The sequence below is a fragment of the Candidatus Fusobacterium pullicola genome (genome assembly GCA_018883725.1).
Classification (GTDB): Bacteria; Fusobacteriota; Fusobacteriia; order Fusobacteriales; family Fusobacteriaceae; genus Fusobacterium_A; species Fusobacterium_A pullicola.
Genome location: JAHLFN010000064.1, coordinates 1 through 42,642, shown reverse-complemented (window position 1 = coordinate 42,642; position 42,642 = coordinate 1). Strand labels below are relative to the sequence as shown.

Genomic DNA, 42,642 nt, shown 5'->3' with positions numbered 1-42,642 from the left:
TGAGGTGAAAATTATATGTTGGATAAGATAGTTATTAAAGGGGCTCGAGAGCACAATTTGAAAAATATAGATATTGAAATTCCAAAAAATAAGTTTGTAGTCATCACTGGTGTAAGTGGAAGTGGAAAATCCTCTCTAGCCTTTGACACCATATATTCTGAGGGGCAAAGAAGATATGTAGAGAGTTTATCAGCCTATGCAAGACAGTTCATAGGACAGATGACTAAGCCAGATGTAGATAGCATAGAGGGACTTGCCCCTGCTATCTCTATTGAGCAAAAAACAACTAACAGAAACCCTCGTTCTACAGTGGGAACTATCACTGAAGTATATGACTATATGAGACTTTTATTTGCTCATATTGGTACTGCTCACTGCCCAGTTTGTAATAGACCTGTGGAGAAACAGAGTATTGAGGAGATAGTTGAAGGAGCCCTAGACAGATTTCAGGAAGGGAACAAAATGATAGTTCTTGCTCCAGTAATTAAGGATAAAAAGGGAACTCATAAAAATCTTTTTCTAAACCTCTTAAAGAAAGGATTTGTGAGGGCTAGAGTAAACGGGGAGATTCTTTATTTAGAAGATGAGATAACACTAGATAAGAATAAAAAGCATAACATTGAGGTTGTAATTGATAGACTTGTGTTAAAAAAAGAGGATAAAGAGTTTCAAAGTAGGCTTACACAGGGAGTAGAGAGTGCTTCTGAACTTTCTAATGGAAAAATCATACTAAATGTAAACGGAGAGGATTTTAGTTACAGTGAAAACTATGCCTGTCCAGAGCATGAAGAGGTGAGTATTCCAGATTTAACTCCTCGTCTATTTTCTTTCAATGCTCCATTCGGTGCTTGTCCAGAGTGCAAGGGTATAGGAAAAAAACTTGAAGTAGATGAGAATAAACTGATAGAGGATGAGGAACTATCTATATTAGATGGTGGAATGTATATCCCCGGAGCATCTAGTAGAAAAGGTTATAGTTGGGAGATTTTTAAAGCTATGGCTAAAGCCTTCAACATTGATATATCTAAGCCTATAAAAGAGATGAGTAAAAGAGATTTAGATATAGTTTTTCATGGGGCTAACGAGAAATTTAGATTCGACTATGAGGGAGATGACTTCCAATTCCACGGATACAAGGAGTATGAGGGAGCAGTAAAAAATCTAGAGAGAAGATACTATGAAACTTTCTCTGATGCTATGAAGGAAGAGATTGAGAATAAGTATATGATTGAGAGAGTTTGTAAGGTATGTAATGGTAAGAGATTAAAACCTGAAGTACTGGCTGTAACTGTTGGAGACAAAAATATTATGGAGCTATGTGACATGAGTATAAAGGACGCCTTAAGTTTTTTCAATCAGATAACTCTCACACCTAAACAGGAAAAAATTGCCAAAGAGATACTTAAGGAGATAAGAGAGAGATTATCCTTTATGATAAATGTAGGTCTTGATTATCTAAGTCTTGGTAGAGAAACTAAGACTCTTTCTGGTGGAGAGTCACAAAGGATAAGACTTGCTACTCAGATTGGTTCAGGGTTAACTGGAGTACTCTATGTACTAGATGAACCAAGTATAGGGTTACATCAAAAGGATAATGATAAGTTATTAGCTACCCTTGGAAGACTAAAGGACTTAGGAAATACTCTTATAGTTGTAGAACATGACGAGGATACTATGCTACAAGCTGATGAGATAATCGATATTGGACCTAGAGCTGGAGCTTATGGTGGAGAGATAGTGGCTCATGGAACACCAAAAGAGGTAATGGAAAATTCTCAATCACTGACTGGAAAATATTTGAAAGGGGAGTTAAAGATAGAGGTACCTAGTTCTAGACGTAGTTGGGATAAATCTTTAAAAATCATTGGAGCAAAGGGAAATAACTTAAAAAATATAGATGTTGAGATTCCTTTAGGTGTGATGACAGTTGTCACTGGAGTGAGTGGAAGTGGAAAGTCTACTCTTATCAACCATACACTTTTCCCAGTACTATTTAATAAATTGAACAAGGGAAAACTTTATCCATTGGAGTACAAAGCACTTGAGGGGACTGAGTATCTAGAGAAGGTTATCAATATTGACCAAAGCCCTATCGGTAGAACACCTCGTTCTAATCCAGCTACATATACAAAGATATTTGATGATATCAGAACTCTTTTTGCTGAAACTAAAGACGCTAAGGCTCATGGATTTACAAAGGGAAGATTCTCATTCAATGTAAAGGGTGGAAGATGTGAAGCTTGTCAAGGAGCTGGAATTATCAAAATAGAGATGAATTTCCTTCCAGATGTATATGTTGAGTGTGAGGTGTGTAAGGGTAAAAGATACAATAAGGAAACATTAGATGTTTTCTATAAGGGAAAAAACATATCTGAGGTCTTAAATATGAGTGTGGCTGAAGCTTATGAGTTCTTCCAAAATATTCCTTCCCTTGAGAGAAAATTAAAAGTATTGATAGATGTAGGACTTGACTACATAAAGCTTGGACAACCTGCCACTACACTGTCTGGAGGAGAGGCTCAAAGGATAAAATTAGCTACTGAATTATCTAAAATGACTAAGGGAAAAACTATCTATATACTTGATGAGCCAACTACTGGACTACACTTTGAGGATATTAGAAAACTATTGGAAGTTCTCAATAGACTTGTAGAGAAGGGAAATAGTGTTGTAATTATTGAGCATAATCTAGATGTTATTAAAACAGCTGACTATATAATAGATATTGGACCTGATGGTGGAGATAGAGGGGGAACTGTTGTTGCCTGTGGAACTCCAGAGGATATTACCAAGGTAGAGGAAAGCTACACAGGAAAATATATCAAAAGAATGTTAGAGAGTGCTAATGTTGAGAGTAAAATTATACCTGTACCTAAAAAAAGAGGTAGAAAGAAGAAAGAGCTTTTAGAGGTAGCTGAAGAGGAAGTTAACCTAAAAAAATAATTTTCTAAAATAATGAGGAGAGTAACTGATGTTTGAATATTTAAGAGGTTGTGTTGAGTACAAAAAACCAGATTACCTAGCCCTAGATGTAAATGGGGTAGGGTACAAGGTAAATATATCATTAAGAGTTTATGATAGGATAAAGACTGGTGAAAATATTAGATTATATATATTTAACTACATAAAGGAAGACGCTTTTAAGCTGATTGGATTTTTAGAGGAAAGAGAGAGAAACCTATTTGAGATGCTTTTAGGTGTGAAGGGAGTAGGAGTCTCTCTTGCCCTTTCTATAATGTCTACCTTTGATGTGGAGCAACTTAGAAAGATTGTAGCTGAAAATGATTATGCCACTCTAAAGAGAGTTCCTAAGCTTGGAGAGAAAAAAGCTCAACAGGTAATATTGGATTTAAAAGGAAAATTAAAAGCCATAGGAAATCTATTTACTCAAGAGGAAAATCTATTTGAAAGTTTCACTATTGAAGATGAGTTATATGAGGCTCTTGAAGCTCTGGGATATAGTCAAAAGGAGATAAACTCTTTAGTATCAAAAGAGGAGATAAGAGGATTTAAATCTATAGAGGAAGCTATTAAGTGTGTACTAAAAAAAGTTAAATATTAAAATGGAGGAATTGAGATGGATTACAAAGAGTTGTTTGAATCAGGAATGAGCTATGAAACTTTTATGAGTATTGCTACTGCTAGAGAGGTAGAAAAGATGGAGAATATCAGTAAAAATGTATCTATATGTGAGAAGTATATTGAAAAAATCAAAAACTTTGATAAGGGATACAAATTCCTTCTTAGTGCTGAATCTTGGTGCCCATATGTGAGAGCCACTCTACCTGTCCTTATGAAAATGATAGAGATTAATCCTAATATAGAGATTAAGATTATTACTGAAGGAAGAGGATTTAAATATCTTAGAGAGAAATTGGATATCTCTGAGGACCTATATGTTGTCCCTACACTTGCTATATTGGATGAAAATTTTGAATTTGTAACTAGATATGTTGGAAGACCCTCTAAATATAGAAATATAGGCTTTGATAATGTAAAAGAGGAGTACTTTGCTGGATATCGTTCTGATGATATTGTAGAAGAAATTCTCAAAAGAATGGGTAAACTTTAAAATTTAATAGAATAATAAAAACTTAGAAATAAAAATCTAATAAATAAATTACATATAAAGGAGAAAAAATGAAAAAATTTTTAATTGGAGCTTTACTAGCTCTTGGAACAGTCACTGCTTACGGAGAAACTGTAGCTGTAATAGGTGCTATGGACAAGGAGATTAATCTTTTAAAATCTCAAATGAAAAACATTAAGGAGAAAAAAATAGGTAGAATCACTTATTACAAGGGTAAACTTGAAAATAAGGATATTGTTCTATTAAAGACAGGAGTAGGAAAGGTTAATGCAGCTGTAGGGGCTGATACTGTAATAAGAGAGTTTGGAGCTGACAAGATAATATTTACTGGAGTAGCTGGAGCTATCAATAGAAACCTTAATATTGCTGATGTTGTTATCTCTAAGGATTTAGTTCAACATGATGTGGATCTTACTGCCTTTGGTGCTCCTATGGGACAACTTTCTGGAGAGAGTAAGATTGAGTTTTCTGCTGACCCTCAACTTATCAAATTAGCTGAAAAGTCTGCTATTAAAGTTCTTGGAAAAGATAAGGTTACAATAGGTAGAATAGCTACAGGAGACCAATTTATTGCCAATAAAGAAAAGGTACAATTTTTAGGTAAAGAATTTAACGCTGATGCCGTTGAGATGGAAGGTGGAGCTGTAGCTCAAGTTGCTGAAATTTATGGAGTTCCATTTGTAGTTTTAAGAGCTCTATCAGATAAAGCTGATGGTAGTGCTGAAATGGTATACAGTGAGTTTGTGGAGGTTGCTGCTGATAATTCTGCTGAAATAGTTAAAGAGATGTTAAAAAGTATGTAACTTTTCTACTTAAAACAATTATATAAGTTAATAAAGTTGGAATTCTCCATTTAAAAATTAAAATAAAATTTTCATTTATACTGTCAATTAAAAAAAACTATACATTATGCCAAATTTATGATATTATATAGACATATTTTAAAACAATTGATTATGTAGGGGGAATTCCATTGAAAATAAGAAGAAAAATATTATTATCTTTTATGATGTTAGGACTACTTACAGCTTGTGGTGGAAATAACGACAGTAAATCAAAAGGACCAAAGGATACTCTTGTATTTTCTCAAATATCTGAAGGTAAAACATTAGATCCACAAGATACTACAGAACAATACTCTCAAAGGGTTATTACTGTAATATATGATAGATTAGTTGAAATTGATGAAATGACTGGTAAAATTGTTCCTGGTCTTGCAAAAAGTTGGGAGCAATTAGATGATAAAACTATATTATTCCATCTTAATGAGGGAGTAACATTCCATAATGGAGAGAAATTTACAGCTGAAGATGTTAAATTCACTTTAGAAAGAGCTAAAAAATTGCCTAAGGTAGCTCACCTTTATTCTTTAATAGATAAAATTGATGTAATTGATGATAATACTGTAAAAATTCATACTAGTGAGCCTTTCGCTCCACTACTTGCTCATCTTAGCCATAAAACTGCTTCTATTATAAGTAAAAAATACTTTGAAGAGAAGGGAATAGCTGGATTCCAAAATCCTGTTGGAACAGGACCTTACAAATATAAGGATTGGAAAGTTGGAGATAGAATAACTCTAGAAGCTAATGACAACTACTTCGGATTAAAACCAAGTATAAAATATGTTGTAATTAGAGCTGTTCCTGAAGAGAATAGTAGTGTTATTGGACTAGAAACTGGTGAGATAGATATGACAGCAGATTTAAATGCTGAATCTAGAAGACTAGTAATGAATAACCCTGAATTAGTATATATGGAGCAAAGTGGAATCAATGTAAACTATGTTGGATTAAATACCGCTAAGGGAATTTTAAAGGATAGAGATGTTAGAAGAGCTATAGCTATGGGAATAGATAGAGATTCTATAATCGATAGTATTCTTTTAGGATCAGTTGACAAAGCAAATAACTTTGTAGCTCCAGGAGTATTTGGATACAGTGTAGATTCTAAAACTCTTGAATACAATCCAGAAGCAGCTAAAAAGATTATAGAGCAAAAAGGACTTAAAGGTACTAAACTTACTATAGGTGTAAGTAACAGCCCTGTTAGAATGCAAATGTCTGAAATAATACAAGCTCAATTAAAAGAGATAGGACTTGATGTTACAGTTGAATCTCTAGAATGGGGAGCTTTCTTAACAGCTACTGGAAGAGGAGACCTTGATATGTTCAGTATGGGATGGGGACCATCTACTTATGATGCAGATTATGGATATTATCCTAACTTCCACAGCTCTCAATTAGGATCAGCTGGAAACCGTTCTCAATATGTAAATCCTAAAATGGATAAACTTTTAGATGATGCTAAGAAAGAGATAAATACTGAAAAGAGAAAAGAATTATATAAAGAAGTAGCAGATATAATCTATACTGATGTGCCTGTTATCCCTATGTACTATACAAATAACACTGTTGCTTCTACTAAAAATATAGAAGGAATGAAACCTACATCATATATTCGTTTCAACGAATTAAAATTTAAGGTATCTGATAAGTAGTAACGGAGGAAAAAAATGAAAGAAAGACTTATAAAATTATCTGAAGAGTTAACTAATACATTTGGTGCACCAGGATATGAAGATGAAGTTATAGAGAAGATAAAATCTCATTTAGGGTTTTTAAGCTTAGAAAGAGACTCTATAAACAATCTATATGCTGGGCTTGCTGAAAGAGATAGTAAAAAACCTACTGTAGCTCTAGATTGTCATACAGATGAGGTTGGATTTATAGTAGAAAATATAAATAAAAATGGTTCTATTAGCTTCCTACCACTAGGAGGATGGTATGTTGGAAATGTACCAGCTAGTAGTGTTGTAATTAAAAATGAAAAGGGAGAAAAGTACATTGGAACTGTAACTTCTAAACCACCTCACTTTATGAGTGATGAGGAGAAAAGTAGACTTCCTAAAATGTCAGATTTAACTATTGATTTAGGAACTAGTAGCTTTGAAGAAACAACTGAACTTTATGGAATAGAAGTTGGAAATCCTATCGTTCCAGATGTAAAGTTTAGCTATGATGAAAAACTTGGAATTATGAGAGCTAAAGCTTTTGATAATAGACTTGGATGTGCAGCATCTATAGAAGTACTTTCATCTCTAAAAGGTAAAGAGTGTAATGTAAATGTGGTTGGAGCTTTTGCTTCACAAGAGGAAGTTGGATTAAGAGGGGCTCAAGTTGCTGCTTACAGAGTAAAACCTGATTTTGCTATAGTATTTGAAGGTTCACCTGCTGATGATAGTTTCAAAGATGGAGCATCTGCTCATGGAGCTCTTAGAAAAGGAGTACAACTTAGAGTGGTAGATGGAGCTATGATATCAAATCCAAGAGTTCTTAGATTTGCTAAAGAGGTTGCTAAGAAAAGAGGAATAAAATATCAAGTAATAGCTAGAGAAAAAGGGTCTACTAATGGTGGAAAATACCATATATCAGAGACTGGAATACCTGTACTAGTACTAGGTATCCCAACTAGATATATTCACACTCACTACTCTTATGCTTCAATAGATGATTTAATATCTGCTATTGAACTTGCAAAGGCTGTTATAGAAGAGTTAAATGAAGATATTATAAAGAATTTCTAATACTCTCAAAATATAATTACAATATATAGTGTCAAAAAAGGCATCAAGATTAAAAGTAGATAATCAATTTTATCTACTTTTAATTTTATATATTGACTTCTACTACTTCCTACTTGAAATCCCTTTGACTCCATAGCCATAGCTATATTTTCAGAAGCTCTTATAGCTGTAACAAGCATAGGAAGCATAAATATATTTCTCTTTACTCCTCTAGCTCTGTAGGCATAGGTTATATTTTTATACTCACTTCTCACAATGGGAATAAAATTATAAGCTGCCATTATCCCATAAGCAAACTTATCTGATAACTTAAACTGTTGCATAAGACTCAATATAAAATGTCTTGGATTAGTCGTATAAACAAATAAAAATCCCAAACCAGCATAGGCTAGAATTCTAGCTGCTAGCTGTAAACCACTCTCTCTATTCTCAATAGTTACTACTATCTTTGATATATCATTAACACTATTTCCTATTTCTCCATTTCCATAAAAATATCCAGTAAAAAATACTCCCAAAGCCATAATCACAACTGATAAAAAGGAGATTAAAATCTTTTTTAACTTCACTTTTGATAGTAACATCAATATAATAGCTAATATAAAAATTGTGAAATTAATATAATAGTTATATTCAAAAGATAGAATAAGAGATATTAAAAATATAGTCAAAGCTTTATAACCTGGATTTAATCTACACATACTCAACTTTTCTCAACTCCCTATCTTTAAATTCGTAGATATAATCAGAATACTCTACTACTAAATTAATATCATGAGATACCAATACTATACTCAAGCCCTCTGAAGCTTTTTTTACTAAAAATTCCATAATCTCTCTACTTGTCTTATTATCCTGTCCATAGGTTGGCTCATCACAAAGTAAGATTTTCTGTGTTCCACACAGCATAGAGAGAACAGCTAATTTTCTCTGTTGTCCCTGACTTAATGAGTAAGGTGAATAATTTTTATACTCATAAAGATTGAACTCCTTAAGTAAGTGCTCTGCTTTTTGAATATTACTTTCCTCTTTATTTTTATTCACTCTATTTAAAGTAAAAACTATCTCATCAATAACCTTATAAGTTATAAATTGATTTTGAGGATTTTGAAATACTATTCCTATATTTTCTAATAATTCTCGTTCTCTTATTTTTTTTAACTCTTTTCCATCTAATAAAATGCTTCCATTTCTATATTTTACAAATCCAGCTATTATATTCAAAAGTGAGCTCTTACCACTTCCACTTTTTCCTATAATTGAGGTTATCTTTCCTCTTGGAATTTGAAAAGATAAATTACTAGCCAATATATTATTATCATACCTTAATTCTAATTTTTTAACCTCAATTATGCTATTTGAAATATTTTCTCCCTCTATATATACTTTTTTCTTTAGTGGTTTACTATCTTCTAACTCTCGATTTATATTTTTATTTAAAACTTTATTTCCATTATCTAAAGTAATTAGATTATAATTTATATTTTTCCAAAGTGATAGTCTATGATCTATTATTATAAGTGTCGTTTTTCTTTTACTATTTAATTCTAAAAGAGTATCTATTATCTCATGAGATGAATCAATATCTACATTAGCAAAGGGTTCATCTAAAATAATAACTTCTGGTTCTAATGCTAATATAGATGCAAGTGCAACCTTTTGTTTCTCTCCTCCTGAAAGTGTAGAAAGTTCTCTATCCCTTAGCTCTAATATTTCCACTTTTTTTAATATCTCATCTACCTTTTTATCCATTTTTTCCACTGGTAACTTTATATTTTCTAATGTAAATATGATCTCTTCTTTTACACTCTCCATACAAAACTGCGTATCTGTATTCTGAAACATCATACCTATTTTCTTAGCTCTCTCTTGTATAGAATACTCTCCTATATCTTTATTATCTAAAAAAACTCTTCCCTCTGTAAGCACTCCCTTATGTTCTGGATAGAGTCCTGCTAATATATATGCAAGAGTTGACTTTCCACATCCTGAAAAGCCTGTAACTAAATATATATCTCCCCTATGAAAAGAAAGAGAGAGATTTTTTATTATCTCTCTTTTTGATTTTTCAGAATATTTAAAAGTTATATTTTCACATCTCAATATCTCTATCTTACTCATCTATCTCTTCCTGTCCAAGTTTATATCCACTTAAAGCTCCTGTTTTTGCTAATTTTTCAGCTAATAGTTTTGATATAACCCCTGCAAATAATATTGAACTTATAACTCTCACAATAAACATTCCTAATATATACATTGGGGTAAATTTTGTATATCCACCTCTTACAAATCCCCATATAAAACTAAAAATACAAGCAAAAATAGCTGCTGTACACATACTTCTCATCGAGAAATCTTTATACTTTCCCCTAGCAAATACAAGTTCTGGTCCCAATCCCTGAATTATTCCTGATAAAATAACTATTGGTCCAAACATATTCCCCATTATCACTTCAATTACTGCTGATAAAACCTCAGAAATAGTAGCCACTCCAGCTCTTTGAATTATATATGGTACAAATGTAGAAGCCATAAACCATACTCCAAAAACTACCTCATAAGCATATGGGGCAAGTCCAAAGGGAGCTAATAATGTAGCCATAAAATTAGCTAAATATACAGCCCATAAATATATAAATGAAAAAACCACAGAAAAAATACAAACCATTATAACATCTTTTAATTTCCAATTAAACATACTCTTACTCCTTTGTTGGACTATTTACTGAAATAGTTACTTGTAAAATATAGTGTGATAAATTTTCCTCGCCATATTGAAAAATCTCTTCCAATGTATCAAATACTTTATGAACATCTCCCTCTAATATGGAAACATAGTGAGAACTTCTAGCAAAGATACCTCTCTCTTTAGCAATCATTACTACCTTAGCTATATGCTCCATATAATCCTCTTCTCCCATTGGATAAAAAGATATTTTACTTACTACATTAAAATTTTTATCCTTTATATTTTTCTCATTTAACTTTTTATCATCTACTTCCATAAATGAGTCAGCATCTGTATCCCCTGGACATCCTTTGGAAAAAGTAGCTTCTAAAGCCATGTGTACATCATCTCTATAAGCATTTACAAAAATACCTTTTACCACATCGAAGATATGTACCCTCTTACCTCTTACACAGGTACTCAGCTTATCAGTTTGTTTCCAAACTTTACTTGTATCTGTCTTTTCAAGTCCTCCTAGTATAATCTCAACAAAGTTATCACTCATTGGGTAGAGTGAGAATCTAGCTCCTGCTACTCCCTTACTTGCTCCCCCAATACACCATAAGCAATCTTTTAATCCCATAAAAAAATCCTCCTTTTAATAACAAAAGGAGGAAATATAAACAGATATATAATATATAAAGTTATAATTACTCCTTTCGTTGGTACTAACCAAATCAAGTTCAATGGGTTTAGAGTTTTCACTCAATCTCAGCCAAAAGGCACCCCAGTAATCTTATTCAATTAAATATAATATATCACTTAACTAGATTTTTGTCTATTATTTTTTTATCTATTTTTACAATACTCATAAAGTCCTTTTACGTGTACTCCAGAAGCACCTTTTTTATACCACTTAGTAGAGTTGTTATAAGCTGTTCCAGCTATATCCATATGTGTCCATGGTGTCCCTTCAGCAAATATTTCTAGAAACTTAGCTGCTGATATAGCTCCACCCCATCTATTACCCATATGTTTCAAATCTGCTACTTCAGATTTTAATTCCTCAGCAAACTCTTCATTTAACGGCATTCTCCAAACTCTTTCTCCATATTTATTACAAGATTTTTCTAAAAGAGAGTAAACCTCATCTCTATTAGAGAATACTCCTGTTATAAATGTTCCTAAAGCTACCATCATAGCTCCTGTAAGTGTAGCCACATCTATTATTTCAGATACCTTTTCATCTCTAACTATGTATGTGATAGCATCTGCCAGAGCAAGTCTTCCCTCAGCATCAGTATTTATTATCTCCACATATTTTCCATTCATAGATTGAATAATATCTCCAGGTCTATATGAGTTTCCATTGATAGCATTTTCACAAGCTGGAACAACAGCTACAACATTCTTTTTAAGAGTGTTTTTAGCAATAGCACACATAGTTCCTATTACAGTAGCCCCACCTGTCATATCATCTTTCATATTCATCATAGAATCTGCTGGTTTTATACAAAGTCCACCTGTGTCATAAGTTAACCCTTTTCCTACTAATCCCATTATATCTTCAGATTCTCTATCACCAAAATATCTCATTACAATAAGTCTTGGTTTAGTAGCTGAAGCCTTTCCCACACTGTATAAAAGATTCATACCTAATTTTTGAATTTTTTCATCATCAAAAATCTCCACTTCAAATCCAAACTCTTTTCCTAACTCTATAACCCTCTCTGATAAAGTTATTGGATTGATAATATTAGCTGGTAAATCCACTAAATTTCTTGTTATATCAGTAGCCTCATTTAAAATTAGACTCTCTGTGATATCTATAGCCTCACTAGAGAAGAACTCTACATCTACCTTATTTGATTTTTTCTCTTTAAACTCATCAAATGAGTAATTTATATTTCCAACTATCTCACAAATTAAGTCTGCTCTATTTAACTCCTCTCTATTGCTTGAAATCAGTATAGCTCCACTCTTTCCAGAAAGATATTTAAATAGTACCTCTCTAAAAATATTTTCACTACACTCTTCTTTTTTTCCAAATCCTAATATATCCATAGATATTAATTTACCATTTTGTAAAAAGTTTACAGATAGAGTCTCTCCCTTTTTCCCAGTAAACTCCTCTTTCTCTATCATAGTAGCTATTAATTTTTTCCCATCTTCTGATATATATTCACAGAACTCCTTATCTCCTTCAAATATTAAGATAAGATTTCTATCATAAGCTTTTTCTATTTTATTTATTACTCTCATATTCTACTCCTTTTACTATCTTTTTTCCTATTATACCAAAAAGGCTACCGAATTGGTAGCCTTTTATTTAAATTATTTTGTGACTATTTTTTTGCTGGTGCTATATGTCCATAGTCTCCATCTTTTCTCTTATAAACTACGTTCATTTCTCCAGTTTCTGCATTTGTGAATGGGAAGAAAGTTTTATTTAAAATTTCTAATTGAAGTATTGCTTCCTCTACATCCATTGGTTTTGGTGGTAAATATACCTTTACCACATTTACAGCAGCTTCTTTTTCTACTGTATTTGTTTCTGGATTATATTTTACCTTTCTAATCATTGGTTCTCTTGATTGAACCGCTGTTCTTATTTTATCTTTGTGTTTTTTTAGTTGTCCTTCTAGTATATCTGCAACTCCATCGATAGCTGCATATAGATCTGCATCAGTACAAGAAGCTTTAACTGTGCTTCCTCCTAAGTAAGCTAACACTTCTGCTGTATGACAATTACCAGTTTTTAATTTTAATGCTGATAAATTAATAGCTAGCTCTATTATACCGTCGTGATACTTTTCAACCTTTCCTAATTTAGTTTCCGCGTAATTTTTTATTGCCTCTGTAATAACTAATTGTTTACCATGGATAGTCATTTTCATAATACCACTTCCTTGCTGTATCTTTTGTTTTGTTACTTTATTATACTCCACAAATTGCAAATTTCCTTTTTTTATTTTAAAAATTTTTTTATTTTTTTATTCCTCAACCAAGATACCCTTCTTTAAATATAGTTGTTTATCTGAAATCTCAGCTAAATCCTTAGAGTGAGTTACAACAATTATAGTCTGTTTCTCATTTTTATTGATATCCTTCAAAATTTTAAATATCATCTCACTTGTTTCCTCATCAAGATTTCCAGTTGGCTCATCTGCTAATAAAATTTTTGGAGAATTAATTAGAGCCCTAGCTATCGCGACCCTTTGCTTCTCTCCACCTGAAAGTTGTGATGGCTTATGATTCTCTCTTGCTGATAATCCAACTTTATCAAGTAACTCCTTAGCTCTCTTTTCTACCTCTGCCCTCTTAGAAAAATTATTTAAAAGAGCTGGTAACATAACATTTTCTAAAGCCGTAAATTCAGGGAGTAGATAGTGAAATTGGAAAACAAAACCTATCATCTGATTTTTTAGCCTATCTCTCTCCTCTTCACTCAATCTATCAACCTCTTGACCATCAATAGATATCTTTCCTCCATCAACCTTATCAAGTAGTCCCATAATATTCAAAAGAGTAGATTTACCAGAACCAGAACGTCCAAGTATTGATATAAACTCTTCCTCTTCTACTGAAAATGTCAAATCATTTATTATGTGTAGCTCCTCTACTCCACCACTATATTTTTTCTCCACATTTTCTAATTTTAAAATCTCTTTACTCATGTCTTAGAGCCTCCACAGTTTCCATTTTTGCTCCCCTATATGCTGGGAATACACTAGATAGGAATATTATTCCAAAGTTCGCTCCTATTATTATAAATATCTCCTTCGTAGATATCTCCACTGGTATCTTTGTAATATAGTATATCGAAGTAATAAAATCCAGTGTATTATTTTTTATATACCATAAAAATGATAGGGATATAATCGTTCCAATTGTTATACCTATAGCTCCCAATACCATTCCCTGTATCAAAAATATTTTCATAATATTTTTTTTAGAAAATCCCATAGCTCTCATTATTCCAATATCTTTTATCTTCTCTCTCACCAACATATTAAGAGTTACCCATACAACAAATCCAGCTATGACTACTATCAGTGAAAATACCATTATCATCACTGTCTTTTCTAGGGAAAGAGCTGATAGAAGATTTCTATTCATCTCTCCCCATGTTCTTGAATATATCCCAGTTTTCTCCATTATCTTATTAGAAATTTCTGAAGCCTTATATGGATTATAAAGGGTAACATCTATCTTAGAAGCTATATCCTCACCATATGTTAAATATTGTACAGATTTCAGAGGAAGAATTACCATATTTATATCATAGTCATAATATCCACTTTGGAATACTCCCTCTATCTCAAACTTTATCTCCTTATTTTCAGAGGATATTATACTCACCTTATCCCCTATCTGTGCTCCTATTGAATTAAAGAGCTCCTTACCTATTAGGATACCATTTATCTTATTTGGAGAAATAGTTCCAGCTACTATCTTTTTATTCAAGTCCATAGCTTTTTTAGCACTTTCCAAGTCGTAACCCTCTATCTTTACCCCTGAAACATAACCACCATATATTCCATTATATTTGAATATACCTTGAGTAGATATACTTGGGACAGCTCCCTTTACTCCCTCTATCCCCTCTATCTTCTCCTTGATATCAGTATAGTTAGATATTTTCTCACCATTAGATACCATTATATGACTGGTTACAGAGAGTATACTATTTATCATATTTTTATCCAAACCATTAGCTATCCCAATAGATACCATCAAAACAACTACTCCTATTGTTATTCCAACTACTGAGATTAGGCTCTGCTTTTTTCTTTCAACTATATGCTTCTTCGCTATAAAGAACTCTATCATTAGCTACCTCTTTTCCTTAGTATTATTTTTTCAGTAATCCATTTTACCATATTTTCTAGTATAAGTCTATTTTCCTCTTAAGATAGTAAATTTTACCTCGGCTATCTCTCCACTTTCAGATATGAGAGTCAATCTGTGCTCACCCTGTAAAAAATCAAAAGCTTTCTCTAATTCTCTTCCACTGAATATATACTTCCCATTGTGGTACCAGTATATATTTCTGTTCTTAGGATTAGCAACTTTAACAATCAATTTTTTTCTTCCCTCAAAATCCTTTGGAAGAAATATCTTTAAACTATTTAAAGGGTATATTATCTGTATTCTTTCACTATTTTCATCAGATATATCTATACTCTCTCTAGCCATATAGTCCAGTAATTCTATAGGATAACTAAGTATTACCTCTTCATTACTTTGGTAAAACTCTTCATCTCTAGAATCAATCTCTTTTCCCTCTGAATCTACATAGAGCTTTTTATAATATGGTGATACTTTTAAACTCTTAGCTTTTTTAGGGTAATCTATCTCCTCGTAAGGAACATCATATTTAAGTCTATAACCTGTCTCTTTATCTATTTTTATTCTTTTAAACTCATCTATAGGTTTTTCAAACTCCAAATTTTTATCTGGAAGAACCTTAAAAATTTTGAAAAGTAGTTGCCCTGCAGTAACAACTCCAGAGAGGTTTCTATTCCCCTCTCCAGTAAAATTTCCACACCAAACTACCACTGTCCATCGTGGAGATATCCCACTAGCCCAAGCATCTCTCTGCCCATAGCTAGTTCCTGTCTTCCACGCTATACCATCTCTTCCCAAATAAAGATTATCAGCTCCATATCTCTGTACTCCTTGCATAGCTTCAACTGTTAAATAACTAGCTCCTTTAGATATTAAGTTTCTAGATTCTTTCATCTCCTCATTCACTAGATATTTTAACCCTCTGAACTCTCCATAGTTAGCTAATCCATAATAGAGCTTTGCTATATCCTCTACACTCATCTCCTTAGTTCCTAGGATTAGAGATAAACCATAATTTGAGTAATCTCTCTCTGGAAAATTTAATATATCCTTTAAGAAATAAAAAAATCTATCCTCTCCATACTCGTCTAAAAGTTTTACAAAGGGAATATTTAGAGATTTTTTTAAAGCCTCTTGAGCCTCGATAAGACCATAATATTTTTTATTTGCATTTTGAGGATTAAAATTTGAGAAATAGAGTGGTACATCTAAAAGTTTTGATTTTGGAGATATTAAGCCATCATCTATTGAAAGAGCATAGAGAAATGGTTTTAATACAGAGCCCACTGACCTCTTAGCCTTAACTCCATCTACCTGCCCATTTCTCTTAAAATCATAAAAATCTTGAGAACCTATATAGCTTTTTACCTCCCCAGTTTTATTATCAACTACTATTACCGAGCTATTTTTTATCCCTCTGTTATTTAAGTACTCTCCATATTCTTTTACTATTCCCTCTATTTTTCTTTGTAACTCACTATCTATGGTACTTTTTATTATTCTCTTATCACTCTCTCCTATCAATCTTCTAGTTAGGTGTGGGGCTAGAAAGTTAAAATATCTTCTCTCTTTAGGTAACTCTTCTTTAAGGGCTAATCTATACTGCTTTTCATCAATTACCCCTCTTTCATACATCTTTTTCAGAAGATTATCCCTTTTTTCTAAGAGTTTCTTTCTATTTTTCTCTATGGATATTAGTCCTGGAGAATTAGGAAGGACAGCAAGGGTCGCCCCCTCTGCCCAAGTAAGATTTTTTGCTCCTTTACCAAAAAATAGTTGTGAGGCTGTTTCATATCCCACTATATTTCCACCATATGGAGCGTTGTTTAGATATAGCTGTAGTATCTCATCTTTAGAAAGATTATTTTCCAATTTATAGCTCTCTACTATCTCAGCTAACTTACTTAGATACGTCCTCTCTCTTCTTTTATAGAGTTTTATCCCCTGCATAGTTATTGTACTGGCTCCAACTCTCTTACCTTGACTCAAATTTACTTTCAAAGCTCTTATTATAGCTAGATAATCTACCCCACCATGTGAATAAAAATCTCTATCCTCATAGTTTATCACAGCTAATTTTAATCTTTTGGGAATTTCTCCCTCTCCTTTAATCTGCCACTGCTCATCACTATTTAGATATGCACCTATTATCTCACCTTTACTATCCAATACAACTTGGCTATATCTTCCCTCTAATTTTTTCCTCATCTCCTCTATATCAAAATCTCTGTAGATATTTATCAGAAATAGGATTGGTATGATAAAGAGTATGGGAAGAAATTTTAAAAATCTCATTATTTTACCTCAACATCAAAACCATTTAGATAAGCTCTGTACTCATTATTATACATTCCTTCAGCTTTTGTACCTGGAAGTTTATACTTTCCTTTTGTTACACTGTTTAACTTTATAAAGAAACTTTGTCCCTTCTTATCATAATTATTAAAATCAAAGAAGAAGTTTACTCTATCATCTCTTATATCCTCATACTCTAGATTACTACTCTCTATCTTCTCCTCTATCCATTGTGGTAGATTAGTGTTAAGTAATCTTGTGTTTTCAATCTCCCAACCACTAGGAATAATCTGTGTCAGAGCTATGTTATCAAGATAAAAATATCCTTTGACATCATCAGCTGGTAAAACCTTTAATTCCATATAGAAAGCTCTACCTTTTTCTAAAGATTTTACATCTATCTCTTCTCCATTATCATCATAGAATTTTCTCTCTATCTTTATATTTCTACTTTCATCAGCTTGTGCGTAGTTAATTGGAATTCCTTCCCAGTATCTATTGACATAGATATCTTTTCCTATGACCTTTACACTCTTCATACCCTCTTGAGAGTACTCCCAAACTCCAGATTTATCTTTAAAGTCTATCTCCTTACCATCTACTATTAGTTTTCCGCTTACCTCTTTTCCTTCACTACCCTTTACTACTTGAGCTATTGACATCAAAGAGTAACCTATACTTTGAGTAGATAACCAGTTTTGTGATTGAAGAGTTTTCAATATATCCTCATATAATTTTTTATCAATCTTTCCATACACAGTGCAGTAAGAGTTTAGAACAATAGCCTCATCTCTTAGTTTTGAGCCATAACTATCCACATAGTAATCAAATGGTTTCTCTTTTACAACAGTAGAAAGCTTATTAGCTATTGATTTTGCTATCTCATCCTCTCCTATTATTGCATAGGCTGAAGCTAGATACCACTTAGATATATCATCTAGTTCTGATAAATTATTATCATATAGATAGTTCATCTCTCCAATTTGAGCCTCTCCTCCCAATGCTAATACATATAGAGTGTATGCTTTTAGATTTAAGTTATAACTACTATCTTTACTCTTCTCAATAGCAAAATTTAACCAAGATTTATATAGAGACTCTGGGATATAGTAACCTTTATCCTTTGCTATAACCATAAAATGTCCAACATAGTTCGTTGCCCATAAATCACCATCACTGTTTCCAGCCCAATAGCTAAAAGAACCATCAGGTAATTGGAAACCACTTAGTTTAGCTATACCCCCATTGATATTTTTCACAATTTGCTCCCTTGATAACTCCTTACTATCTGATAAGTTATCTATAAAAAGCTGTGGGAATAGTGTTGAAATAGTTTGCTCTATACAACCATAAGGATATCTTATCAACTCTTTTAATCTATTATCTATAGCTAAGATTGGAGAAGATGATACTAAAATTTTTCCATTACTGCTTCCTTTTACACTCTCCTTTGGAAATTCAAAGCTCTTTTCATCTTTTACATACTCTACATCATTTATATATGTGTATGGATTATCTGAAGTTACATCTATATTGATACTCTCCTCACTGCTATAGTTAGGAGATTTTATCTTCAATTTTGCCTCTTTGTTTCCTATCTCATCTCCAACTTTTATATTGAAAACTACATCTTTACTCTCACCTTTTTTTAATTTTAGACCCTTAATATATCTTCTACCTAAAAATTCAAAGGCTAAATCTATCTCACCTAAATTGTCCTCTGTAGCAAATACTCTTATAGATGTTTGGAACTCATCTCCTACCTTTAGAACTCTTGGCATTGAGATATTAGCTATGATAGGAGCCTTTACCTCTACTCTCTTTTGAGCCATTCCATAGCTCTCTCCACTAGCACCGGTTACCATAATTCTAATAGCCCCTGTATAATTAGGTAGCTCTAACTCTACACTTCCCTTTCCTCTCTCATCTGTAGTAAGTACTCCTCTATATATAGCTAGAGGCTCAAATCTTTCAGATTGTTCAAATCCAAAAGAATTAGCTGACTTATCAAGTCTTACATTGGACATGAGATACCCATCTCCTCCCGCTGTCAATACTTGATTAACATCTCCAAAACTTCTACCAATTATCTCTGAATAGTTATCATAAGTTGTAAGTTGTAATCCCTCTTTTTGATAAAAATATTCATAAGGGTTTGGAGTTTTAAAGTTTGTAATCTGTAACAATCCCTCATCTACAACTGAAACTGTATAGTCCATCTTTTTATTAGCTTCTACACCTATTCTAAATTTTTCATTTGGCTTTAAAACAACAGGAGTATCTAAACTTATCTCCAATCTCTTACTCTCATCTCTAACAACTATAGGTACTGCTCCATATAGTCTAATTGGTCTATCATTATTTGAATTTGCATATTTTTGGAAAAGAGTCACTGTAACATATCCATTTGGAAATAGCTCTTTATCTACATTAAATTCCACTGTATTAGTAGTTCCCTCTATATCCTTCCAATATCTTTTTAAAATTTTTCCAGATTTCTCAAGGGTTATTAGAGCTCTTGTTCCCTTTTCTCCCTCAAATGTTATCTTTGCCTTATCTCCAACATTATACTCTTTTTTATCACTCTCTATCTTTAACTTATCTATCTTCTTACTTATACTTGAATCCTGCCAAGTTGATACATATAGATTTATCCCAGCACTCTGTTTTGTCTCTGTATCCTCTACCTCTACAAATACCTCTCCACTTCCCTCTATTTGATAGTCTATGATATATGGTTTATCTGTAGTTATAATCTCTTTTTCATAGAGTAGCACACTATTTTTATCAGTTTTTATTGACTTTAGGAAAGTGTTATAATTGTAGTAATCCCACCACCAAGAGTACTCATTCTTATATACTCTATATTTGAGTTTTCTACCACTTACTAGTCTCTCTCCATCTTCAGAAACAGCTACTACCTGTAGATTTATACTATCTCCACTCTTTACATATCTATCCTCTGGATTTTCAATTCCAACATAGGAATCAAAACTATTTATCTTGACATTATCAATAGCTATTACTGGTCTACCACTTGGCTCTATTACTTTAGTGACTATCTCTCCATTTAGACTTAAATTTTTAGGTATATTTTTTGATAGATTAAACTCTATCTTACCCTTTCCTTCACTATCTAACTCACCTTTTTGAACCATTCTTATATCTGTTATATAGGTAGTTGGATTTGAAAAGGTGAATTTTTTATATCTTTCAAACTCTACACTCTTTTCTCTTATTGTCAATTCACTTGAATATTTCAGATTTTCAGCTGGAGCTCCAAAAAGATATTGAGCTGTAATATCTCCAGATATATTCACTCCGTCACTTACCTTATCTGGAAATTCAGTCCCTACCTCTATCTTATATGGAACTATACTCTCTACTGGAATTTTTAGAGAGAATTTTTTATCCTTCTCTCCACCTACATAAACAGTAACCTCCCATACTCCAGTTTCACTCTCTTTTTTAGTATCAAAGGAATAGGTAAAAAATCCATTTTTTCCATTTTTAACTATCTCACCATCAATATACTTATCTCCTCTAGCAGTGAATACATCTATCTTTATAGGTTGTCCCTCTGGAAAAATCTTATCTCCATTTCTAGCTATTATTCCTATATTTACTCTATCCCCTGGTCTATACACTCCTCTATCTGAATATATAAAAGCTCTTATATCACTATCTCTATACTCTCCATCTACTAAAAATCCATCATATGAAAGTTTAGAATCAGAAAGCTTTAAAATTGAAATCTCATCCTTAGATTGAGCTAAAACATAGAATATTTTATCTCCATTTTCAAAGGTAACTTCTCCATTTTTATCACTTTTCTTTTCAGATATAACTTGGTTATTTACACTTATAGCCTTAACTTCTATACTCTCTATAGGCTTATTCTTTACAATATCCAATATATTTACAGTAAGTTTATTATCTCTCTCCTTTTGAGCTACTATTCCCATATCAGATATAAGAAGAGCCTTTCCTATCTTTCCTCTCTCTTCAAAGAAACTCTCCCTTTGCCACTCCTCTACACCTTCTGGAAAATTGTAATCTACCCCATCTTTATCAAAGGATAACTCCACTATATATACACCCTTATCATTTGTAAGATTTTCTAAAGCTATCTCATTTTGTGCCCAAATATTTTTCTTATAATCTAAATCATAGCTTTTTTCAAATACAGTTTCTCCAACTTTATATAGATTGCTCTGTACATAGTAACTAAAAATATTTCCATTCCCTTTAAAAATAAAATCTTGTAAGAATTGAGTAGTATTATTGAAGAATATCTTCTTAACTTTAAGATTAACTCTCTTAACATTTATAGATTTAAAACTTACTCTATTTTTATTTACCTTAGGTAAAATTATACCCTCATTAGAGAAAATTAACTTAGGCTCTACATCTTTAAATTTTATGCTCTCCTTTAGATTTTCCTCTAAAAGTGATCTCTCTCCCTTTATTCCCTTTAATAGCTCTATTTCATACTCACTATTCGTATCAAAATTTCCTGTAATTATAAGATGCTCCCTCATCTTTAAAACTTTATACTCTATATTAGGAGTAATTTTTATATAACTTTTTAAATTTTCAGTAGCTATATTTTCATTAAAAGCTATGTCTACACTTGGATTTTTTCCACCAGTTGTAGATACACTCTTTATCTTTAAACTCTCTTTTACCTCTTGAACTATCTCCTTCTCTTCACTTGGGGCTATCTCTTTTTCCTCTACTCTATCCTTTTCTCCACCACAAGCAACTACTAATAAAGATAGTAACAACATCAAACTTTTTTTCATCCTTTCACTTCCTCTCTATCTTATTAAAGTCTCATATAGTATCTCTTTTAAACTCTCTAACTCTATATTTAATCCCAATCTTTCTTTTAGTCTCTCAACTCTAATATCCTCTAACAACTCACATCTGTCACTTTCTATCTCAAGTCTCTTTATATCCTCATCATTATAACTATTGATAACCTTAAGAAAAGCCTCTCCATAACTTTTAAATTTTTGATTTCCTATCCCTCTAATCTTAAGCATCTCCCACCTATTTTTAGGTTTATACTCTGCCATCTCTAAAAGTGTCATATCTGAAAATACTATGTATGGGGCTACTCCCTCCGCCTTTGCTATCTCTCCTCTCAACTGATTCAAGCTCTCAAATAATGGGTCTTCAAAGTAATCAAAACTAATCTTTTCATCAACTCTTCTGAAAACTGATATCTCATTTTTTAGTACCCTTCTTGATCTATCATTAAACTTTAATACTGGAAAACTTCCAGCACTCTGTTCAAAATATCCTTCAGATATTAAGAAATTTACAAACTCCTCTATCCAAACAATATCCCTATCCTTCATTATTCCAAAAGTTGATAGCTTATTAAACTCCTTTCTATCCATCTTTGTGTCACTTCTACCATAGAGAATATTCACAAGGGTAGATATCCCTATGCTCTCCTTAGCTCTTCCAATACATGAGATTACCTTTTGAGCCTCTATTGTCAAATCCTCCACATTTTTAAGTGTTTTACAATTTCCACACTTACCACAGTAGTTTTTTATTCTCTTATCTCCAAAGTATTTTAGGATATACTCTCTGTAACAACTTTCAAGATAGGCATACTCTACCATAATATCTAATTTCTTTATCTTCTCTCTCTTTAACTCATCCTCAGTTTCCTCATTACTATCTATCAAAAAAGTTTGAGTACTTACATCCTCTTCAAAGAACATAAGTATAGCCTCTGCTGGAGCTCCATCTCTTCCAGCCCTTCCAGCCTCTTGATAGTAACTCTCCATATCCTTTGGTATATTTCTATGTATTACAAACCTTACATTTGATTTATCTATCCCCATACCAAAGGCATTCGTAGCTACCATTATTTTTATCTCATCATTGAGGAATTTTTCCTGATTTTCCTTTCTCTCCTCTTCACTCAAACCTGCATGATATTTACCTACCTCTATATCTCTTAATTTCAAATAAGCATATAGATTATCTACTTCTTTTCTTGTAGAAGCATAGATTATTCCAGATTTTCTTGGAGCTTTTTTTAGATAATCTACAATGTAAGCTTCTGGTACTACATTTTTTACCACTTTAAAAAATATATTCTCTCTATCAAATCCATGTACATAGACGAAGGGGTCTTTCAATGTAAGCTTCTCCTCAATATCTCTTCTTACATCCTTTGTGGCTGTAGCTGTCAAAGCTAATATCTGTACCCTCTGTCCTATCTTTTGCATAAAATTTGGTATCTCTAAATAGCTCTTTCTAAAATCATGCCCCCATTGAGATATACAGTGAGCCTCATCTACAGCTATCAATGAGATTTTAAACTTTTTTATAAACTCTACAAACTTATCATTAGCTAATCTCTCTGGGGCTACATAAACTATTTTTGCTTCCCCTCTCTGTATCTTTCTAATACTTGCTAAGTAATCTTCTTTAGAGAGTGTCGAGTTTATATATACACTCTTTACTCCAAGTAGTCTTAAGCTATCAACTTGGTCCTTCATCAAAGAGATAAGAGGTGATATTACTATCGTAATCCCTTTAAATAGAAGTGCTGGTACTTGATAACATATAGATTTTCCACCACCGGTACTCATTACACCGAGGGTATCCCTTTTACTTAGAACAGAATCTACTATTATCTCCTGCCCTCTTCTAAAATTCTCATATCCATATATCTCTTTTAAAAGTTTTCTCGCTTCTCTTATCATCTTTTTCCTTTCTACAACTATTCACACTTAGAGTAGCCACAGTTCCTACAAGTGTAACACCCACCAGTAATCTCCAGTTCTACTCCACACTCTGGACAGATTATCTTCTTACTCTCTGCCTCTTTCATCAACTTTTGTTCCTCTCTATCTTCTGCATCTATCTTCTGCATAGCCTCATTATGTTTATTAAGCCCCATATCCTTTTCAAACTTCTTTAAAACATTTAATATTGCCGATGGACATGTACTTCCCTGACTTACATCTAAATTCTTACTTCTTGCCACTGCAAATGATGTACAACCACTTACTCCATCTATAGCATCTTCAAGCATAAACAGATTTCCACCAAGTCTCAATATTCCAGACATATATATAGCCACAGCTTGTATATTTTTTTCACAACCACCTGTTCCACTTCTAATTACATATATATCTTGTATAGCTCTCTCACTTGGTGAGTATCCTATCATCACTTTCAACTTTCCACATCCAATTCTCATCTTGTTTGGATAGTAGATAGTATCTGGAGCTATTGGTTTTAACTCTCCTCTTGGTATACTCTCCATCTTACTTTTTAAAGCATCCTCTACATTTTTTTCCTTTTTATCCTCAACAGTCAGTATTCCCTCTCTATCACAACCAGCACGATATATTGTCATTCCCTTTAGACCATTTTTCCAACCTTCAATATATAGATGCTCCACCTCTTCTACTGAAACCTTATTCACTAAGTTTATTGTCGAAGAGATACTAGCATCTATTCTTTTTTGCCATACTCCCTGCATCTTTATTCTCTCATATGGATTTAAATTTTGAGCTGTGACAAAGTACTCTGGTAGTTCCTCCTCTGATTCCAATCCATTCTCTTCCATATATTTTTTAGCTATAGGTATGAAAACTTTATAGTAAACATCCTCCCCATGTAAGCTCTCTGTCTTTCTTGTAAATGAGAAGGCAAAGTTAGGCTCTATCCCTGTACTTATCTCCAACATAGTTCCTATTGAACCAGTTGGTGCTATAGTTAGAAGTTGAGAGTTTCTAAGTCCATATTTTTTTATCAACTCGATAGTCTCTTCGCTAGCATTTTCCAATAAAAATGGAGATTTCAATATCTTCTCCTCTCTATATCTTAGAAAAGCTCCACTCTCCTTTGCTAAGATAGCACTTGCTCTTAAAGCTGTATCCACTATGGTTTTAGCCACTCTATCACAAAATTCCAAAGATTCCTGTGAGCCATACTTAATTCCTAACTTTATCAATAAATCCCCTACACCTAAAACTCCAAGTCCTATCTGTCTCCACTCTTTTACAGATTCTCTTTGCTCCTCTAGTGGATGAAGAGGTAATCCCTCATCTAACACATCATTTAAAGCCTTTACAGATTTTTTTACTGCCAATTTTAATTTTTCAAAATCAAAACCATTTTCTCCCACAAAACTAGGTAAGATTAGAGAACCTAAAAGACAACTTCCTCCAGCTGGTAATGGTTCCTCTGCACATGGATTTGTTCCAGCATACTGAAAATCCTCATCTTCACTTAAAAGATTCCAATTTGAAATTCTATCCCAGAAAAGTATTCCCGGCTCAGCAAACCTCCAGTTTTGAACAGCTAGCTCCTTAAATAATCTCTTAGCATCTATACTCTTTTTTATAATCTCTCCAGTATCTTTTACCTCAAATACTGTCTCATAATTTTTACCTTCAACTACAGCCCTCATAAATTTTTCATCTACTCTAACTGAGATATTAGCTTTCTGTACCTTCGTTAAATCTGATTTTATCTTGATGAACTCCTCTACATCTGGATGATTTGCATCTATAGATATCATTAAGGCTCCTCTTCTTCCCTTTTGTCCAATTATATCCGTTGTCATATTGTATAGGTCCATAAAAGATATTGAACCAGTTGTATGTTTAGCTGAGTTGTTTACCTCTGCTCCCTTCGGACGTAATTTTGAAATATCAACTCCACATCCTCCACCATAGGAATAAGTTCTTGCTAATTTTTTAGCTGTATCAAATATTGACTCTAGATTATCTTCTGGAGGAGTTACTACATAGCAATTACTATATGTTATCTTTCTTCCAAGTTTTGCAAGTCCTCTATTTGAAAGAATTCTTCCTGCAAATATAAACTCTTTATTCACAATCATCTCTCTTAGTTCACTATCTCCACCAGATACTCTATTTAGCCAAGTTTCAAAATTCTCTCCATCATATTTATATTTCTTCTTCCAAATATCAAGTCCAAGTTTATTATCTTTTCCAAGCCACTCTCTTATATCCATTTTATTACCCCCAACACTGTTATATGTATTTATTATAACACTTTCTTTTTACTTTTTCACTCTCTTATAGAAAATATTATCCTAATCTTTTTCTCACTTTATTTTTATTTTAATTATTTAAATATCTTTTAATATATGATATAATATACATTAAATTACTAAAAAAATAAGGAGAAACCAAGATGAAAACAATAAGTTTTGAAGAGTTTTTACTAGAGGAAAATGCTGTATTGATAGATGTTAGAACGCCAAAGGAGTTTTTATTAGAAAAAATACCTAACTCTGTAAATGTTCCTGTACTACTTGATGAAGAGAGAGTTATTGTTGGTACTACCTATGTTCAAGTGTCAAAGGAGCTCGCTAAGAAAAAGGGAGTTGAGTTTATATCTAAAAGATTACCAGAGATTTTTGAACAGATACAAGAGCTTTCAAAAAAATACTCTAAACTTATTTTTATGTGTGCCCGTGGTGGTATGAGAAGCTCATCTATGACATCTCTATTTGCTAGTCTTGGTTATAAGGTTGCAAAACTTGAAGGTGGATATAAAGCTTATAGAGAATTTATTAATCAAATTATACCTAAAGCTAATGAAGGGTTTAAATATATTGTAGTGCATGGAAGAACTGGAGTAGGTAAAACAAAAGTTTTAAATAAGATGGCTGAACTTGGAGTTTCTGTAATGGACCTTGAGAAGATGGCTGCACATAAAGGATCTTTTTTTGGTGCTTTAGGTGAGAAGTTACCTCAAAGTCAAAAGAGATTTGATGGAGAAATTTTTGAATTTTTGAGAACTTGTAAAACTAAGTATATAGTTGTAGAAAGTGAAAGCAAGAGAATTGGAAATTTATATGTTCCAGAGCCAATATATGAAGCTATGACTAATGGAATACATATTTTTATTGATACCTCTATTACTAATAGATTGGATATTTTAATGGAGGACTATACCCATGTTCCAAGTGATGAGATTGAAGAGTGTATTAAAAAAGTTGCCCGTTATGTTTCTAAAGAAAAAACTAATAACTATCTTAGACTTTTAAACGAGGGAAAATTAAGAGAACTTGGAGAGATTTTAATTGAACAATACTATGACCCTCTTTATGAGGTAAGTATTGATAAGCACGAGTTTGATTTTTCTCTAACTTATGAAGATATGGATAGCTGTGCTAAAGAACTTGCTGATTACTTCTTTAAACTTGAAGAAGAGATTTCTTCCTCTTCAAATATTGAACTTTAAAATAGAATAGATAAAAACCTATTAATTAATAACCCAGCTATCTAAATAGCTGGGCTATTAACTTTCTGGTACTTTATTTTAAAGTTATATTTTTTAATATGTGATTTCCATTTGGATTAAATACAAATCCCTCTACATTTTTTTGCAGACCTATCACATAGTTTTTATATGCAATTGGAAGAAGTGGAACCTCTTCAAATACTATATCCTGAACCTCTCTATACTGTTCCTTTCTCTCATCAATATTTGAAGTAGCTCTTGCTCCATCAAGTAAATTATCAACCTTTACATTACTATAAAAACTTCTATTTCCTATAGGACCTCTTGAGCTAGAGTGAAGTAGTGGATAGTAACCATAGTCGGCATCTCCAGTACTTACATACCATAGTCCTATCAGTACATCATGCTCTCCTCTTCCTGTATATTGTAAGAAAGTTGATACCTCAGCTACTATTATCTCAGCCTCTACTCCAACCTCTTTTAAATTTGCTTGGATTATTTGAGCCATCTGTTGTCTTGAAGGTTCATCATATATCCAAAGTTTTAACTTTAAATTCTCTGCTCCTGCCTCTTTCAAAAGCTCTCTTGCTTTTTCAGGATTATACTCTCTTCTTTTCCCCTCTTTACTATATCCAAATACATTTGGTGATAGTATTGAATTTGGTACAACTCCATAACCTTCATATACAGCTTTTATTATCGAGTCTTTATCTATAGCATAATCCAATGCTTGTCTAACTCTTTTATCCTTTAATCTCTCTATATTAATTGTTAAAAAGTCACTTCCTAAAGATGGTCTATTTATAACTCTTAAATCTGGTTTCTTCTCTATTCCTTTTATATCATTTGCAGATATATCATAAGCTATATCTATCTCCTTAGTTTCTAGAGCTATCAATCTATTTGAGCTCTCTGGAATTGTTTGGAATACTATCTCTTCAACTTTTGGAGCCCCTTCAAAATAATTGTTAAATCTCTCTAAGGTAATTTTCTCTGCTATTTTCCAATCCTTTATCTTATAAGCTCCAGTCCCAACTAAATTTATACCACTCTCATTTTCCTCTATCTCCTTAACCACTCCAGTAGAGGAATGAGCAAGATTATGTAATAGTATGAATGGTGAATTTTTTTGTATAATCTTTAAGCTATAATCATCTAAAATATCTATTCTTTCAATAGATTCAACTAATACCTTTGAAACTGGTATTCTTAAGTTTCTCTCTAAACTCTTTTTTACATCTAAAGCCTTCATCTCGCTACCATCATGGAATAAGATACCCTTTTTTAATTGAAGAGTGATGGACTTATCCTCTCCTATACTATATTTTTCAACTAACTCCGATGCAACATCCCCATTTTCATCCAGTGAAAAAAGGTTATTATATATCTGTTTGGTAACTGCTAAAGTTGAACTATCTGTATTTCTCTGTGGGTCAAAGGAACGGGGTTTATTTGCCAATGCAACTTTTAAAACCTCTTTAGGTTTAACTACTTCCTCTTTCTGTCCACAAGCTGTAAGAATTAATAAAATTATTCCAAATAAATATCTCATCTTCTTTCTTTGCTCTCTCCTATTCTAAAAATATAAATATATCAAAAATATCCAAATTTTTGTATGGACTTGGAAGTTTTTTCTTTATCTTTTCCCATAAAATTTGAAATCTACTTCTGTCCATTGATTTTATCTGTTTAATTAATTGTGGTTTATATAGAATGTTTACTCCACTGCTATTTAAACCACTTAAAATATCCCTTTTTATCTCTTCAAAATTTTTATCATCAATCTCTACTAATGAGTAGTAATTTGCCAGTAATCCTCTCTCCAAACAATACTCCATCGTGAAAAGTTTTCTTATTGAACTAGCCATAAAATCATCATTTAAACGTAATGAAAAGTTACCTCTATCCTCTCCTGAATTTATTATAAAAGGTAGAAATACATCTTCAAAATGATGGTCCTGAATAGATTTAGTAAAAATTTTAAAGTTATTGAAGAATGAGCTTTTTACTCCATTCCCTTTTTTAAAATTCTCATCTACACAGTAGGAAGCTCCCAAATGCTTAAATAAAGAAAAAGTTAAATCTTGAGAGTGTCCAAAATTAAAGATATACTCCTCATATACCTTATTATCTTTTACCTTATTTATAAATTTTTGAGCCTTCTCTAATAGCTCACCCATATTTTTCAATTGGAATATCTTATCAAAAAAGTTTTGCTCTAAAATCAGGCTCTTTCTTCTTGGAAGTGGAAGTTTCATTATACATTTTTCTAAATTTGTTGTCTTTAGAAGTTGTTTCATAAAATTTTCATCAATGTCAAAGAAAACTATATCTCCCTTTCCTACTGCTGTTGTCCTTGTATCTTTAATAGCCTTTATCTTCTTTAACTCCCTTGATAAAAACTCTAAATACGGCTGTTGAAAAGGGGTAAATATCTCCCTTTCCCTATCAGTTAGATCAGTTTGCTCTTTAAGAATTTTATCAAGATTTATATAGTCTAAGATTGAAACTATTCCATCTCTATTTATTCCAACAGCATTCCAAGTATAGGTATATGGGATAATATTTAAATTTTTATCCACAGAGAGTGCCACATACTGAGCTATTCCTCCTCCTAAAGAGTGCCCAGTCAAAGTTATATTCTTATGTGGTATCTTATGATTATTTACAAGTTCATAATATACCTCTACCCCTTCATAAAATTGAAGTGGTATCTTTCCTAGTCCAATAGCTAAATCTGTCTCTATAAAATCCTTATAAGCATCCTCTATAGGAAATTTTTCACTTCCCCTATAGGCTATTACATATTCATCTCCTTTTTTAAAAACAATAGAGTAAAATCCAGAACCCTCTTTTCCTGAAATATGTGCTGTTCTATTATCCACATAATAGATTTTCCAATTTTCTAAAATATCCCCATAATATCCCCAAAATATATCTCTATTTTCTGGAAACAGAATATCAAAATTAGCTGTAATAAGAGTGCTATTTTTAGGATTTTTAAATATTTCCTTTAAATTTTTATTATACTCATTCTCTCTAAAATTGCAATAGGATAAAACACTTAAAAGTATATACTCTCTAACTGTAATCATCTTGTCCCTCCCTTATAGTGCAACTAGAACTAAAATTAGGTAAGTTACTGCCCAACCTAAAAAAGCCCCTATTATAGTTTCAAAAAAAGTATGTATTTTTCCCTCTATTCTTGAATGAATAACTAAAATTGTAAGAATTAAAGCAAGAAAAAATACCTTCGGATTGTTTGTAAGAGAGGTAATCAAGGTTAATATAGATGTGGCTAATGCACTATGTCCACTCGGAAATCCTCCCCTTAAAGCTGTTCCTTTCCCTGTTATAGCTTTTATACAGATAACAATTATTACAATTAAAACAAAAATAGAAAGGACAGTGTGTTGATATGAATTTTTCAAAATAAAAAATACTCCTCTTAAATTAAAAACTATCTTCTTCTCGAAAACTATATATCCAACAAACAAAGCATTTAGAGCAGCTATTAATACTGCTCCTGCCGCTATATCCTTTGCTCTTTTTGCCAAGGGATGATACTTATCTGTAACCATATCAACACAGCTCTCTATAGCTGTATTAATAAGTTCAGCTATCCATATGAGAGATACACTTATAAATATTGCCAAAGTTTCATACTTTCCAATATCTAAAAATAGTGAAAAAATAAAGATTACAATAGTACAGAAACAATGAAACTTCATATGTTTCTCTGTACGAATAGTTTCAAATATCCCTTCAAAAGCTACATTAAATTTTTCAGTAATTCCAGTATTTTTCCATTTATTTCTCTCTTCCATAAAATATCACATCTCTCTTGTATAACCAAAGCTACCTAATATCTCTTCCTCTTTTGCTCTCATCTCTTTTCTTTCCTCTTCCTCTATGTGGTCATATCCTAATAGATGTAAAACTCCATGAGTTAGAACATAGAAAAGCTCTCTTTTTGGTGAATGATTATACTCTTTTGCTTGCTCTACTACTCTTTCTAATGAGATAACTATATCTCCTAAAGTATCATACGGTCCTATGTCAAAATCCTCTGTTTCATGATAAGCAAATGATATTACATCTGTTGGTTGATCCTTATCTCTATACTCCCTATTTATCACTTGTATCTCATCATTTCCTGTAAAAAGTAGTGATACATACACTGGAGCTTTGCTATCATACTCCTTTTCAAGTACCTTCTCTACATACCCTCTTATCTCCTCTTCATTTACTAAATCGTCAAATCCTTCTATCTCTAAAGACATATCTAATACTAAATCCATACTCTTTATCTCTCCTTATTTATCTTATTTTTGTCCTGGATATTTTATTCTCACATGGTGAATACTAACAAGTGTTTTTACAAATGTTTTTATTATTATCTCTATCTCTTTAAATGTTAAATTTGCCTCTGAAAGTTGGTTATCCTCTATCTTACCACTGATAATTTTTCTTATCATTCCCTCCATAGCCACAGGTGATTTCTCATCTAAAGATCTGATAGCCGCCTCTATAGAGTCAGCTAACATTATAATAGCTGATTCCTTTGTCTTTGGTTTAGGGCCGCTGTATCTAAAATCCTCTTTCTCAACTGTTGGATCTAATTTTTTAGCAGCATTATAGAAATATGCTAGGAATGTCGTTCCCTGATGTTCATACATTATATCTCTTATCTCTTTTGGTATCTGATACTCTTTTGCTAATTCAGCTCCATCTTTTGTATGTGCTGTAATAATTAACGTACTCATAAATGGAGATATCTTATTATGTGGGTTCTCTCCATTTTGCTGATTTTCTACATAGAATTTTGGACGTTTTGTCTTTCCTAAATCATGGTAATATGAAGCTACTCTACAAAATACTGCGTTAGCCCCTATAGCTGTAGCCGCATTTTCTGAAAGAGTTGCCACCATCACAGAGTGTTGGAAAGTTCCTGGTGCCTCTACAGAAATTTTCTTTAGAAGTGGGTGTGATAAGTCCCCTAACTCTAATAATCTAAATATTGTTAATATATTAAATGTCTTTTCAAAATAAGGCAGAAAAGCTATAGTTAACATTCCAGATATAAGACCTGATATCAATATATAACTTGAAGTAATTGCTGTAGTAAAACTTCCTATCTCTGAGAAATAAGAGAATAGTAGATATGTTACTACCTTTAGTACTGATAGCTGTATTCCTGCTGCTATTATTCCAGATCTTGTTGTTATCTTAGAAACTATATGGGCAGCAAAAGCCATAGCTATAAAGTACATTGTAAAAAATTTCAAATCATAGTTCAATATAGGCATCAAATAAAATAAAACAAATGAAAATAATGGTATAGCATAATTTTTTCCTACCAATAGTATCAATAGGAAAAAAGCTGTATCCGCTGGTATCAGATACATCAAATCATTATTGAATACCCTAAAGGCAAGAAGTGTTCCTGCCACTATTAGAAGTGATGACCTATAATAGTTTTTATTAAGAATCTCTTTCTTATGATTATTAAAAAATAATATATAAAAAAGTGAAGATATTATTCCTAAATATATTATATTTGCAAATATTAGGGCGAAACTTGTTTTGTATGAATATACCCCACAAGCCTCTAATATCTTAATTCTTCTCTCATTCAAAATTTCTCCTGTTTTAGCTATTAATGTTCCAGCTTTTATCTCTACATACTGATCTTTAATTTGAGAAACTTTTTCCTGAATATTCTTCTTTGTCTTTACTTCGTCATAAACATAGTTTGGAGAGGTAAATATATCAGCAATAGCTTTCTCTAAATTTGAGAGCTTATCATATTTTGCCTTTGTATCTCCTCTATAAAATATTATATTTTTTTCCTGTACAATTCCCTCTTTATAAGCATATTCTAAAAAGTGTTCAACCTTATTTTCCACTTTCTTTATCTCTTCTATTTTTAAACTAAGAAGCTCATGTATTAGTGAATTAGGAATTCTTTTATTAGTATTTCTTTCAATTGAGTTATCCTCTACAGTAGTTAGCTTATTATTTTTACTAGTATAGATATTTGAAAAAAAGTCTTTAAAATACTCCAAATAAACTTTCTCAGCATCTGCCGAATAGATATACTCCTTACCAGACTCCCTTATCATATCCTCTATTATCTTCTCTTTTGCACTTTGGTCTTTAAAGATGATAGTATTTGGAGCATATATATCAGCCCTTACAATATCCCCTACCTTGTAGTTATACTGATTGGATATAAGAGATATCTTTGATGAGAAAGCTATTATACTTAGAATTAAGATTATATAGATTAGTTTCTCTCTCAAAGAGTAATCCTTTGAATAAATATTTTCATCACTATATTTATTTCTCTTTATCTCAAACTGAAGTTTTAATCCAAAGAGATTTATAGTCTTCATTTCTTAATTTCCTCCTCTAGAATTTTTAGAGATATCTTTTAATATCTCACTTCTACTTAATATATTTATATTTTTTGTAGGTATTGAGTCTAAAAAATACCTTCCATATTTTTTAGTGATTACCCTATTGTCTAAAATTGTTATTGTCCCAGAATCACTTTTACTTCTGATAAGACGTCCTATCCCTTGCTTAAACTTTATAACTGCCTCTGGTATCTGATACTCGGTAAATGAATTTTTTCCCTGAGCAGTTATATGCTCTATTATTGCCTCTGTTACAGGGTCACTAGGTACTTTAAAAGGTAGCTTTATCAAAATTACATTACTAAGTTGATGCCCCTTTATATCTACACCTTCCCAGAAAGAATCCGTTCCAAATAAAACGGGATTTTTTCCATTGATATACAAATTTACTAACTGACTACGTGGAGCCATTCCATGAATAAATAACTCTATCCCATTAGCCTCTAAATCATCCTTTATCATATAGTAAACATAGTTTAAAGTCTGATATGAAGTAAAAAGTACAAAGGTTTTTCCCTTAGATACTATAAGTTGAGTCTTTAGGTATTCAGATATCTCATCTATAAAGTTTTTATCTGATGGATTAGGAATATCATTTGGAAGATATACCTTCATCTGCTTATCATAATTAAATGGAGAGTGAATAACCTTATCTAAGGTATTTTTATCCAATCCAATCGACTCTTTAAAATATGAAAAATCATTTCCTATAGCTATTGTAGCTGAGGTAAATATTATCTGCTTTAAGTTTAAATAGAGATTTTTTTGTAACTCCCCATCTATTTTTAACGGTGTAGCTACAAGTTTAGAGTTTCCCTTTCTACTATTTACCTCTATCCAGTAGATAAACTCCTCATCTTCAAAATCATTTATAAATCTAAAGTTGTTGATAAAGCCATCTAATCTATCAATATATCTTGAAAAATCATTTATATGTCCAGCTCTATCCTCTTCATCCTTTAGGTCCTTTATTAACTCTCTTACCTTTCTGCTGTATGAGTTATATTCACTTAAAAATCTATCTCTAAACTCATTTAAACTATTTAAAAATGGAGAGTTTTCCATCTCCTCTTTTTTAGCTCTAAAGGTAAAAGTTCCCATCTCTCCTCGTGAGAATACCTCTATAATATGGTTAAAATACTCTCTTCCAGCTATATAAAGAGACTTATGTTTTAACTTTATTTCCTCTATCTCACGCTCAAGTATTCCTCTACTATCTATCTCTTCACTCTTTATATGCTTCAATACAGCATCTAAAGCTCCAGTATTTTTCTTCTTTCCCTCTGTTACAAAGATTTGGTTCATAGTCTTAGTAAAACTATATTTTGAAGCCTCATATGAGAAGTAATCTCTAGCCACTTTCTCTATATTGTGAGCCTCATCAAACACAACCAACCCATACTCTGGCAAAATTGAATACTCGGTATTAAAACCAATCTCCTTTCTGATTGCTAAATCAGAAAAATACATATGATGGTTAGTAATTAAAATATCCGCTTTTTTCTTTTCTTCTCTCGATTTTAGAAAAAAGCACTCATTCTTGTATGGACACTTATTTCCAGAGCACATATCCGTTTCACTCTGAAAAAGCTCCCAGATACTGTTATCTGCTTCAAAGGAAAGCTCAGCCTTATCCCCAGTCTCTGTATGATTTCCCCATTTTATAATCTCAGCAAATTGATTTTTTTGAGTGGTTGAGAAATCCTCTAATATAGAGCTATCTCCAAGTGCTAAGTTATGATATTTTCTATTACAAAGATAGTTTCCTCTCCCCTTTACTAAAATATACTTGAAATCTCCCTGTATAACTCTTTTAGCTATTGGAATATCTTTATTCAACAGCTGTTCCTGAAGATTTATAGTGTTAGTCGAAATTACCACTCTCTTTTTATTCTTTATTGCCCACTCTATACTTGGAATCAAATAAGCCAGTGTTTTTCCTGTTCCTGTTCCTGCCTCTACTATTACAGGAGTTTCACTATTCAATCCCTTCTCTATATGTGTTGCCATATGTAACTGCTCATCTCTATATTCAAACCCTTTAAAAGCTTGTGAAAGTAACCCAGTTTTTTCAAAATATGGTGCTATATCTATCTTTACATTCTCATCTTTAAAAAGTTCTACTATTATATATATATCACTTACATCATTATTTACTATATATGAAGCTCCATCCATTCTATTTGAATAAATAGAAGCTACCTCCACATCTGCATCTGATGGGTATAAAAAACCTGAGGGATGATTGTGTATAATTACCTCTCCCTTTCTCATTGCCTTTAGAATAGCAGGAACTGAATACTCATTTCCCCTAGCTAAAACTTGAACCTGTGTTACAACTCCATTCTCATCTGGAATCCCTCTAAAAAAAACTTCATTCCCATGAGCTTTTTTTATCTCTTCACACATAATTTCTCTAGCTTCTAAAGAGATTTTTTCCTTTACATCCATAATTACCCTTTCTTAAAAATTATAGTTTTCGATATTATATAATACATCTTTTTTTTTAAAATAGCAAGTTAGAAGTAGGTAATTTCTTTATCATTTTTCTCTCTATAACTTATACAATTATCAGCTTTTTATTTTTCTGTTTCAAAAAAGACTTTGATTTTTTTTTGAAAATATGTTAGAATAAATCTGGTCCATTGTACAAGAAAAGGTGTCTCTTTTGTAGCTTAACTTAAACAAATTAAAAAAAACTCTGTCAATTTGTAATTGACATTTTGTTTAAATTATGTTATCATCTTATGGAAAAAATAAAAAATTGTTTTTTAAAACTTAGGAGGTTTTTAATTTGGCACATTCAAGATCAGCTAAAAAGAGAGTATTAATAGCAGAAAGAAACAGAGAGAGAAATCAAGCAGTAAAATCTAGAGTTAAAACTATGGTTAAAAAAGTTTTAGCAGCTGTAGAGGTTAAAGAAGTAGAGGCAGCTAACGCAGCTCTATCAGTAGCTTACAAAGAGTTAGACAAAGCAGTTACTAAAGGAATAATCAAGAAAAACACAGCATCTAGAAAGAAAGCTAGATTAGCAGCTAAAGTAAACGCACTTTAATTTGTACTTCAAGGGTATCCAGTGGGATACCCTTTTTTCTTGTAAAAAATTTCTTAGGAGGAGAATTATGATAAAATTAATAGTACTTGATGTTGATGGTACTTTGACAGATGGAAGATTATATATGGATGATAAGGATAACTGTTTAAAAGCTTTCGATGTAAAAGATGGTTTTACTATCGTTCAATGGATTAAGTTAGGAGGAATTGTAGCTATTATCACTGGAAAGTCTTCTGAAATTGTTAGAAGGAGAAAAGAGGAGTTAGGTATACAGGAGTTGGCTCAAGGGGTGAGTAACAAAGTGGTTGAGCTAAACAAACTTCTTAAAAAATACTCTCTATCTTTAGATGAGGTAGCCTATATTGGTGATGATATAAATGATTTAGGAGTTATGAGGTTAGTTGGTTTTTCTGCTTGTCCTAAAGATGCCGTTCCTGAGGTTCTAGAAAGAGTAGATTATATCTCTAACAAAAATGGTGGTAGAGGAGCTGTAAGAGATATTTTTGAAAAAATTATGAAAGAGAATGGAATGTGGGAAAAAGTTCTAGATAGATACATAAATGAAAACTAAATAGTTTCTAAATTAGAAAAAATTGTACAACAATTGTCTAAATGTTATACTGGAGTTTTTTAATAAAAATACTTGAAAATTTCTATCTTTTATGCAATAATACTAGATGTAGTATTAAAATTAAAACAACTACAATATATGTAGTATTAGGAGGATATTATGATAAAAGTTTATGGTAAGGCTAATTGTAGTAAGTGCCAAACATTAAAAAATATTTTGGATGAGAAAAAAGTAAATTATGAATATATTGAAGATTTAAAAACTCTTATGATGGTAGCTAGCAAAGCTAGAATAATGTCAGCACCAATTGTAGAAAAGGATGAGGTTATTTACACTATGGAACAATTCTTAGAGGTTCTATAATGAAATTTGTAATAAATAGAGCTGGTATAAGAGAAGAGTTAGATATAAAAAAAATAAGAGAAAAACTGATTAAAGCCTGTGAAAATTTAGAAGTAAATATGGTGGAATTAGAGAGCCATATAGATGCTATCTATCAAGAAGGAATCACAACAAAAAAGATTCAAGAAGCCCTTATAACACAGGCTGTTAGTATGACTAGTTTTGAAGAGTCAGACTGGACATATGTTGCTGGTAGACTTCTTATGATGGAAACTGAGAGAGAGGTTTTCCATAAAAGAGGGTTCTCTTACGGAAATTTTTTAAAAACTGTAAGAGAGCTAGTTGAAAAGAATATATATGATAAAAGACTTGGAGAATACTCTGATGAAGAGATAGATGAACTAGGAAGATATATCTCCCCTGAAAGGGATATGTTGTATGATTATGCTGGAGCTAATATGTTAGTTAATAGATATCTTATAAAATATCTAGGTAATACCTATGAGTTACCTCAAGAGGTATTTATGTGTATAGCTATGTTACTGGCTAGCAATGAAAAAGATAGAGTAAGTATAGCTAAAAGATTTTATGATGCACTATCTCTTAAAAAGGTATCATTAGCTACACCAATACTTGCAAACCTAAGAATACCTAGAGGGAATCTGTCATCTTGCTTTATCACTGCTGTTGATGATAATATAGAATCTATCTTCTATAACATTGATACAATAGCTAAGATAAGTAAAAATGGTGGAGGAGTAGGAGTAAATATCTCTCGTATCAGAGCTAAAAACTCTATGGTAAATGGATATTATAACGCAAGTGGAGGAGTTGTTCCTTGGGTTAGAATAATAAATGATACAGCTGTTGCTGTTAACCAACAGGGAAGACGTGCTGGTGCTGTAACAATAGCTTTAGATACTTGGCATTTAGATATAGAAAAGTTCCTAGAGCTTCAAACAGAAAATGGAGACCAAAGAACAAAAGCTTACGATATCTATCCACAGGTAGTTGTATCTGACCTATTTATGAGAAAGGTTGAAAATGATGAGCTTTGGACTTTAGTTGACCCATATGAAGTGAGAATGAAGTATGGAGTTGAACTTTGTGAGCTATATGGAGTAGAGTTTGAAAAGATGTATTTCAAGCTTGAAGATGATGAAAATCTTACTTTAAAGAAGGTAATTAGAGCAAGAGAGCTATTTAAAGAGATTATGAAGGTTCAAATTGAAACTGGTATGCCATATATCTTCTTTAAAGATAGTGCTAATAGAATGAATCATAACCAACACATGGGAATGATAGGTAATGGAAATCTTTGTATGGAAAGTTTCTCTAACTTCTCTCCTAGTAAAAACTATAAAGAGGAAGCTATTGATGAAACTGGTATTAGAAAGGTAGATTTAGGTATAGTACACACTTGTAACTTAGTATCTATGAACTTAGCTGAAGTATCAAGAGAGGAGCTTGAAGAGATTACTAGTATAGCTGTAAGAATATTAGATAATACAATCGACTTAACTCAAACACCTATACTTGAATCTGATAGACACAACTCTTTATATAGAACAATAGGAGTAGGTACAATGGGACTTGCTGACTATATGGCTAGAGAGTTTATGATATATGAAGACTCTTTAGATGAGATAGATAAGCTTTATGAGGAGATAGCTCTTTATACACTTAAGGCTTCTGCTCTTTTAGCAAAGGATAGGGGAGCTTACTCATACTTTAAAGACTCTATGTGGGATAAAGGTATATTCTTCCAAAAAGATAGAGCTTGGTATGAACAAAACTCTGATTTTGCTGAAAAATGGAGTGAGGTATTTGATTTAGTTGCTCAGTATGGATTACGTAATGGTGAGCTTTCTGCTGTGGCACCTAATACTTCTACATCTCTACTTATGGGAGCTACTGCCTCTGTAAACCCCACTTTCTCTAGATTTTTTATAGAGAAAAACCAAAAGGGAGCTGTACCTAGAGTTGTAAAATATTTAAAGGACAGAGCTTGGTTCTATCCAGAGTTTAAAAATGTAGATTCTAAAGTCTATGTAAAGATGATGAGTAGAATAGGAAAATGGACTACTCAAGGGGTATCTATGGAGCTTCTATTTGACCTAAATAAAAATATCAAAGCCAAGGATATCTTTGAAACTTTCCTAACAGCTTGGAAAGAAGGGTGTAAGTCTGTTTACTATATCAGAACTATTCAGAAAAATACTAATATAACAAAGGATAAAGAGGAGTGTGAAAGTTGCAGTGGATAGAAAAAAACTTTTTAATCCATCTGGTATTGACTCACTTAATGAGAGAAAAATTATAAAGGGAAACAGTACAAACATATTCAATCTTAATAACGTTAAGTATGGTTGGGCTAACCACCTTTATAGAACTATGATGGGAAATTTCTGGATACCAGAAAAGATAGATCTAACTCAAGATAGAGTTGATTATAACAATCTTACCTCTTATGAGAAAGAAGCATATGATGGTATTCTATCTTTCTTAATATTCTTAGATAGTATTCAAACAAATAACATTCCAAATATCTCTGACTATATAACTGCTCCAGAGATAAACCTAATACTATCTATACAAACATTCCAAGAGGCTATACACTCACAATCTTATCAATATATAATAGAATCTATTCTTCCTAAGGAGACTAGAAACTATATCTACGACAAGTGGAGAGAGGATAAAATCCTTTTTGAAAGAAATAAGTATATAGCTGAAATATATCAAGATTTTCTAGATAATCCAGAGGATAAGAACTTTGCTAAGGTTATAATAGCTGACTATCTTCTTGAATCAATCTACTTCTACAATGGATTTAATTTCTTCTACCTATTAGCTAGTAGAAATAGAATGATGGGAACTTCTGATATAATAAGACTTATCAATAGAGATGAACTTTCTCACGTTGTAATATTCCAACAGATGATTAAAGAGATTAAGAATGAAAATGGTAATTTCTTTGATGAGAAAACTATCTATGAGATGTTCGAAAAAGCTGTAGAGCAAGAGATAACTTGGACAAACCACATCATAGGTGGAAATGTACTTGGTATTACTGAAAAAACTACAGAGGCTTATACTAAGTGGTTAGCAAACGAGAGATTAAAGGGAATAGGATTAAAACCTCTTTACCAAGGTTTTGATAAGAACCCTTACAAACACTTAGAAAGATTTGCTGATACTGAAGGAGAGGGAAATGTTAAAGCTAACTTCTTTGAAGGTACAGTTACTAGCTACAATATGAGTTCCTCTATTGAAGGTTGGGACGAGTTTTAACCCTGCTTGACTTTTTAAGAGTTTTCATATATAATTAAAATCATAAAATTTAAGAGCTACCGTAAAAGGTAGCTTTTTTTCTAAATAATAAAAATAATTGGGTGATTTTATGTTTTTACTAGAAAAAATTATATCTCTTACTTTGTTGTCTCCTCTACCTATAATTATTATTCTATTCCTTATAGGTGTAGGAAATCTTTTCAACAGAAGAAAGAAATCTGGGCTACTTTTAATAGTTATCTCTATATTTATGTATTGGGCTTCTACAGATGCCTTTATAGACAAAAAATTATACAATTTAGAAGCTGTATACTCGCCTATTACTGAAGATAACTTAAAAAGAGGTGAGGTATATGTCCTATTAGGTGGTGGAATAATCACTACAACTGTTGAAGGAAATATCCCTGGAATAATGCCCTCTGTGAGAATATTAAAAACTGCTGAGTACTATAAAAAATATCCTAAAAAAATATATATTTCTGGTGGAAGTCCACTACAAAATCAAGAGAGTGAAAGTTCTGTCTATGCTAGGGAGTTAATCTCTCTTGGAGTAAATCCCAATGATATAATTATTGAGGATAATAGTAAAAATACGAATGAAAACGCTCTATTTATAAAGGAAAAGTTAAATTCGGTTGAAAATAAAAATATTATCTTGATAACTTCTGCTTTTCATATGAAGAGAAGCGTTGCAATATTTCAAAAAAATATGCAGGAATTTGAAATCATTCCTGCACCTTGTAACTATTTAGCCTCTCAAGAAAAAGAGAACTTTTTTTACTATATACCTAAATACTATAACTTTATGAAGTTCCAACTTTGGATTTGGGAAAGTATAGGTAATATCTACTATAAGATTAAATATTAATAGTTACTCCTTTTAGTTGTTAATTTAATTAAAGGAAACTTTAAGAATTGTGTAATTTATGGAAAGAAGTTAGATTAACTTAGCGAAGTTGGACGCTGAAAAACACAACTGTTTGAACGAAGTGAGTTTTGTGTTTTTAGTCCAATAAGCTTTAGTTAATCAACTTCTTGAAATATGGAACAATTCTTAGTTTTCTTTCAAAATAAAAAGTAACTACTCAGGTCTATAATTAAAAAACTAAGACTTTCTTCAAAAAATTTGAAGAAGGTCTTTTTTTGTTGCCAAAAATATGATATACTATTTAAGTACTTTTTTGATTAGGAGGTGAACCATTATGAAA

At 31.9% G+C, this 42,642-nt stretch carries 31 protein-coding genes and 1 riboswitch; of the genes, 13 read left to right on the top strand and 18 right to left on the bottom strand.

Annotation, left to right across the window (positions count from 1 at the left end; all coding sequences use genetic code 11):
- Positions 1 to 15 precede the first annotated feature (15 nt).
- From uvrA to IAA47_06595, 6 genes are all read left to right on the top strand, one after another.
- Complete coding sequence (gene uvrA / locus IAA47_06620; protein MBU3842635.1) at positions 16 to 2,943, top strand: excinuclease ABC subunit UvrA; 2,928 nt, start codon at positions 16 to 18, stop codon at positions 2,941 to 2,943.
- Positions 2,944 to 2,971: 28 nt separating this feature from the next.
- Positions 2,972 to 3,562, top strand: a complete 591-nt coding sequence (gene ruvA / locus IAA47_06615; GenBank protein MBU3842634.1) for a Holliday junction branch migration protein RuvA — start codon at positions 2,972 to 2,974, stop codon at positions 3,560 to 3,562.
- A 15-nt stretch (positions 3,563 to 3,577) separates the two neighbouring features.
- Positions 3,578 to 4,072 carry a thioredoxin family protein gene (locus IAA47_06610; GenBank protein ID MBU3842633.1) on the top strand — a complete coding sequence of 165 codons (495 nt, stop codon included), beginning with the start codon at positions 3,578 to 3,580 and terminating at the stop codon, positions 4,070 to 4,072.
- A gap of 68 nt (positions 4,073 to 4,140) precedes the next feature.
- The gene (locus tag IAA47_06605) at positions 4,141 to 4,893 is read left to right on the top strand and encodes a 5'-methylthioadenosine/adenosylhomocysteine nucleosidase (protein ID MBU3842632.1); all 753 of its coding nucleotides are present in this window, start codon (positions 4,141 to 4,143) and stop codon (positions 4,891 to 4,893) included.
- 170 nt (positions 4,894 to 5,063) lie between these two features.
- Positions 5,064 to 6,590 carry a DNA-binding protein gene (locus IAA47_06600; protein ID MBU3842631.1) on the top strand — a complete coding sequence of 509 codons (1,527 nt, stop codon included), beginning with the start codon at positions 5,064 to 5,066 and terminating at the stop codon, positions 6,588 to 6,590.
- Between the two features lie 15 nt (positions 6,591 to 6,605).
- Positions 6,606 to 7,676: a M42 family metallopeptidase gene (locus tag IAA47_06595; protein ID MBU3842630.1), complete on the top strand. Its 1,071-nt coding sequence runs from the start codon at positions 6,606 to 6,608 to the stop codon at positions 7,674 to 7,676.
- A 5-nt stretch (positions 7,677 to 7,681) separates the two neighbouring features.
- Here the strand turns inward: IAA47_06595 and IAA47_06590 are convergent, their stop codons facing one another.
- The 12 genes from IAA47_06590 to IAA47_06535 form a co-directional block, all read right to left on the bottom strand.
- Entirely contained in the window at positions 7,682 to 8,377 is a 696-nt protein-coding gene (locus tag IAA47_06590; protein MBU3842629.1) for an energy-coupling factor transporter transmembrane protein EcfT, read from the bottom strand.
- The gene (locus IAA47_06585) at positions 8,370 to 9,797 is read right to left on the bottom strand and encodes an ATP-binding cassette domain-containing protein (GenBank protein ID MBU3842628.1); all 1,428 of its coding nucleotides are present in this window, start codon (positions 9,795 to 9,797) and stop codon (positions 8,370 to 8,372) included. The genes IAA47_06590 and IAA47_06585 overlap by 8 nt, the downstream gene beginning before the upstream one ends.
- Positions 9,790 to 10,374, bottom strand: a complete 585-nt coding sequence (locus IAA47_06580) for an ECF transporter S component (protein ID MBU3842627.1) — start codon at positions 10,372 to 10,374, stop codon at positions 9,790 to 9,792. The genes IAA47_06585 and IAA47_06580 overlap by 8 nt, the downstream gene beginning before the upstream one ends.
- Positions 10,375 to 10,378: 4 nt before the next feature.
- Positions 10,379 to 10,987, bottom strand: coding sequence for a Ykof family thiamine-binding protein (locus tag IAA47_06575; protein MBU3842626.1), 609 nt, complete (start codon positions 10,985 to 10,987; stop codon positions 10,379 to 10,381).
- Between the two features lie 54 nt (positions 10,988 to 11,041).
- A riboswitch (TPP riboswitch) is annotated at positions 11,042 to 11,144 on the bottom strand.
- A gap of 49 nt (positions 11,145 to 11,193) precedes the next feature.
- The gene (locus IAA47_06570) at positions 11,194 to 12,606 is read right to left on the bottom strand and encodes a leucyl aminopeptidase (GenBank protein MBU3842625.1); all 1,413 of its coding nucleotides are present in this window, start codon (positions 12,604 to 12,606) and stop codon (positions 11,194 to 11,196) included.
- An 83-nt stretch (positions 12,607 to 12,689) separates the two neighbouring features.
- The gene (gene raiA / locus IAA47_06565; protein MBU3842624.1) at positions 12,690 to 13,241 is read right to left on the bottom strand and encodes a ribosome-associated translation inhibitor RaiA; all 552 of its coding nucleotides are present in this window, start codon (positions 13,239 to 13,241) and stop codon (positions 12,690 to 12,692) included.
- A gap of 96 nt (positions 13,242 to 13,337) precedes the next feature.
- The gene (locus tag IAA47_06560) at positions 13,338 to 14,021 is read right to left on the bottom strand and encodes an ABC transporter ATP-binding protein (GenBank protein ID MBU3842623.1); all 684 of its coding nucleotides are present in this window, start codon (positions 14,019 to 14,021) and stop codon (positions 13,338 to 13,340) included.
- Positions 14,014 to 15,177 (bottom strand): ABC transporter permease, encoded by a 1,164-nt coding sequence (locus IAA47_06555; protein MBU3842622.1) that lies wholly within the window; start codon positions 15,175 to 15,177, stop codon positions 14,014 to 14,016. The genes IAA47_06560 and IAA47_06555 overlap by 8 nt, the downstream gene beginning before the upstream one ends.
- Positions 15,178 to 15,243: 66 nt before the next feature.
- Positions 15,244 to 17,490, bottom strand: a complete 2,247-nt coding sequence (gene pbpC, locus IAA47_06550; protein ID MBU3842621.1) for a penicillin-binding protein 1C — start codon at positions 17,488 to 17,490, stop codon at positions 15,244 to 15,246.
- Positions 17,490 to 22,295, bottom strand: coding sequence for an alpha-2-macroglobulin family protein (locus IAA47_06545; protein MBU3842620.1), 4,806 nt, complete (start codon positions 22,293 to 22,295; stop codon positions 17,490 to 17,492). Before IAA47_06545 ends, pbpC begins: the two co-directional genes overlap by 1 nt.
- A gap of 15 nt (positions 22,296 to 22,310) precedes the next feature.
- The gene (gene recQ / locus IAA47_06540) at positions 22,311 to 24,224 is read right to left on the bottom strand and encodes a DNA helicase RecQ (GenBank protein ID MBU3842619.1); all 1,914 of its coding nucleotides are present in this window, start codon (positions 24,222 to 24,224) and stop codon (positions 22,311 to 22,313) included.
- 17 nt (positions 24,225 to 24,241) lie between these two features.
- On the bottom strand, positions 24,242 to 26,512 hold the full coding sequence (locus IAA47_06535) for an adenosylcobalamin-dependent ribonucleoside-diphosphate reductase (protein MBU3842618.1): 2,271 nt from the start codon (positions 26,510 to 26,512) through the stop codon (positions 24,242 to 24,244).
- A 182-nt stretch (positions 26,513 to 26,694) separates the two neighbouring features.
- On the opposite strand from IAA47_06535, the gene mnmH reads away from it, so the two are divergent.
- Positions 26,695 to 27,750, top strand: coding sequence for a tRNA 2-selenouridine(34) synthase MnmH (gene mnmH, locus IAA47_06530; protein ID MBU3842617.1), 1,056 nt, complete (start codon positions 26,695 to 26,697; stop codon positions 27,748 to 27,750).
- Between the two features lie 73 nt (positions 27,751 to 27,823).
- On the opposite strand, the gene IAA47_06525 is transcribed toward mnmH, so the two are convergent.
- Genes IAA47_06525 through IAA47_06500 form a run of 6 tightly spaced genes read right to left on the bottom strand, consistent with a single transcriptional unit; the run spans position 27,824 to position 36,623 of the window.
- The gene (locus IAA47_06525; protein MBU3842616.1) at positions 27,824 to 29,302 is read right to left on the bottom strand and encodes an ABC transporter substrate-binding protein; all 1,479 of its coding nucleotides are present in this window, start codon (positions 29,300 to 29,302) and stop codon (positions 27,824 to 27,826) included.
- A 19-nt stretch (positions 29,303 to 29,321) separates the two neighbouring features.
- Positions 29,322 to 30,845: a hypothetical protein gene (locus IAA47_06520; protein MBU3842615.1), complete on the bottom strand. Its 1,524-nt coding sequence runs from the start codon at positions 30,843 to 30,845 to the stop codon at positions 29,322 to 29,324.
- A 12-nt stretch (positions 30,846 to 30,857) separates the two neighbouring features.
- Positions 30,858 to 31,577 (bottom strand): diacylglycerol kinase, encoded by a 720-nt coding sequence (locus IAA47_06515; GenBank protein MBU3842614.1) that lies wholly within the window; start codon positions 31,575 to 31,577, stop codon positions 30,858 to 30,860.
- 6 nt (positions 31,578 to 31,583) lie between these two features.
- Positions 31,584 to 32,051 carry an rRNA maturation RNase YbeY gene (gene ybeY / locus IAA47_06510; protein MBU3842613.1) on the bottom strand — a complete coding sequence of 156 codons (468 nt, stop codon included), beginning with the start codon at positions 32,049 to 32,051 and terminating at the stop codon, positions 31,584 to 31,586.
- A gap of 24 nt (positions 32,052 to 32,075) precedes the next feature.
- Positions 32,076 to 34,148: an HDIG domain-containing protein gene (locus tag IAA47_06505; GenBank protein ID MBU3842612.1), complete on the bottom strand. Its 2,073-nt coding sequence runs from the start codon at positions 34,146 to 34,148 to the stop codon at positions 32,076 to 32,078.
- Between the two features lie 3 nt (positions 34,149 to 34,151).
- Positions 34,152 to 36,623 carry a DEAD/DEAH box helicase gene (locus IAA47_06500; GenBank protein ID MBU3842611.1) on the bottom strand — a complete coding sequence of 824 codons (2,472 nt, stop codon included), beginning with the start codon at positions 36,621 to 36,623 and terminating at the stop codon, positions 34,152 to 34,154.
- 343 nt (positions 36,624 to 36,966) lie between these two features.
- On the opposite strand from IAA47_06500, the gene rpsT reads away from it, so the two are divergent.
- The 6 genes from rpsT to IAA47_06470 all read left to right on the top strand — a co-directional run bounded on the left by rpsT (position 36,967) and on the right by IAA47_06470 (position 42,302).
- Positions 36,967 to 37,227: a 30S ribosomal protein S20 gene (gene rpsT / locus IAA47_06495; GenBank protein ID MBU3842610.1), complete on the top strand. Its 261-nt coding sequence runs from the start codon at positions 36,967 to 36,969 to the stop codon at positions 37,225 to 37,227.
- A gap of 67 nt (positions 37,228 to 37,294) precedes the next feature.
- On the top strand, positions 37,295 to 37,798 hold the full coding sequence (locus IAA47_06490; GenBank protein MBU3842609.1) for an HAD-IIIA family hydrolase: 504 nt from the start codon (positions 37,295 to 37,297) through the stop codon (positions 37,796 to 37,798).
- 159 nt (positions 37,799 to 37,957) lie between these two features.
- Positions 37,958 to 38,161, top strand: a complete 204-nt coding sequence (locus IAA47_06485; protein MBU3842608.1) for a glutaredoxin family protein — start codon at positions 37,958 to 37,960, stop codon at positions 38,159 to 38,161.
- Positions 38,161 to 40,407: a ribonucleoside-diphosphate reductase subunit alpha gene (locus IAA47_06480; GenBank protein ID MBU3842607.1), complete on the top strand. Its 2,247-nt coding sequence runs from the start codon at positions 38,161 to 38,163 to the stop codon at positions 40,405 to 40,407. Before IAA47_06485 ends, IAA47_06480 begins: the two co-directional genes overlap by 1 nt.
- Positions 40,400 to 41,434 carry a ribonucleotide-diphosphate reductase subunit beta gene (locus IAA47_06475; GenBank protein ID MBU3842606.1) on the top strand — a complete coding sequence of 345 codons (1,035 nt, stop codon included), beginning with the start codon at positions 40,400 to 40,402 and terminating at the stop codon, positions 41,432 to 41,434. Before IAA47_06480 ends, IAA47_06475 begins: the two co-directional genes overlap by 8 nt.
- A gap of 109 nt (positions 41,435 to 41,543) precedes the next feature.
- Entirely contained in the window at positions 41,544 to 42,302 is a 759-nt protein-coding gene (locus tag IAA47_06470) for a YdcF family protein (GenBank protein MBU3842605.1), read from the top strand.
- Positions 42,303 to 42,642: the final 340 nt, after the last annotated feature.

Coding starts and splice junctions, on each gene's coding strand:
- uvrA (MBU3842635.1), top strand. CDS start 16: ATGTTGGATAAGATAGTTATTAAAGGGGCTCGAGAGCACAATTTGAAA.
- ruvA (MBU3842634.1), top strand. CDS start 2,972: ATGTTTGAATATTTAAGAGGTTGTGTTGAGTACAAAAAACCAGATTAC.
- IAA47_06610 (MBU3842633.1), top strand. CDS start 3,578: ATGGATTACAAAGAGTTGTTTGAATCAGGAATGAGCTATGAAACTTTT.
- IAA47_06605 (MBU3842632.1), top strand. CDS start 4,141: ATGAAAAAATTTTTAATTGGAGCTTTACTAGCTCTTGGAACAGTCACT.
- IAA47_06595 (MBU3842630.1), top strand. CDS start 6,606: ATGAAAGAAAGACTTATAAAATTATCTGAAGAGTTAACTAATACATTT.
- IAA47_06590 (MBU3842629.1), bottom strand. CDS start 8,377: ATGTGTAGATTAAATCCAGGTTATAAAGCTTTGACTATATTTTTAATA.
- IAA47_06585 (MBU3842628.1), bottom strand. CDS start 9,797: ATGAGTAAGATAGAGATATTGAGATGTGAAAATATAACTTTTAAATAT.
- IAA47_06580 (MBU3842627.1), bottom strand. CDS start 10,374: ATGTTTAATTGGAAATTAAAAGATGTTATAATGGTTTGTATTTTTTCT.
- IAA47_06575 (MBU3842626.1), bottom strand. CDS start 10,987: ATGGGATTAAAAGATTGCTTATGGTGTATTGGGGGAGCAAGTAAGGGA.
- IAA47_06570 (MBU3842625.1), bottom strand. CDS start 12,606: ATGAGAGTAATAAATAAAATAGAAAAAGCTTATGATAGAAATCTTATC.
- raiA (MBU3842624.1), bottom strand. CDS start 13,241: ATGAAAATGACTATCCATGGTAAACAATTAGTTATTACAGAGGCAATA.
- IAA47_06560 (MBU3842623.1), bottom strand. CDS start 14,021: ATGAGTAAAGAGATTTTAAAATTAGAAAATGTGGAGAAAAAATATAGT.
- IAA47_06555 (MBU3842622.1), bottom strand. CDS start 15,177: ATGATAGAGTTCTTTATAGCGAAGAAGCATATAGTTGAAAGAAAAAAG.
- pbpC (MBU3842621.1), bottom strand. CDS start 17,490: ATGAGATTTTTAAAATTTCTTCCCATACTCTTTATCATACCAATCCTA.
- IAA47_06545 (MBU3842620.1), bottom strand. CDS start 22,295: ATGAAAAAAAGTTTGATGTTGTTACTATCTTTATTAGTAGTTGCTTGT.
- recQ (MBU3842619.1), bottom strand. CDS start 24,224: ATGATAAGAGAAGCGAGAAAACTTTTAAAAGAGATATATGGATATGAG.
- IAA47_06535 (MBU3842618.1), bottom strand. CDS start 26,512: ATGGATATAAGAGAGTGGCTTGGAAAAGATAATAAACTTGGACTTGAT.
- mnmH (MBU3842617.1), top strand. CDS start 26,695: ATGAAAACAATAAGTTTTGAAGAGTTTTTACTAGAGGAAAATGCTGTA.
- IAA47_06525 (MBU3842616.1), bottom strand. CDS start 29,302: ATGAGATATTTATTTGGAATAATTTTATTAATTCTTACAGCTTGTGGA.
- IAA47_06520 (MBU3842615.1), bottom strand. CDS start 30,845: ATGATTACAGTTAGAGAGTATATACTTTTAAGTGTTTTATCCTATTGC.
- IAA47_06515 (MBU3842614.1), bottom strand. CDS start 31,577: ATGGAAGAGAGAAATAAATGGAAAAATACTGGAATTACTGAAAAATTT.
- ybeY (MBU3842613.1), bottom strand. CDS start 32,051: ATGGATTTAGTATTAGATATGTCTTTAGAGATAGAAGGATTTGACGAT.
- IAA47_06505 (MBU3842612.1), bottom strand. CDS start 34,148: ATGAAGACTATAAATCTCTTTGGATTAAAACTTCAGTTTGAGATAAAG.
- IAA47_06500 (MBU3842611.1), bottom strand. CDS start 36,623: ATGGATGTAAAGGAAAAAATCTCTTTAGAAGCTAGAGAAATTATGTGT.
- IAA47_06490 (MBU3842609.1), top strand. CDS start 37,295: ATGATAAAATTAATAGTACTTGATGTTGATGGTACTTTGACAGATGGA.
- IAA47_06485 (MBU3842608.1), top strand. CDS start 37,958: ATGATAAAAGTTTATGGTAAGGCTAATTGTAGTAAGTGCCAAACATTA.
- IAA47_06480 (MBU3842607.1), top strand. CDS start 38,161: ATGAAATTTGTAATAAATAGAGCTGGTATAAGAGAAGAGTTAGATATA.
- IAA47_06470 (MBU3842605.1), top strand. CDS start 41,544: ATGTTTTTACTAGAAAAAATTATATCTCTTACTTTGTTGTCTCCTCTA.